43 protein-coding genes (2 of these 43 cut by a window edge) are annotated in these 57,671 nt (G+C 53.3%); 15 read left to right on the forward strand and 28 right to left on the reverse strand.

What is annotated here, in order from left to right; genetic code table 11:
• Both FH871_RS02075 and FH871_RS02080 read right to left on the reverse strand, forming a co-directional pair.
• Window positions 1-61, reverse strand: partial view of a monovalent cation:proton antiporter-2 (CPA2) family protein gene (locus FH871_RS02075; protein ID WP_138989671.1) — the 5' end (the start) only. It extends 1,826 nt beyond the left edge of the window; only the first 61 of its 1,887 coding nucleotides appear in the window; the start codon lies at window positions 59-61; its stop codon lies off the left edge, out of view.
• Between the two features lie 6 nt (window positions 62-67).
• Window positions 68-658, reverse strand: a complete 591-nt coding sequence (locus FH871_RS02080) for an NAD(P)H-dependent oxidoreductase (RefSeq protein ID WP_138989672.1) — start codon at window positions 656-658, stop codon at window positions 68-70.
• Window positions 659-917: 259 nt separating this feature from the next.
• Here FH871_RS02080 and FH871_RS02085 point away from each other — a divergent pair, with 259 nt between their 5' ends.
• Window positions 918-1,946: a YpdA family putative bacillithiol disulfide reductase gene (locus tag FH871_RS02085; protein WP_138989673.1), complete on the forward strand. Its 1,029-nt coding sequence runs from the start codon at window positions 918-920 to the stop codon at window positions 1,944-1,946.
• A 21-nt stretch (window positions 1,947-1,967) separates the two neighbouring features.
• Here the strand turns inward: FH871_RS02085 and FH871_RS02090 are convergent, their stop codons facing one another.
• Together FH871_RS02090 and FH871_RS02095 are read right to left on the reverse strand one after the other, a co-directional pair.
• Window positions 1,968-4,013: a tetratricopeptide repeat-containing sensor histidine kinase gene (locus tag FH871_RS02090; protein ID WP_138989674.1), complete on the reverse strand. Its 2,046-nt coding sequence runs from the start codon at window positions 4,011-4,013 to the stop codon at window positions 1,968-1,970.
• 175 nt (window positions 4,014-4,188) lie between these two features.
• Entirely contained in the window at window positions 4,189-6,153 is a 1,965-nt protein-coding gene (locus FH871_RS02095; RefSeq protein WP_138989675.1) for a metallophosphoesterase, read from the reverse strand.
• Window positions 6,154-6,307: 154 nt separating this feature from the next.
• Here FH871_RS02095 and FH871_RS02100 point away from each other — a divergent pair, with 154 nt between their 5' ends.
• Window positions 6,308-8,704: an alpha-L-rhamnosidase C-terminal domain-containing protein gene (locus FH871_RS02100; RefSeq protein ID WP_138989676.1), complete on the forward strand. Its 2,397-nt coding sequence runs from the start codon at window positions 6,308-6,310 to the stop codon at window positions 8,702-8,704.
• Window positions 8,705-8,824: 120 nt separating this feature from the next.
• Here FH871_RS02100 and FH871_RS02105 read toward each other — a convergent pair whose 3' ends face one another.
• The 10 genes from FH871_RS02105 to FH871_RS02150 all read right to left on the reverse strand — a co-directional run bounded on the left by FH871_RS02105 (window position 8,825) and on the right by FH871_RS02150 (window position 22,785).
• Window positions 8,825-10,453 (reverse strand): hypothetical protein, encoded by a 1,629-nt coding sequence (locus FH871_RS02105; RefSeq protein WP_138989677.1) that lies wholly within the window; start codon window positions 10,451-10,453, stop codon window positions 8,825-8,827.
• Window positions 10,453-11,166 carry a class I SAM-dependent methyltransferase gene (locus FH871_RS02110; RefSeq protein ID WP_171062731.1) on the reverse strand — a complete coding sequence of 238 codons (714 nt, stop codon included), beginning with the start codon at window positions 11,164-11,166 and terminating at the stop codon, window positions 10,453-10,455. Before FH871_RS02110 ends, FH871_RS02105 begins: the two co-directional genes overlap by 1 nt.
• A complete protein-coding gene (locus FH871_RS02115; protein ID WP_138989679.1) occupies window positions 11,156-12,121 on the reverse strand; it encodes a glycosyltransferase family 2 protein in 966 nt (321 codons plus the stop codon). The genes FH871_RS02110 and FH871_RS02115 overlap by 11 nt, the downstream gene beginning before the upstream one ends.
• The gene (locus tag FH871_RS02120; protein WP_138989680.1) at window positions 12,121-13,212 is read right to left on the reverse strand and encodes a DegT/DnrJ/EryC1/StrS aminotransferase family protein; all 1,092 of its coding nucleotides are present in this window, start codon (window positions 13,210-13,212) and stop codon (window positions 12,121-12,123) included. Before FH871_RS02120 ends, FH871_RS02115 begins: the two co-directional genes overlap by 1 nt.
• A complete protein-coding gene (locus FH871_RS02125; protein WP_138989681.1) occupies window positions 13,209-13,577 on the reverse strand; it encodes an FdtA/QdtA family cupin domain-containing protein in 369 nt (122 codons plus the stop codon). The genes FH871_RS02120 and FH871_RS02125 overlap by 4 nt, the downstream gene beginning before the upstream one ends.
• 983 nt (window positions 13,578-14,560) lie before the next feature.
• Window positions 14,561-15,391, reverse strand: coding sequence for a ferritin-like domain-containing protein (locus FH871_RS02130; RefSeq protein ID WP_138989682.1), 831 nt, complete (start codon window positions 15,389-15,391; stop codon window positions 14,561-14,563).
• Window positions 15,392-15,406: 15 nt separating this feature from the next.
• Window positions 15,407-16,027 (reverse strand): ferritin-like domain-containing protein, encoded by a 621-nt coding sequence (locus FH871_RS02135; RefSeq protein WP_229316944.1) that lies wholly within the window; start codon window positions 16,025-16,027, stop codon window positions 15,407-15,409.
• A 417-nt stretch (window positions 16,028-16,444) separates the two neighbouring features.
• A complete protein-coding gene (locus FH871_RS02140) occupies window positions 16,445-16,780 on the reverse strand; it encodes a winged helix-turn-helix domain-containing protein (protein ID WP_138989684.1) in 336 nt (111 codons plus the stop codon).
• Between the two features lie 18 nt (window positions 16,781-16,798).
• Window positions 16,799-19,960 (reverse strand): two-component regulator propeller domain-containing protein, encoded by a 3,162-nt coding sequence (locus FH871_RS02145; protein ID WP_138989685.1) that lies wholly within the window; start codon window positions 19,958-19,960, stop codon window positions 16,799-16,801.
• Window positions 19,961-20,142: 182 nt separating this feature from the next.
• The gene (locus tag FH871_RS02150; protein ID WP_138989686.1) at window positions 20,143-22,785 is read right to left on the reverse strand and encodes a putative Ig domain-containing protein; all 2,643 of its coding nucleotides are present in this window, start codon (window positions 22,783-22,785) and stop codon (window positions 20,143-20,145) included.
• Window positions 22,786-23,137: 352 nt separating this feature from the next.
• Between FH871_RS02150 and FH871_RS02155 the strand changes: the two genes are divergently transcribed.
• From FH871_RS02155 to FH871_RS02165, 3 genes are all read left to right on the forward strand, one after another.
• Window positions 23,138-26,401: a SusC/RagA family TonB-linked outer membrane protein gene (locus tag FH871_RS02155; protein ID WP_138989687.1), complete on the forward strand. Its 3,264-nt coding sequence runs from the start codon at window positions 23,138-23,140 to the stop codon at window positions 26,399-26,401.
• 42 nt (window positions 26,402-26,443) lie between these two features.
• Entirely contained in the window at window positions 26,444-27,889 is a 1,446-nt protein-coding gene (locus tag FH871_RS02160) for a SusD/RagB family nutrient-binding outer membrane lipoprotein (RefSeq protein ID WP_138989688.1), read from the forward strand.
• Window positions 27,890-28,069: 180 nt separating this feature from the next.
• On the forward strand, window positions 28,070-30,142 hold the full coding sequence (locus tag FH871_RS02165) for a prolyl oligopeptidase family protein (protein WP_229316946.1): 2,073 nt from the start codon (window positions 28,070-28,072) through the stop codon (window positions 30,140-30,142).
• 134 nt (window positions 30,143-30,276) lie between these two features.
• Here the strand turns inward: FH871_RS02165 and FH871_RS02170 are convergent, their stop codons facing one another.
• On the reverse strand, window positions 30,277-30,795 hold the full coding sequence (locus FH871_RS02170; RefSeq protein WP_138989690.1) for a hypothetical protein: 519 nt from the start codon (window positions 30,793-30,795) through the stop codon (window positions 30,277-30,279).
• A gap of 301 nt (window positions 30,796-31,096) precedes the next feature.
• On the opposite strand from FH871_RS02170, the gene FH871_RS02175 reads away from it, so the two are divergent.
• Genes FH871_RS02175 through FH871_RS02190 form a run of 4 tightly spaced genes read left to right on the forward strand, consistent with a single transcriptional unit; the run spans window position 31,097 to window position 33,935 of the window.
• A complete protein-coding gene (locus FH871_RS02175) occupies window positions 31,097-31,645 on the forward strand; it encodes an RNA polymerase sigma factor (protein ID WP_229316948.1) in 549 nt (182 codons plus the stop codon).
• Entirely contained in the window at window positions 31,629-32,399 is a 771-nt protein-coding gene (locus tag FH871_RS02180) for a HEAT repeat domain-containing protein (protein ID WP_138989691.1), read from the forward strand. Before FH871_RS02175 ends, FH871_RS02180 begins: the two co-directional genes overlap by 17 nt.
• Window positions 32,400-32,433: 34 nt before the next feature.
• Complete coding sequence (locus tag FH871_RS02185; RefSeq protein ID WP_138989692.1) at window positions 32,434-33,213, forward strand: DUF4097 family beta strand repeat-containing protein; 780 nt, start codon at window positions 32,434-32,436, stop codon at window positions 33,211-33,213.
• Between the two features lie 23 nt (window positions 33,214-33,236).
• Window positions 33,237-33,935, forward strand: a complete 699-nt coding sequence (locus tag FH871_RS02190) for a hypothetical protein (RefSeq protein ID WP_138989693.1) — start codon at window positions 33,237-33,239, stop codon at window positions 33,933-33,935.
• Between the two features lie 142 nt (window positions 33,936-34,077).
• Here FH871_RS02190 and FH871_RS02195 read toward each other — a convergent pair whose 3' ends face one another.
• The 3 genes from FH871_RS02195 to FH871_RS02205 all read right to left on the reverse strand — a co-directional run bounded on the left by FH871_RS02195 (window position 34,078) and on the right by FH871_RS02205 (window position 36,661).
• Window positions 34,078-34,467 (reverse strand): hypothetical protein, encoded by a 390-nt coding sequence (locus tag FH871_RS02195; protein WP_138989694.1) that lies wholly within the window; start codon window positions 34,465-34,467, stop codon window positions 34,078-34,080.
• Window positions 34,468-34,607: 140 nt separating this feature from the next.
• On the reverse strand, window positions 34,608-35,969 hold the full coding sequence (locus FH871_RS02200; RefSeq protein WP_138989695.1) for an ATP-binding protein: 1,362 nt from the start codon (window positions 35,967-35,969) through the stop codon (window positions 34,608-34,610).
• The gene (locus FH871_RS02205; RefSeq protein ID WP_138989696.1) at window positions 35,966-36,661 is read right to left on the reverse strand and encodes a response regulator transcription factor; all 696 of its coding nucleotides are present in this window, start codon (window positions 36,659-36,661) and stop codon (window positions 35,966-35,968) included. The genes FH871_RS02200 and FH871_RS02205 overlap by 4 nt, the downstream gene beginning before the upstream one ends.
• Before the next feature lie 237 nt (window positions 36,662-36,898).
• Here FH871_RS02205 and FH871_RS02210 point away from each other — a divergent pair, with 237 nt between their 5' ends.
• On the forward strand, window positions 36,899-37,324 hold the full coding sequence (locus tag FH871_RS02210; protein ID WP_138989697.1) for a response regulator: 426 nt from the start codon (window positions 36,899-36,901) through the stop codon (window positions 37,322-37,324).
• A gap of 39 nt (window positions 37,325-37,363) precedes the next feature.
• Here the strand turns inward: FH871_RS02210 and msrA are convergent, their stop codons facing one another.
• On the reverse strand, window positions 37,364-37,957 hold the full coding sequence (msrA, locus tag FH871_RS02215) for a peptide-methionine (S)-S-oxide reductase MsrA (protein WP_138990229.1): 594 nt from the start codon (window positions 37,955-37,957) through the stop codon (window positions 37,364-37,366).
• Window positions 37,958-38,261: 304 nt separating this feature from the next.
• Here msrA and FH871_RS02220 point away from each other — a divergent pair, with 304 nt between their 5' ends.
• Window positions 38,262-39,158, forward strand: a complete 897-nt coding sequence (locus FH871_RS02220) for a PPK2 family polyphosphate kinase (protein WP_138989698.1) — start codon at window positions 38,262-38,264, stop codon at window positions 39,156-39,158.
• Window positions 39,159-39,295: 137 nt separating this feature from the next.
• Window positions 39,296-41,368 carry a helix-hairpin-helix domain-containing protein gene (locus FH871_RS02225; protein WP_229316952.1) on the forward strand — a complete coding sequence of 691 codons (2,073 nt, stop codon included), beginning with the start codon at window positions 39,296-39,298 and terminating at the stop codon, window positions 41,366-41,368.
• A 3-nt stretch (window positions 41,369-41,371) separates the two neighbouring features.
• On the opposite strand, the gene FH871_RS02230 is transcribed toward FH871_RS02225, so the two are convergent.
• Entirely contained in the window at window positions 41,372-42,292 is a 921-nt protein-coding gene (locus FH871_RS02230) for a DUF4249 domain-containing protein (protein ID WP_138989699.1), read from the reverse strand.
• Window positions 42,293-42,307: 15 nt separating this feature from the next.
• A complete protein-coding gene (locus tag FH871_RS02235; protein WP_138989700.1) occupies window positions 42,308-44,764 on the reverse strand; it encodes a TonB-dependent receptor in 2,457 nt (818 codons plus the stop codon).
• Between the two features lie 248 nt (window positions 44,765-45,012).
• Here FH871_RS02235 and FH871_RS02240 point away from each other — a divergent pair, with 248 nt between their 5' ends.
• From FH871_RS02240 to FH871_RS02250, 3 genes are all read left to right on the forward strand, one after another.
• A complete protein-coding gene (locus tag FH871_RS02240; RefSeq protein ID WP_138989701.1) occupies window positions 45,013-46,494 on the forward strand; it encodes a S41 family peptidase in 1,482 nt (493 codons plus the stop codon).
• 138 nt (window positions 46,495-46,632) lie between these two features.
• Window positions 46,633-47,745, forward strand: a complete 1,113-nt coding sequence (locus FH871_RS02245; protein ID WP_138989702.1) for a Gfo/Idh/MocA family protein — start codon at window positions 46,633-46,635, stop codon at window positions 47,743-47,745.
• 351 nt (window positions 47,746-48,096) lie between these two features.
• A complete protein-coding gene (locus tag FH871_RS02250) occupies window positions 48,097-48,930 on the forward strand; it encodes a nuclear transport factor 2 family protein (RefSeq protein ID WP_229316954.1) in 834 nt (277 codons plus the stop codon).
• 238 nt (window positions 48,931-49,168) lie between these two features.
• Here FH871_RS02250 and FH871_RS02255 read toward each other — a convergent pair whose 3' ends face one another.
• The 7 genes from FH871_RS02255 to FH871_RS02285 form a co-directional block, all read right to left on the reverse strand.
• The gene (locus FH871_RS02255) at window positions 49,169-51,358 is read right to left on the reverse strand and encodes a cation-translocating P-type ATPase (RefSeq protein WP_138990232.1); all 2,190 of its coding nucleotides are present in this window, start codon (window positions 51,356-51,358) and stop codon (window positions 49,169-49,171) included.
• A gap of 83 nt (window positions 51,359-51,441) precedes the next feature.
• Window positions 51,442-51,645, reverse strand: a complete 204-nt coding sequence (locus FH871_RS02260; RefSeq protein ID WP_138989703.1) for a heavy-metal-associated domain-containing protein — start codon at window positions 51,643-51,645, stop codon at window positions 51,442-51,444.
• Window positions 51,646-51,765: 120 nt separating this feature from the next.
• Window positions 51,766-52,197: a response regulator gene (locus FH871_RS02265; RefSeq protein WP_114404055.1), complete on the reverse strand. Its 432-nt coding sequence runs from the start codon at window positions 52,195-52,197 to the stop codon at window positions 51,766-51,768.
• 13 nt (window positions 52,198-52,210) lie between these two features.
• Entirely contained in the window at window positions 52,211-53,323 is a 1,113-nt protein-coding gene (locus FH871_RS02270) for an ATP-binding protein (protein ID WP_138989704.1), read from the reverse strand.
• A gap of 11 nt (window positions 53,324-53,334) precedes the next feature.
• On the reverse strand, window positions 53,335-53,904 hold the full coding sequence (locus tag FH871_RS02275) for a chemotaxis protein CheB (RefSeq protein WP_138989705.1): 570 nt from the start codon (window positions 53,902-53,904) through the stop codon (window positions 53,335-53,337).
• A gap of 57 nt (window positions 53,905-53,961) precedes the next feature.
• On the reverse strand, window positions 53,962-54,789 hold the full coding sequence (locus tag FH871_RS02280; protein ID WP_138989706.1) for a protein-glutamate O-methyltransferase CheR: 828 nt from the start codon (window positions 54,787-54,789) through the stop codon (window positions 53,962-53,964).
• Window positions 54,786-57,671 carry the 3' portion of a response regulator gene (locus tag FH871_RS02285; protein ID WP_138989707.1) on the reverse strand. It continues 594 nt past the right edge of the window, so only the last 2,886 of its 3,480 coding nucleotides appear in the window; its start codon lies off the right edge, out of view; its stop codon occupies window positions 54,786-54,788. The genes FH871_RS02280 and FH871_RS02285 overlap by 4 nt, the downstream gene beginning before the upstream one ends.

Genomic DNA, 57,671 nt, shown 5'->3' on the forward strand with positions numbered 1-57,671 from the left:
GAACAAACAAAACACCCGAAGCCAGGTAAACGATGGCCTGAATAAGTACGGATTGATTCATAAGGTTTTAATCGACGAGTAATTCATTCAAATACCGACGCGTTTTGGCGTCCTCAAGGTCAATCTGGTCGGTGGTCAGCAGCATCAGCAGGCTTTTGTACTGACTCGCATACCGGTGCATTTCGGGTTCGGAAAGCCGGTGGGTGCCGTGGACGACGAAGGGCGGCAGGTAAATCATCTTGCACAAATACGCCGTTTGATCGAAGGGGGCCAGAAATTGCCGCATGGTGAAGCGGTTATAGCCGCCTTCTTCATAGGCTTCGTGGCGCCCGCCGGTGGTCAGCACGTTCAGTATTTTTTTACCCACCAGCGCCCTGCCTTCCCGCCCATACGCCCAGCCGTGTTCGAGCACCAGATCTTCCCATTGTTTCACGATGGCCGGGGAACTGTACCAGTAAAACGGATGATGCAGGAGGATGTAATCGTGATCCAGTAACAACTGCTGCTCCCGATCCACATCGATGTCAAAATCCGGGTATTCTTCGTAGAGGTCATTGACGGTGACGCCCTCCACCGACCGGCAGGCTTCCAGCAAAAGCCGGTTGGTGCGGGATTTTTCTAAAGCGGGATGCGCAAAAAGGATCAATACGGACGACATGCGATTCGGGAAAAGATGGACTCAGACCACCTGCGCGACCGGTTTGCCAGTCCGGCACAGGAGGGCTGTCTAGTCAAATTTAAGCCAAATCTGAAGAAATAAAAACCGATGGGGAGCGCGGGCGACTGCCTGAAGACCGCTTCGGACAATGCAATCCCGGCGATTTCGGGGAAATATCCCGCGAATCAGAACTTCTTTGGCTAATTTTGGTATTCTTAATTTGTCCATCTGATCCAACTTGCTCAACGGGCAACGCTATATGTACGACGTGATTATCATCGGCGGAGGGCCTTGCGGTCTGGCGGCCGCTATCGAAGCTTCCAAAGCCGGACTGAGCCATCTGATTCTGGAAAAAGGCAGTCTGACCGAATCCATCCGCCGGTATCCGAAAATGATGCGGTTTTTCTCGACGGCCGAAAACATCGAGATCGGCGGCATTCCGTTTCCGATTGCGGGCGTGAAAGCCAACCGCACCGAAGCCTTGCAGTATTACCGCAAGGTGGCCGGTTATTTCAAGCTGAATTTCAAGCTGTTCACGGAAGTCAAGCACATCACCCGGTATCAACCGCCCCAGGAAGAAGGAAAAGATTCGGTAGACTTGTTTACGGTGTTTACGACCAACGACCGCACCTACCAGGCCCACAAGATCATTCTGGCGACGGGTTATTTCGACAAACCCCGCACGCTGGCGATTCCGGGTGAGGATTTGCCACACGTCAGCCACTATTACGACGAACCCTTTCAGTATTCCTACACCAACGTCGTCATCATCGGCGCGTCGAACTCGGCGGTGGAAGCGGCTCTGGAGTTGTACCGGGCCGATGCCCACGTAACGATTGTTCACCGGGCCGACGATTTCCGGAAAACCGTCAAATACTGGCTGGTGCCGGATGTCAAAAACCGGGTCAAGGAGGGGAAAATTCACACCCGGTTTAGCACCTGTGTCACCCGCATCGAACCCGGCAAAGTTTGCCTGACCCAGGTGGAAACCGGTGAAGAAAGCGAATTGCCCGCCGATTTTGTGCTCATGCTGACGGGGTACATTCCTGATGCCGATCTGCTGAAGGAGTGTGGCGTTTCGCTGAATCCCGAAACCCAGGTGCCGACCTACGACAAGGAAACGTTCGAAACCAATGTGCCGGGTCTGTACGTCTGCGGCACGGTCATGGCCGGTATTTACACCGAAAAAGTGTTCATCGAAAACGGCCGCGACCACGCCAAGGCGATTATTGACCATATCACAGGCAAACCGGTGCGGAAAGTAGCGGAGCTGATTGAGCGGATTTGAGGAGGTTTTTTGTCGTAAAACTTACGCCATACCAGAAGTCGGCAGCACAATCTGAAACGTCGTGCCCTGATTCGGGACGCTTTCAAACGAGATTTCTCCCGCGTGGGCTTCAACAATCTGCTTGGTGATGGAAAGGCCCAGCCCGAACGACTCTTCGCCGGAGGTGCCTTTTCGTTTCGATTCAGTAAAAACATCGAAAATTTTACTACCCACCTCCGGCGGTATCCCAATTCCCTCGTCCCTGACAATGAGGGAAACGGATTTCTGGTCTTTTTCAATCGATACCTCGATAACTGTTCCTTCGGGGCTAAATTTGATCGCGTTGGAAATCAGGTTGCTAACCACCCGCCACATCTTTTCATAGTTAAGCCAGAGCACGGCGGGCTGAAGATTCAGCCGGATGCGCTGCTGCTTCTCGGCGGCCCGAAGCGCCAGCATATCGGCACAATGCTGGACCAGATCGGCCAGGTTTACCTCTTCTTTTTTGAAATGTCCCTCCGAAGAGCCGCCCATGTGAAGCAAATTGTTGACCAGTTCAAGCGAACTGGTGCCGGAGTCTTTGATCAGCTTCAAAAAGCCCCGGTCCTCTTCGGCCCGGTTGTCATCGTCCAGCATCAGCTCGGCCATCGACGACATGGCTCCGATCGGGTTGCGCAGGTCATGGGCCACAATTTTCATCAGCCGGGCATTTTCCCGCTGGCTGTTCTCCAGGGCCGAAAGTGCCTGCTGCATCTGGCTGTTGAGTTCCGTCAGGTTCTTCACGTTGGTCCGGGAACGGTGGTAGGAAAGCCAGATGACAAACGCCAGACACAGGGCCATTCCCAGAAAAACCGATAAGCCGATCACATACGTGTTCTGCAATTCACTGCTTTTCTCCAGCAACGAGAGCCGGTATTTCTGGTCGTGTTCCCGAAGCACCTGGTCGATGTCAACATTCTTCAATCCGTTGTTGAGGTGATCCAGCGAGTCGCGGTAGGCATGGTATTTCTTTGAAAACCGGTAGGCTCCGGCCAAATCGCCCACTTTGTCGTAATACTGCCATTTTAACTGATACCAGCTTTCCCAAATTTCCCCGTGCGAACTGCTTTTTCCGCGACCCGATACCAGATCGGATTCCAGCTCGTCGAGCAACGACTTCGCTTGGGGCAAACGATTATGGCCGATGTATAATTTGACCAGCTTGGTTTTGCCCGTCTGGGCATCTTCAATCGAAAAGCCGGGCCGGTCATTGAGCCGGATGTTCGTCTGCAAATGTTTTTCGGCTTCCTCAAACCGGTTCAACCGTCCATAGACGCCCCCCAAATTCCCCTCAACCACGGCGCGGGCGGTGGTGATGAAATCCTGTTTGTGCGGATGCTGCTGGAAACTCGCATTGATAAACCCCAGGGCGCGGTTGTAATAGAAGATGGCCGAATCGGGCTGTCCCGCTTTTTCAAAACAAAGCGCCGTTGAATTGAGCACGCTTTGGCGCTGAATAAAACTGTATTGAAAAGCCGGATTGGAACACGAGTTTATTTCACGCCAGGCCTGTTTTAAATACGGAATAGCCTGTCGGTATTGTTCCTGTCTGTATCGGATGATTCCCAGGGCATTGCTGAAATCACTCAGGCTACAATTGTCCAGACTTCCCTTCGAAAAGTTGCGCCCATCGTAATATGCTTTAAAAGCGTGATTATACTTTTTCTCTTCCTGCAACAGATTAGCCTGGGTATACAGTGTGTGGGCATATTCATACGGGTAGGTCGTTTCCTTGCTTTTCAGAATGGTAAACATGCTGTCGATATACAGCCTTCTGTTTACAAAATCTTGTTTGTAATAGGTATAGTAGATCGCTTTTACCTCGTATTTTTTCCATAAATCACCAATTCCGGGCTTGCGCAGGGCATGGTAAGCCGAGTCCAGATACCGCATGGCCAAAGCGGGATTCTTCCCGTCCATGAGGTTGGTGGCCCGTTCGGCCGTGCTGTCGGCCCAGGCAGTGTGGTCAGAATGGTGGTTGGGAGATTTTTCGCAGGCTATCGCTAATCCTATAACAACTATAATAAGAAGGGTATACGTTTTTATCATACTTTCTATACACGTTGAGCACGCTAATCGCTATCAAACTACTCATATTTTTTTGGCAATTAAAATAGATTTTTTTACGATTAATAGAAAGCAGGATGCCCTATTCCCCGATTAAAAGACAAATTCAACGTCTGTTAACCGGCAGCATCCTGCTCAAACTAATACAGAAAACTACTTATGGTTTTTCCCGCTCGGCTTTTTCCAGATCGAGGTAATCTTTCAAACGTCCTTCCGTATCGTAGACTTTAAAATTCAGGTGACCGTCGGCCAGCGTTAGGGTGCTGTAGTGGTAGCCCCGGAACGCTTTGGCCGTAAACCAGGGCCGGGTGGGCGCAAAGTCTTCCAGATTGCCGCCCGCTCCACCCACCTGAATGTAGGTAATGCCCTTTTTGCGGTTTACTTTCCCTTCCCGAATGGGCAGCGTCCGGTGGTAGGTGTGCAAATGGCCGTAGAATACCAGATCCACGCCGTACTTTTCGTACAACGGAATGATTTTCCGGATCTGAACATCGCCCATGTCGGTGGATCGGGTCCAGGCATTGCCATAATCGTCTTCATCCGGCGAATAGGGCGCGTGGTGGTGGGCCACAAATTTCCAGCGGGCAGTCGATTTTTTCAGTTGTGCTTCCAGCCATACATACTGTTTACCTCCGGGTGCAAACTCCTGCTCCTCGTTGCTGTTGAGCATGAAAAATTCTGCGTCGCCATACCGGAAACTGTAGTACGCTTTCGGTTCGGGCAGCGCGTGGTATTGCTTATACCAGTACAAATCGCCTTCGCCATTGCCGGGAACCGGAAAAAACGGCACCCGGCCCGAAAGCTGCCGGTTGCCGGTAAAAAACTCGTAGTTCCACTCGAATTTATACGGCTGTTCGCCCCCGTCGGTGAGATCGCCCACGTGCAGCACAAAATTGGGCCGTTCATCCCACAGCAACCCCGCAACGCGGTTATTGACATGCGGCCGTGCTTCGGTGTCGCCGATCACCCCAAACGTAAAAGCCTCGCCTGCCTTCACGGCAGTGCTGAAGGTCAGGATGCCCGACGAAATGGTTTCGCCGGTTTTCGACTTCGCTTCAATTTCATAAAAATAGGGCGTTCCCGGTTTCAGGTCTTTCAGCATGGCTTCCTGAATGTAACTGTGTACTTTCCCTTCGTTGTGGGCTCTGCCTTCCGTTAGCGGAACCGTTACCGTATGGCTCAACGGTTGCCGGTCGCCGTAGCGAATCACCGCCGACGCCGGTCGGTCCGTTTCCCAAACCAGTCGAATGCTTTCCTGCTGAACGCTATTCAGATACGGCCCGGCGTTGAAATGGAACAGATCCGGATACAACCGTCCGTCCTCAACCAATTGCTGTAGCTCCGCAAACCGGCCGGCGATGGCCTGCTCCGTCAGGGCCGCGTTGTGAATCCGTACATTTTTGACGAGATCACCCCACTGCATATACGGTTCGCGACGCAGGTAAGCCGCCATTTCGAGTTGCAGCGAGTCGGTTCCGGAAACCGTCTGGGAAGTCTGGGGAATTTCGCCGATTTTTTTGCCGTTCAGGTACAATTCCAGACGGGTTCCGTCGTAATTGCCGACCAGGTGGCTCCAGCGTTTTTTCCAGCCTCTTTCCTGCACGGTTCGCAGGATGGATGTCTTGGTTGTCGTTTCCGTTCCGCCCCTGGGTTGGTTTTTTCCGACTGTAAACTGCGACAGTTCATCGGGTTTCAGCGAAAACAGCATCGTCTGTCCGTAACAACCGAGCAGCCAGTTTCCCTGCTCGGGCCGTTGCCGATTCCGAAGCGTTACCAGCGCGCCAACGGGTTCATTGACGTGATTGAGCAGCCAGAGTTCAACGGCAAAGGCCTTTCCGGACGGAGCAAAGGCGGGCAGCAGGTTGGTGATGCGCTCCGTCGGTTTTTCTCCGAAAAACGTGAGGGCGGGCGTTTCGACCGCAGCCGCCACCACCGGTGTGGTCGGGGATTCTTTCCGGGGGCCGGGATAATTCCGGGCGTTTCGTTCCAGCGTGTAATCGGGCCAGAACCACCAGTCGCCCAGAACGGTTTTCGGCGCAGGCTGCGCCAGAGCGGCAAAAATAGGAAGGAGCGTAAAGGCCAGCAGGGCCAATCCGAACGGTTTACGAAGCGGTTGTTTCATTCGTTAAAAATAGGGATTTATCGGGTTACGGCGGTGTTAAGAAATTGGGTAGTATACATTTCATGCAACCTATCGTTAAATAAAACCGGGTCGACGGGCTGCCGAAAATGTTTTAAATAGTGCAATTTTGCAGAGAAAACGTTATTACCCAACTATGACCCGCTTACTCCTTTTCATATTCCTGCTGGTAGTCCATCTTTCCTTCGCCCAAACCCCCGCTCCCCAACTGGCCAAACCGAATCCGCGCTGGCAAACGGACTTCTGGAAAGCCCAGTGGATTGGTCACCCAACGGCTCCGATCCGCGCCTATGGCGTCTATCATTTCCGCAAGAGTTTTGATCTGGCCCAGAAGCCGGGTCGCTTCGTCATCAACGTATCGGGCGATAACCGTTACCGGCTGCTTGTCAATGGCAAAGCCGTCGTTTCCGGCCCTGCCCGCAGCGATCTGCAAAACTGGAATTACGAAACTGTCGACATCGCCCCGTACCTGAATGCGGGCAAAAACACCCTGGCCGCCGTGGTGACCTACATGGCCGAATACGCCCCTTTTGCCCAGATGCACTACCAGTTTGGGTTTATCGTGCAGGGCGATGGCGACGCCGAACAGCTGGTCAATACCAACAACACCTGGAAAATCTACCAGAATCCGGCCTATTCGCCGGTGATCAACGACATCCCGAAACTGCGGACGTACATTGTCATGGGTGCGGGCGACCGGGTCGAAGCCGCCAAATATCCCTGGGGCTGGGAAGAACCGGCGTTTGACGATGCCGCCTGGACACCCGCCAAACCGATCGGCTGGCCCGCCAAACCGCGGGGTCTGGGGACGGACGGCAACTGGAATCTGGTGGCACGCACCATACCGTTCATGGAAGAAACTCCGCAACGGCTGGCAACGGTTCGGCGGTCGGAAGGCGTCGATGTGGACGATGATTTTTTACTGGGGAAAAACTCGTTTACCGTTCACCGCAACCACAAAGCCATTATTCTTCTCGATCAGGGACATCTGACCAACGCTTTTCCTGAACTGACCGTCAGCCGGGGAAAAGACGCCGTCATTACGCTGGGCTACGCCGAAGCGATGGTGGACGACAAACGGCAAAAAGGCAACCGCAACCAGGTGGAAGGCAAGCAGTTGATCGGGTTTGAAGATCAGTTTGTAGGCGATGGCAGCAAGCAGAAACGCACCTTTCGTCCGCTGCTGTTCCGAACCTACCGGTATTTGCAGATCACCATCGAAACCAAAGGCGAACCGCTGGAAGTTCACGATCTGATGGGTCATTTTACGGGCTACCCGTTTCAGGAAAAAGCCCGGTTTGCGAGCAGTGACGAAAGCCTGAAACCCATCTGGACCGTCGGCTGGCGAACGGCGCGGCTCTGTGCGGGCGAAACATATTACGATTGTCCGTACTACGAACAATTGCAGTACACCGGCGATACGCGCATTCAGTCGTTCATTTCGCTGTATGTAACCGGCGACGACCGGCTGATGCGGAAAGCCATTGCAGATTACGACCACAGCCGTTTCAACGACGGGCTCACGCAAAGCCGCTATCCAAGTGCCGATTTTCAGGTCATTCCGCCGTTTTCGCTGTATTGGGTCACGATGGTGTATGATTACTGGATGCACCGGAAAGACGATCCGTTTGTCGAATCCATGCTGCCAGGCATCACGAGCGTGCTGGACTGGCACGAAAAACGACTGGCGACCAACGGTCTGAACGGCCCGCTGGAATGGTGGAATTTTGTCGACTGGGCGAAGTGGGACGCCCCGGAAGAAGGCATGGGCGGGGTGCCGAAGGGCGCACGCAAAGGCGGTTCGGCCATTCTAACCTTGCAACAGGCCTACACGATGCAGCGGATTTCGCAGGTATTTTATCATTACGGCAAAAACCAGCAGGCCGAACATTATCGCCTGGTGGGGCTCCGGTTGGCCAAAAATGTCTACGACCGCTGCTGGGATGCGGGCCGGGGCCTGATGGCCGACACGCCCGACAAAACCGGCTTCAGCCAGCACGCCAACATCTGGGCGATTTTGACCGACGCCGTGCCGGTGGCGCAGCAAAAAGCACTGATGCAGAAGATCATGGCCGACCCGACCCTGATTCAGGCGACGTTTTACTTCAAGTTCTATCTGTTTCAGGCATTGAAAAAAACCGGGATGGCCGATCAGTTTCTGCCGATGCTGAAACCGTGGCACGACATGCTGGCGATGGGCCTGACGACGTTTGCTGAAAACCCCGAACCCACCCGCTCCGACTGCCACGCCTGGAGTGCCGCCCCAAATTACGAGTTTCTATCAACGGTTTGCGGCATCAATCCGGCCTCGCCCGGTTTTGGTTCGGTTCTCATCACCCCGTATCTGGGGAATCTGCAATTTGCGGAAGGTGCCATGCCGCACCCGGCGGGGGAAATTGCCGTACGGTTTGACAAAACACCCACCGGCGGTTTGAAAGGCACCGTCACCCTGCCCGACGGCCTGACGGGAACGTTGAAATGGAAAGGGAAAACGGTGGTTTTGAAGGAAGGGCAGCAAACGGTTAGTTTATAATCCTTTAAACGACAAGACTAAGAGTGGCAGAATGAATGATAAATGTAAAATGAGGAATGTCAAATGTAAAAGTGCTGGATTGCGAGACTTTTACATTTAGCATTCCTCATTTTACATTTATCATTTATTCCTCTCCTCCTCCTTCCGCTCAAAAATCCGGACGTCTTCGACGGTTTTCACCAACTGATAATGCCGGTCGATGTAGGTTTTAATGGCGGGAAAATTTTCAAATTCAAAGGCGTCATCCGCAAACATCGAGATTCTCGGCGTCATTGCATCGACTAACAGATGCGGCTGGTTGTGTTCCAGATCACTCAGGAACTCGTTCATGCGAAAAGGCTGGGTCGAGGTCGGGTAATACACCCAGAAGGTGTCGGACGCCCGGTAGCCCATCGGTCGGCGGGCATACACAAAGAGCCGGTCGACATACCCCCAAACAACCAAACCGTCGTCAGGCTGGCTCCGTCGCTGAATTTCAGCAGAAACGGCCTGGAATAAAGGTTCACCGGGATGAACGGGAAGCGGTTTTCGGAAATAACCGTTCACCGAAGCCTGCACCACAACCAAGCCCAAACTGATCCCTACCCCTTTCCAGTTCCCGGAAAAACCGTGGATTTCGTACAAAACCGCGAGCAGAAACAGGCCCGGAAAAATCAGAAAAAGAAGGTAATGCGTGTAGTTGTTCCCCGCCTGCAGAGCCGCATAAAAACTGGCCACCAGCCAGATCGCCCCCAACCAAAGCCGTTCCGTTTGATCGGTGGATCGGAAAACCGGGCGACGAATCAGCCGCCAGACTCCCAGCAGAATTCCCCCGAAAACGCCGACCCAAAAGAGGTTAATCTGGTAGGAATGGAACAAATAACGGACAATGCGAACGGGCGAAAACCGGTCGCTGGTCGATAACGCAGAATACTGGGTGGTGTAGGAATAGACGAAATAATTGCTGAAATAATCCCCCCAGAACGATTCCAGGTCGTCCCGACTGCTGTAGTAGAGAAACAGCAACAGAACCGGTAGCAAGGCTGCACCCACCAAAACCGGCAAACTGATAAATCGACGGGTCCGATACAGTTTCCAGGCCGTAAACAGCCCCAGAACCAGCCCCATCGGCACGGTTTGAAATTTTACAAAGGGCAAACACCCCAACCAGAAACCGATGGCGAGCGCGGAAGGTATTGACCAGGTATTGAACCGCAGAATCCAGAAAAGTCCGGTGATCAACCAGAGATTCCCCATGATTTCGGTATTGTAACTCCCAAAGTCGTGGTTCCAAACCGTGCTGAGGATCAGAATGGGCAACCAGACCAGCACCACCGCCGTTTCTTCAGCCAGGTATGTCTTCAGAATTCGCCAGAAAAGCCAGAGCGTCAGGCACCACAGCAATACCCCCATGAAGTCGGTAATGCGGTAATCAAGCGGAATGCCCACCAGCTCGGCGATAGCCAGCGGCAGAACGGCCAGCGGTCGGCCATCCGAATAGTTGAGCAGCGTCGACAGTGGATCTTCGGCCTTGCCGACAGTCAGGGCCGTGGCAATCCAAGTGCTGGTATCCACATTTTGCTCCCGATCCGGGGCGTAGAGCAGCCGAAATCCGATGAATAGCAGGAACGATATTCCCAGGGTGCTCCGACCCGAAAGCCGGGGCCAGGAGTCAGGGTACAGCACTTTCCGCCCGACCAGCAGGCTCCATCCCAATAGCAGAAAAATACCAAAAAGCCGGAATGGAAGCGAATAAATAAAGCTTTCCATCAATGCATCACCGTGAAAAGGGAACTACCAAAAGGGGGAGTCCTGAAAAAACGGTCTTCGACCGTTAGCCAGCTGAAAATCAGTTCATTCATCCACAACGGCGGCAATTTCACATCGGATTGAACGGACGGGGAAGGGCTCAGGCGCTGCCCCAGAAGCTGAGCTTTGCGGAGCAGCCAGATCGGGACGGTCAGGCTGAAATTCCAGTATTCCAACTGCTCAACCGAAAAACCCGCCTGAGGAGCGAAATGGACAAATTCTGCTTTGACAAACCGCCGGATGATGTTCAGCGCAATATCATGCGTCCCACGCAAAGCCGGAAAAGCATTGTTGTTACTGATGAAAATTCCGCCGGGGCGAAGTCGCTTTCGAAAATTGTTTAATACCGCCAGGAGTTCTTCGTCCCTGAAGTAACAAAGCACATCGTTGCAGATGATGACATCGAACGTTTCTTCGGGATGGAAGGACGCAAACGCCCGCAAATCGTGCAGTTCGACGGCCACCTGCCGTTCCCGGGCGAACGAAACCGCATCGACCGACGCATCGAATCCCACGATCTGTTTATAACCCGCCTGGCGCAACGCGTCCAGCAAACCGCCCGTTCCACAACCGGCATCCAGAATATGAATCGACTGGTTATCAGGAAAATGGGCTTGAATCTGGCGGATAACTTTTTGGTGTAAAATGCGATACCACCAGAGTTTACGCTCCACTTGGAACATACTTTCGTACTCGTCCCGGTTTCCGATCATAATTGAAATGTTCCGATTTAACCACGTATTGCGGCAGTCCGCTTTGCATCATAAAAAGTCGGCCAACATACTCGCCGAGTAAACCCATACCGAAGAGCTGAATCCCGCCGATCAGGCAAATCGTCACCCAGAGCAGATGATCTGTTGCGGGCCAATGCTGTGTTAGCAACGAACCGACGGTTTCGGCCAAACCCGCGACCATACTCAGCAGGATCATAAAAATACCCAGCGTGGTCAGCAGGCGCAACGGCTGAACCGAATAGCCGAAAAAGATGGTCAGAAAGAGTGAAACCAGTCGCTGGAACGTGTAGTTTGAATCGCCCTCCTGGCGTTTATGGTGTTGCACAATCACGCGGCCAATGTTGCGGGTGGTCCGGAAAATCAGGCCGTCCAGATACGGATATGGGCCGTTGTACTGGATGATTTCCTGCACCACTTCCTGCCGGATCAGTTTGAAACTGGACAGGTATAAATCAGACGGTTTTCGCAACAGCCAGGTGGTCAGTCGGTTCACGAGCCAACTGCCCATGTTGCGGAACAGAACGTGATTCTTTTTCTCGTACTGCGAATACACCACATCGTAGTGGCCCTGCTGGGCTTCGCGGAGCAGCTTGATGATTTCCTGCGGGGGATTCTGGAAGTCGTCGTCGATAATCACGCAGTATTCGCCCCGGGCGTGGTTCAACCCGCACATGACGGCCTGAAATTCGCCAAAGTTTTTGCGGAGGGAGATGAACTGAACCTGGGGAAACGTTTGGGACAGCGTTTCACAGATTTCTTCGGAAGCATCGCGACTGCCATCGTTCACCAGTACGATCTCGAAGGGATAAGCCGCGAGTTCGTAGGTAAGGCACTCCACCAGCGGAAAGATGGTGCGTTCACTGTTATAGACCGGGATAATGACAGAGAGTAACATCAGTAAGGGGATTCATTGATGGTTTCGATAATATAATCCGCTTCGGCATCGGTCAGGACGGTATTGAGGGGCAAGCTCAACACCTCCCGGTGTAGTTGTTCGGTCAGGGGTAAATCCAGATAACGGTATTCCGTATAGGCGTCCTGCTGGTGGGGTGCCACGGGATAATGAATCACCGTGCCGATGTTTTTCTGGCGCAGATACGTCATGAAAGCCTCCCGCTGCGGGTGCCGCACCACAAACAGATGCCAGACATCCTGATCGATGGCGTCGGCGGGGGGCAGTTGGAGCGAAGGATGATGAATTTCAGCCAGATACCGGGCTGCCAGTGCTTGCCGACGCCGGTTATCCGCGTCGAGGTGCGCTAATTTGACCTCCAGAAATGCCGCCTGCAGTTCATCGAGCCGGCTGTTCATGCCCGGAATCCGGTGAATGTATTTCTGCTCGGAACCATAATTGCGGAGCAGCCGAACCTGATGAGCCAGTTCGTCGTTATTGGTGACCACCCCCCCGGCATCGCCCAGAGCGCCCAGGTTTTTGGTCGGATAAAAACTAAATGCTGCCGCATCGGAGAGATTCCCGGCTTTGCGGTTTTGGTAGGTAGCGCCGTGGGCCTGGGCCGCGTCTTCAATCAGTTTCAGGTTGTGTTTTCGGGCCAGTTCCTCAATGGGAGCCATGTCGCAGCAGCGTCCGTAGAGGTGAACGACGACGATGGCACGGGTTTTTTCCGTAATCAGGGGTTCAATTTGCGGTGCCGCCAGGGTATAGGTTCGCGGATCGGGCTCGGCCCAGACCGGTGTCAGCCCCAAAGCCGTAATGGGCAGAATGGTGGCAATGTAGGTATTCGCCGGCACAATGATTTCGCTCCCTTCCGGGAAATTCATAGCCCTGAAAATCAAATGAATAGCTTCCAGCCCGTTGCCAACGCCAATGCAATGTTTGACGCCACAGTAGGCCGCAAAACTGGTTTCAAAAGCCTCCACTTCGTGCCCCAACACATACCAGCCCGACGACAGCACCCGGCAGGCCGCAGCCTGCAGAGCCTCTGAGTAGGGTTGATTCACCTGCCTGAGGTCTAAATGCGGAATCATGGGCGGTCGAAGAAGTAATCGGATGGGTCATAGCACTCGTTCGAGAGCACCAGCAGAACCGTATCTTTCGTAAACTCGTCAATAATATGCCAGTCGCCGGGTTCGATCACCAGGCATTCATTCGGAACGGTGAGATGAAAATACTTTTCTTCTTCTCCATTGGTAACGAATATCCGGCATTTGCCAGCCAGCGCAATCAGGGCATTCGACTCTTTCCGATGACCATGCAATGCCCGTTCCTGGGTTGGCGAATCGACATTATAGATATAGAAAGCCCTTTTTATTTCACCGGGTAATATTTTTTCAAAAACAGTAAGATCTCCCCGCGCTGAGGAATGCGTTGCGAGTTGTATAAGTTTGGACATATTGGACAGGGTTACTCGTGCTAAATTTAATTATATTTTTCAGAATTTTGTGGTGGAAAAATGTCCGGAATATGTGAAGATTACATCATAAGTATTTTCTGCAATAGGTCCAAATTCTTCATAAGGTATCATTTTTCGGTGCTTAAACCGAATACCGGTTCCAGGGGCTTGTCTTACTACTATCGCAAAACCAGGTAGAGACCCGCCCCTTATTCTCACGAAATCGGCAGACAACCCCGGCAGTTGTCCGAAATTCCGCCGTTTGTCCCAGCCGTCCAATGGCTTCAGCCCCCGGTTTTGAAGACTACTACGAGGACCGAATCTACACAGCCCCAGCCCGGGCCAGCTTCCTGGCGCAAGGCTAAGCCTGTTCACAAAACACTGATAAACAACCGGTTTCTGTTGTCGAATCGCTTTGCATCCGTTTCGGTCTGGCCGCGTTCATCGCGTTGGTACCAACCGAAGGCATTGGTTTGGTCAACGCTCTATCCCTGGCGTTGTGGTGCATTTACGCCGTTCACCGGCAAATTTTGACAGACCGGTTGGAGGATTGCCAGCTTCCCACCCGAAAAACCGTCTTGTCTGATAAGACGGCTATTTCCATACCGTTACAGGTAGAAAAAAAATCGCGGGTATGTACCATTTTTCCGACCGTTGTTAACGGAAAAATAATGAATAAAACGAGTGGGCGGTCACGAAAAAAGAAGCTACCGGGAAAGATAATCAGGAATTCCGCCCCCCAATTTGCTCAGCAGACAGTTTCGTTTTGTACCCGTGATTAAACGACATTTCTAGTTTGACTACCCACTGTTTAGTAAGCATAAATCCGGAACGACAAGCATCAAACTACTCACTTAAAGGTAGGTTTTATAGGAATGATCGCTTCCTGACCATCACACGATGATCCGTTAAAAAACCAATTCAACCAGCAAAAAAAAGACCGACATATGTCGGTCTTTTCAAAAAATCACAATCTTTACCAATTACATCGGCGCGGCAAAGAACGGACCGGCAATCGCCAGTACTTGTTCTGCAGTCAACGCTTCGTCGAATGATTCGTACACACTCCGGGTAGACATATCGGGGCTATACAACTTCATTTTATTTTCCTGCATGTTGAAGAAATCGACCAGGTTGGCACCACCTTGTGTTCCCTGATCTTCATTCATATAAACTTTCGGATCCGGTTCTGTGCCGTTCTGGCCGCCTGATGGCCATACGCGCAGATCCCGCATGTAACGAACGGCAGCCGCGTGACGGGCTTCGACCGAGTGAATCCGCAGGGCAACCGCCAGAACAGTCCGGGATGTTGCCGTATCTTCTTCCAGCAAACAGGCGGCCTGTCCTTTATAAGCCCGAACACCGGTGTCTTCCAGCGCCTGTGCATAGGTCAGGAAAGTTGGGTAGTCGGCCAGGGCTGCGTTCAGCGTAGCCATGTTGTATTTTGGCTGCATGGCGTTCGGCTTGATCCCCAGAACACCTTCCAGCAAATCAACGTGCTGCGCTTCGTGCTTGGCAATCTGCACCACGTAAGGACGGGTTCCCGAAGGCAGTAAACCCGCTTTGAATTGAGCAGCGCGGTAGAAATCACGCTCCAGGTATTCCAGCGTCAAAGCGTACTTCACAATCGCGATGGCATCACCGGCACAACCTTCAGCGGCAAATGCCTTGTTCACCATTGCGGCAAAAAACATCGGCGTTGCCGCAGCCGCCACCGAAGTGGTTTTTAACATTTTCCGGCGCGAATAATCCATTTTTTCGCCAATTTCCGGATCAGCTTTTTCAATTTGTGAGAATATTCCGAGAAGATTCATGATCGTTCTTAAGGTTTATGATTTGGATGATTCCAGAGCAAGCAGTGAAGCGGGGTTGATGGCGGTTTTGATGTATCGACCCGCTCTGCCCAATACTTCCGAAACCGTTAGGGCTTTCTCCAACCCGTTGTTGTCCACAACGTAGTCACCGGCAAACAACCCGCCACCCGGTTGCAGGATGGAACTGATCAGGGAAGCGTGACGCGCTTCGACCGATACAATTTTTCCGGCAAGGGTCAGGTAAATAGAGTTTGCTTTCGAGATCAGCGGACCCGCACCGTTGTAGGCGGCCACCCCGGTATCTTCCAGCACCCGCGCCGTGTTCAACACTTCCCGGCGGTTGGTGAAATCAATGCTGCTTACGTCGAACTCCAGATCACCAATGCGCTTGTCGGCCGGAATCGCCAGCTTGAAAAACTCACGGTGAATCAGCTCATGATCGTGGATATCCTTGAAAATCATTTCTTCCTTGCTCCCGGCAGCGAACGTTTTCTTTTCGATAACGGCCATGTAAAATGCCGTTTCGAGTTGCTCAAGGGCATAGGCGTAGTTCAGAATGGCAAAATCACCTTCTCCGAAACTCACACCATCGGCCGAAAGCCGGGCTCCTGAATACTTGGGAGCAACATCGTTCATTGAATTTTGACAAGCCGTTAGAAAGGCAGCCGCCGAAACAGTCGTTAAGCCTAATGCGCGTAGAAACATCCGACGTTCAACTGATGGAATGGCGGGTACGCTCGGGCCTTTCTTGGGGGTAGAGGTACTTGTTAATTCTTCCATAAGAAAAGTGAATTTGTTAATAGGGTGTATAAAAAGGATCTTCTTAAAAGACACCCATACGAACGAGCCAACTCGATTTTTGGATTTCAGAACGATTAAAAAAGATTTTATTAGGCCCCTATTCGAGGGAACGGGACAAAAAAGGACGGTTTTCGGAGGAAATAAGCGGTTTTGGGCAGTAAATTATTTTTTGCCTGAAATCCGGATGCGGGCGCAGAAGCCGACCACGGGAGCAAAAAAAAGAGCCGGTTCAGGGAGATTTCGTAACTGAAATCAGAGGGGCAAATGGTTCACTTCTTCGGCCAGAAACTGTTGAAACCGTTCCTGAAGTCCACGGTAATAGGTGAGGTATTTGAGACCTTCTTCGGTCACGCTGGCTCCCCCACCCCGCTCACCGCCGGTTTGGGTGCTCACCAGGGGCACGTCAGCCTGGCTGTTCATCGACTGAACCAGTTCCCAGGCCCGTTTGTAAGACATTTTCATCTCCTTGGCCGCCTGGTTGATCGATCCCGTCTGCTGAATGTGTTCCAGCAGTTCCATCCGGCCAATGCCGAAAAACCGTTCCTGGGCTTCCAGCCAGACTCTTCCGTTGATGTGCAAATTGGTCATACCACCCTTAAGACGGAATTAAAACAAAGCCGTCACTTTTTTGATCGACCGCTCCAGCCGGTTCAGCGAAAACCGGCTCGTCGGCCGGTAGGTTAATGTTACAATGGCCCGCGTGCCATCGCCGGGCATCGATTGCCAGTCGATTTCGCCGTTGATCAACGCCACCCGCGACTCGATGTTGCCGATGCCCAACCCCCGCCGGGCTTCTTTGTAGTCGAACCCCTGGCCGTCGTCGTTGTAATACAGTTTCAAAAGCGGTTCTTCATACACCAGCCGAATGCTCACCTGCCGCGCGTTGGCGTGTTTCAGTGTGTTGTTCAGCAATTCCTGCGTAATCCGGTACAGCATCAGTTCGGTTTCGGGATTCAGCCGCGACGGAAGTTCGTCGGCCCAGAAATGCGTTTCAATCGTCGATTTGTCGATGCGGGAAAGCAGTTCCTCCACGGCAGCTGCGTAGCCATACTGCTCGAGCGTTCGGGGACTCAGTTCCCGCAGCAGGTTGCGGATGTTGCCAATGATGTCGCTGATGAGTTGCCGCGCCAGCTCGCTCAGAGAGGTCGACCGCAGGGGATGACTGGGCGGATCGACCAGCCGCCCGACGTACAGTTTCAGCGTTGCCAGTTGGGTTCCGATCTCGTCGTGCAGATCGCGGGCCAGGTTTTTCTTGATCTGCTCCTGCAGTTCCACGGCCAGCCGGGTGTTCCGCTGGTGCTGCCGGTGAATCCGGTTTTCGCGCCGGCGAAGCCAGTAAAAACCAATCGCGCCGACCAGCAATCCCAGCAACACCAGAAACCACGCCCGCTGCCAGAACGGCGGCTGAATCACCACCGTCAACCGCTTGATTTTCGGACTCCACTGCCCATCCTTGTTGGCCGCTTTCACCCGGAAAGTGTAGGTTCCCGGCGGCAGATTGGCATACCGGACGTAGGTGTCCAGCCCCGACTGCACCCACTGGTCATCGTAGCCAACAAGCTGATACTGGTACTGGTTTCGACCGTTGCTGTAATAGTCCAGGGCCGTAAATTCAAGTGCTACAGTATTCTGATTATAAGGCAGTTCGACCCGGGCCACCTCCCCAATATAACCCTCTGACTGATAAGGCTTTTCGTTGACACTCATTGTGTGAATGTGAACCGCCGGCATATAGGAACTGGTTCGGAACTGTTCCGGATAAAACCGGTTAAATCCATTCACCCCCCCAAAAAACAGCTCGCCGTCCTGGGTTCGGAAATACGCATTTCCGTTGAACTCGTAGCCCTGCAAACCGTCGGACATGTCGAAGTTTTTGAACTTCTTTGTTGTGGGATTGAAAAAGGCCAGGCCCCGGTTTGTACTCATCCACAGCCGGTTCTGGTGATCCGGCAGAATGCCGTAAATGAACGGATTGGCCAGTCCGTGCTGCTGGTCATAGAGGCTGATGCGGCCGGTTCTGGTGTTCAAAGCCGCCAGCCCTTTGTCCGTCGCCATCCAGACGATGGGATGAACAGGATCTTCGTAAAAATAAAGCACCGTGTAGCCGTCCAGACCTTTCACAATTCGCTGTGGTTCAAGACGCTTACCGGTGGGTGGCCGCTCATAGCAGTAGAATCCGGCCGAGTAGGTTCCCACCCAGTAGCGACCGGCGCGGTCGCGGGCCAGGCTGAAAATATTCTGATGAACCATCGTCGGCAGCAGGGTAAACTTCTTCTGGCGAACATCGAGCAGAAAAAGGCCATCTTCGGTGGCGGCCAGCATGGTATTGTCATCGATGGCCAACAGTCGGCGGACAAAATTTTCGACCACCTTGCTGTTGGGAGAACCCGGCAGCGGAATTTTCCGGAAGGTGGATTTTTCTTTATCGAAGGTAAAAACGCCCCCGTTCGTGCCGACCCAGATTCGGCCCTGCGGGTCTTTGTAGAGGCATTTGATGAGGGTTCGGGAGGGCAAATCGCTGTATTTGGCCTGCGTCAGATACCGCCGGATGATGCGGTTTTGGGGGCGGTCCAACACGTCGAGACTTCGTTCGGTGGCAATCCACAATTCCGTTGGGGAGGTCTCCAGAAAACCGCGCACCACAAAATGGCTGAGTGTCGATGGGTCTTTGGCCACGTGCGGTTCGTTTTTGGAAACGGCCATGCCGCCAAAAAAAGTACTGCCCGGCACGATACGGGCCAGGCCATCCGGGTCGGTATTCGCCCAGATAATGCCCTGTCGGTCGATGTAGATTTTGCAGATTTCGTAATCGGACAATTGCCGGGAGCTGTTGGTAAAACCGCTGACGGGGCTAAACCGGTTGGTCTTTTTGTCAAACAGCCAGATTCCACTGCGCTGGGTGCCAAGCCACAACCGACCGTCGTGGTCTTCCGCAATCGTGTAAACCGAAGTCAGTGAACGTCCGCCATCCGGCATAAACGTTTGATAACGCCCCGTTTGTGGCTCAAACCGGATCATACCGGCTGCGGTTCCGAGCCAGACCACCCCCGCCGTATCGCAATGAAACGAGAAAACACCCACCGCCGGGCCCGCTTCGTTGGTGGGGTGGTTGCTGAAATAATAGTGAGCCCGCCGTTCGTAGAGATTATACCGAATCAAACCGGTTGGCGCGTGGAGCCACACATCGCCCAGCGGGGTCCGAACGGTCGAATTCAACTGGTCGTATTCATGCGTGGGCCGGACACCCGGGTCCAGCACCAGCTTCTGGCGGGTTTTGATCGTCAACGAAACCAGCCCTTCGGTTTCACTGTAATACAGCACCTCCTGGCCGTTGGCGTAAAACGGGATGGTTTTGCTTTTTAACGGTTTTTTGGCTTTCGAATAGGAATAAATGCAGGTGAAATGGTCGGTCGCCCGGTCGTAGTAGTTGAGTCCGTATTCCGTACCAATCCAGAGGTTGCCGTTGCGATCTTCCACGATCCCGGAGATATTGATGCCGACAATGGCGGTAGAATCGGTCAGATTGGGGCGATAATGCCGGAAATGCGCTCCGTCATACCGGTTCAGGCCGTCCTGCGTACCCAACCACAGAAACCCCCGGCTGTCGGTCAGCATATGATACACCGAACCTTGCGTCAGACCATCGTCAACGCCAATGTGATCAATCCGGAGGGACTGACTGAGCGGGTCTTTCGGGGCTCCCGAAACCACCGGCGATCCGAGGACGATCAGCCAGCAGAGCAGGAACAAGATACGGGTTAGTTTCATTTGTCACCGAAACGGAAACATCAGGGTAAATTAACAGATTGATCGGTAACCTGCAAATGTTGTTAAGACAAGAGAGGAAAGACAAGAGAGAAAAGACCAAAAACCGCTACTGGCTGTCTTTATTCTCCGGTCTTTCCTCTCTTGTCTTTCTTCTCTTATCTATACGCCTTTCTCGTTCTGCCCTACGGTTTCAGCACCTTGACCGTAACCGCCTGCTGACCGCTCACGACCCGCAACAGAAGCAGTCCCGTCGGCTGTCGTCCTATCGGCAAGTGCTGAATTTCAACCGTTCCGGCTTCTGCCACGTCCTGTTCCGCCAGCATTCGGCCATTCAGGTCGGAAAGCTGCATATGCAGGAATTGACCTTCGGCTCCGCGGACTTCCACCCCAACGGTTTCGCCCACCGGATTGCCCAAAACCGTCACCGTCAAGGTCCGCTCCGGAACACCCGCCGACACGCGGGCGGCCGATGGCGCACACGTCAGCGGTTTGGGCGCACCTTTCAGGATGTAACTGCTGTTCAGGATCTTCGCACTGATTTGATGCGTAGCATTGTTCTTCAGACTGGCGGGTGTCGTAAAGCTATACGCATGAGCGCCGTTGCCTTTGCCCGCATCTTTCAGATCCTGCCGGTAAATGTTGGCTTCGGTCGTGCCGATGGCAACGCCGTTGGCATAAAACTCAACCGTCATCGGTGTATTGGGCTTGTTCCGATCCCAAACCCAGCCCCGCATGGTGCCGCACTCCACTTTGTCCAGATAGCCTTCAAAGCTGCCCGTCACAGTGGTCGACGATGGCGGTTGAGCCGGAGGCTGTATCGTCAAGGTTACCGGCGTTGAGCCGGTGCCGCCCCGCGGATCGGTTGCTGTATACGTCAGGGTAAAGGTACCATTGACCGTGGGCGTCCCGCTCAGCACCCGGCTGGCCGGATTGAAGCCCAGGCCAGTCGGCACGGGTGACAAACCGTAGGTGAGCGTTTCGCCATCCGAATCCGTAAAAGCCGGTAAAGTCGTCGAATAGGCTACGCCCTGCTGGGCCGACAACGCGGCTACCGTGGGCGATTGGGGTGGGTTGTTGGTCGGTGGCGGTGTGCCGGTTCCCTGACACTCAATCACTTTGGGGCCACTTTTCAGCACAAAACTGCTGCCCGTTACGCGGGCCGAAAGGCTGTGTTTCACCCCGTTTTTCAGGCTGTTGTCGATGAAGTAGCGAAACGCATGGCGTCCGTCGCCTTTGCCGGCGTTGGCCAGATCCTGCCGGAATTCGTCAGCGGTCAGCGTGGCAATAACCGTTGCTCCGTCCAGAATCTGTACCGAAATCGGGGTATTTCGCTGGTTGGCGTCCCAGGCCCAGCCCCGGAATGTTTCGCAGTCCGCGCCGTAGAGATAGCCGTCAAAGTTGCCGCTGACCACGGGTGGTGTCGTCGGATTACAGGCCACGTTGGTCGGCACACCGGTCGTTTCGCCCTTGTTGAGCATCGGTACCGAAGCGTTGAAAAAGGTCTGCCCGTTATACGGGGTCGTCAGGGCCTTGTTCCACTCCGTCGCAACGGCGCTCTGTCCCAGGTTGTTAAAGTGCGTTTTATCGGGATCCGGTTGCCGGTACGAATTGCCAAACTGGTCGGTATTCGGGCCGTTGAAGATGTTGGCCCGGCCATAGGGCGACACAAACGGATCGCCAAACGCTTTGGGCGCAGCCGACGGATTGCTGTTGTCGTGCGTGGCATACCCGATCACCTTAACCTGCCGCTGAATGACCAGCGGGTCGGTGATGCCGCGCAGATGACTGGCCTGTGCAACGACCCAGGGAACGTCGGCACCGAGATCGGCCCGGCTTTGCCCAATCAGTTCATTCAGAATGTTGTCATCGGTTTCTGACATGTTGATTGCATTGGTCCGTACATCGTAATACCGCGTCGCTCTCGGAAAACCGCCCGTCGTGTTGGCGGGTGAGTTATTGGGCGTGGAGGGATCCCCCCGGATGTCATTCTCTCCCTGGTGCCAGAGAATGGCCCGCAACCCCGTCTGTTTGGCCCGGCCCGTCAGAAAATTCTTCAAATTCCGGTACGGAAACCCGTTGATAAACCGGGGCTGTCCATCGTTGAAGGGCGTATTGCGGTTCTGGCTGCTGTTCCGCCATTCCACCACGCTCGTCGACGACATGGAGTTCTGGTAGAATGCCACCGGCACATTCAATGCCTGCGTCAGCTTGTTGCCCAATCCGCCCCAATACCATTGAAAATACAACGTTTCGGGCGAACACCCGGCACATTTTCCCGGATCGTTTTCTTCAAAACCCTGGAGGTTGTTGCTCTGGTCTTTCTCATTGAAAAACCGGACGAAGGTCGCATTACCCGTTTCATAAGCCGGGTTGTTTGCATTCACAATGCCCGACGCGTTGGATTGGCCGGCAATGGCAAACACCTCCCCGACGCCGAGGTCGAACTCGGCCGTTTCCCGACCGCTGTTGTCCTTTGCCTTAACTTTATACATGCCACCGGCCACGTCGATCAGCGCGGTGACCTGACACGTCCCGGCCCCCGAAATCGGCACCGTGGTCCAGCTTTGCGAATTGCCCGTCACCGGATTGAGTGGTCCCTGCGTGCCACCAGCCAGGGTATACTTGTAAAACAGCAGTTGCAGGGACGAAATGGCCTGCCCGTTGGTCGAGGTGAAGATGCATTTTACGCTCGCTCTGTTGTCGGAGCCACGCTGAAAGACCATCCCGTTTTGTGGCCACGAAACCGCCACCTGGGCACGGAGCGTTGCAGCTCCCAACAACAATACCAGTACGATTCCAACTATTGAAAGTAGATTTTTAGGCATATAATGCGGTTTAAGGTAACTAAAAATATAGGAATTAACAGGAACTGCTCCTGGTAGTGTGATTCTCTCCTTATCAATCCCACTGCAATACTATTTCATTTCCCGCTTTTTTTGTATAATTTATTTAACTATTTCAATTTGTAAATTCGTACTGTATTTATATCAAATCCGGTGCAATTGATTTTTAAACAGCACATTAGCCTCCTTCACGATTTCATATAAATAGTAACATTATAATCATAAACTGGATATTGTCAAAATTTTATAGCCAAGCAAACGTAATAAGGGGATTTATATTATCATTTTAATATGTAACATTACGGAAGTAATCTTACCCCTTTACCCTAAACCCATGAGGAAAACTTTATGCAATTGCTTGCTGACGCTGGTCAGCATAGCGATGTGGACACAGTATGCCCACGCTCAAAACCGGCAAGTCACCGGAAAAGTCATCGATGAGACCAGTGCGGCAGTTCCCGCGGCCAATGTGGTCGTCAAAGGAACCACCACCGGAACCACCACCGCCGGAGACGGAACCTTCACCGTTTCCATGCCATCCGGCAACCAAACGTTAACCATCTCGTCCATCGGCTTCCGAACGGAAGAGGTCCAGGTTACGCCCGCCATGTCGAAAGTAACCGTCAAGCTGATACCGGACGTCAAAAGTCTGAACGAAGTAGTGGTCACCGCGCTGGGGGTTCAGCGCAACACCCGCAACGTCGGGTATGCCGTGCAGCAGATCGACGGAAGCGGTATTCAGGAAGCCCGGGAAGTCAACTTTATCAATTCGTTGCAGGGCAAACTGGCGGGCGTGCAGATCGGCGGCAACAGCGGTTCGATGGGCGGTTCGTCGCGGGTGACCATTCGCGGATTGAAATCTATTTCCGGCAACAACAACGCCCTTTTTATTGTGGACGGCGTGCCGATGGCCAACATGAACCTCAATTCCTACGGGGTGACGGGCGGACAGGGCACCGGGGGGGGCGGCTACGATTACGGCAATCCGGCCCAGTTGATCAATCCCAATGATGTCGAAAACATTTCGGTGCTGAAAGGAGCCGCAGCGACGGCGCTGTACGGAAGCCGCGGGCAGAACGGCGTCATCTACATCACCACCAAAACCGGCAAAGGGTCCGGCAGCCTTTCGGTGAATTATGACCTCAACATGCAGATTGACCAGGTGTCTCTGTTGCCCAACTTTCAGAATTCGTACGGGGGCGGGGGCAGTTCCGCCTTCACCAAATTGTACGTCAACCAGAATCCGACCGGTTTTCTGCCCGGCGGAGGAACGTATGACGACAACGATGGCAAAGGCAAGTATGACCTGATTCCGGATTATGGCACCGACGAATCCTGGGGGCCGAAGCTGGACGGCACGCTGGTGCGGCACTACTGGTCGTGGGATCAGGACCGGAACAATCCGAATTTCGGAAAAACCGCTCCCTGGAGCGCCCACCCCAACAATGCGAAGGATTTCTTCAAAACCGGCTTCACGTTTTCCAACAACCTGTCGGTCGCCAGCAGCACCGACAAAGGTTCCATCCGGTTTTCGCTGGGGCAAACGAAGCAGAACTTTATTTATCCCGGCAGCCACCTGAACCGGTTTTTCATCAGCCTCAACACGACGTATAAATTCACCGACAAATTCACCTTCAGTGGGGGTATCAATTACGTTCACGACGACTCCAAAGGTCGGCCCGGAACCGGCTTCTTCGGCAACAACCCCATGTTGTTTTACGTCATGTTCGGCCAGCGTCAGATCGACGATGCGTATCTGAAAGACTATAAATATGCCGACGGAACGGAGCAGTCGTGGAACCGAACGGCCTGGAACATTCAGAAACCGGCCTTTACCCAGAATCCGTACTGGAACCAGTATGAAAGCTACAACACCGACCAGAATAACCGCTATTTCGGGAATGCCGGTCTGACCTACAAAATCACCGACTGGCTTTCGGCCGACGTGCGCGTCTTCTCGGATTACCTGAACCACCTCGACGAAGTCCGCAGTGCCAAAGGGTTTTTCGTCGGGTCGTATGCCAAACGGGTAGCGATCAACAACGAAACCAACTACCAGGGTACGCTGAATCTGAACAAGACGTTTCTGGATTCCAAATTGAGTCTGGAAGCCGTGGCGGGTGGTAATATCCTGAGTATCAAATCGAGCGTGGATGCGGGCAGCACGAGTGGCGGACTCCAGAACCCGCTGGTGTATGTCCTGCAAAACTCCGTTCTTCCCGCAACGGTTTCGAATGCGTTCGGAAACCGGCAAACCAACTCCCTCTTTGCATCGGCCACGCTGGGGTACAAGAAGGTGCTGTATCTGACGGCCACCGGCCGGAATGACTGGGCTTCCACCCTGCGCCAGACCGGCAACTTCTCGTATTTCTACCCTTCCATCGCCGGTTCGTTTATCTTCTCGGATGTGCTGGCGAAAACCAACTGGCTCACCCTCGGCAAAGCGCGGCTGTCGTATGCCCAGGTCGGAAATGACGCCGATCCCTACAACGTTTCCCGGTATTATGACTACGTTGCCCCGTTCAATACGTTCCCGCTGCAAAGCACATCCGACAAGCTGTTTAACAGCAAGTTAAAACCGGAGCTTTCGTCGGAAGCAGAAGGCGGTTTTGACTTTAAATTCTTCGGCGAACTCCTCGGAGCCAGCGTAACCTACTACGACCGCCGGACCAAAAACCAGATCTGGAATGTGCAGATTCCCGCCGAAAGCGGTTTTTCGACCAAGATTGTCAACGGTGGTACCGTCCAGAACCGGGGGGTTGAACTGACCCTTTCGGCCGCCCCCGTGACCACCCGGAGTTTTAGCTGGCGAACGGCCCTGAACTTCTCGAAAAACAAGAACACTGTGCTTGACCTCAACAGTACCGGCGACAACATTCAGGGCATCGAACGGTTTATCATCGGCACGGAACGACGCACCAATAAAGTATCGATGGTGGCCCAGAAAGGCATGTCGCTGGGCACCATGCTCGGCACCGACTTTGTCTATGATGCCAATGGGAACAAAACCGTCGGCGCCAACGGCACCTACAACGTGACGCCAACTCCGGTGATCATTGGCGACGCCAACCCCGATTTCATCGGCGGTTTTTCCAATACGTTCAGTTTCAAGAGCCTGTACCTTTCCGCGCTGATCGACTTTCAGAAAGGCGGGGATTTCTTTTCGTACACCAATCTGTACGGTTATAAATCCGGCATGTTGAAAGAAACGGCGGAAAATGGCATTCGCGAAAACGGGGTGATCAACCCGGGTGTAAAAGCTGACGGCACCCCGAATGATGTGGTGATTACGGCCCGCACCCACTTCAACGCCGACGGTGGAAACCGGATCAGCAGCGCCAATTTATACGACGGCAGCTTCATCTATTTACGTGAAGTCCGGCTGGGCTGGAATTTCCCGGATGCGGTGGCCAAAAAAATCCGGATGCAGGCTTTGCGGCTCACCCTGACGGGCCGGAACCTCTGGCTGATCAAAAGTAGTGCCCCCAACGTCGACCCCGCCAACATCACCAATTCCATCAGCAACCAGATTGGTTTTGAGGGCGGAGCGTTGCCGCCCGTCCGGAGTTACGGGGTGAATATCAACATGACTTTTTAAGGAACGCCCGGTTTGGGCACCTAAAACCTAACAGTTACCGCTATGAAATTGAATACCGTATTCCTGCTGGCCGCGCTGCTCGTCGCCATTTCAGGATGCCAGAACTTTGAAGAGCTGAACACCGATCCGGCCCGTTCCAGCGAAACGCAACCGGAATTCCTGCTGGCCAGCGCCGAAAAACGGGCGTCGGACCTGATGTACGATACGTATTTTAACGGACGCATCGGCATGGAACTTTCGCAATACTGGATGGGCACCGACAAAACCTCCGATGGCCGCTTTCTGTTCACCAACGACGGTTTGTGGAATGGCCTGTATGCCGGCCCGCTGATGGATTTGCAGGAAATTCAGAACTACTACACCCGGCACCCGGAAGAAAGCAATCCGCACACGCTGGCCGTGGCGGAAATTCTGAAAGCCTGGCTGTTTCAGGTCCTGACCGACGTCTACGTCGACATCCCCTATTCGCAGGCTCTCAAAGGCGACGACATTCCCCAGCCCGTGTATGACAAAGGCAAAGACGTCTACACCGGCTTGCTGGCTTCGTTGAAAAAGCAGGTTGATATTCTGCAAAATACCGCTTCCGGGGCCATTCGGGGCGATATTATAGCCAACGGCGACGCCAAACAGTGGGCCCGGATCGGCAATGCCCTGCGCATTCGGATGGCCTTGCGAATCGCCGATGCGCAACCCGCCGAAGCCAAAACCGTCATTGAAGAAGCGGTTAAAAACACGCTGACCAGCGTCAGCCAGGATGCTTTTTTTCCGTACAATGTGGCTACAACGACCAACCGGTTTCCGTATAACGACGTCGAAAGACCGCTGGTGGAATTCGCCGTCACCGCAACGCTGGTCGATTATCTGAAATCCGTCAACGATCCGCGATTACCAATTTTTGCCCGTCCAGACGACACCAATGGCAAATACATCGGCAAAGTCTATGGCACAGAAGCCAATTCGCCAACCATGATTGGTTTGTCTAAACCGGGTGTGGTGGCCTACAGCGGATCGGCCAAAGGATATATGATCACCTACGCCGAAATCGCCTTTGCCAAAGCCGAAGCCGCTGCGCGCGGGATGAACGTCGGCACCGAAACGGCGGAAGACCTCTATAAAACCGCCGTAACCGCTTCCATGACGCAGTGGGGAATCACGGATTCGAAAGTGGTCGCGGCCTACCTTGAAGGGGTTCCGTATAAAGCCGGCAACTTCAAAAACGTGATCGGTACGCAAAAATGGCTGGCGCTCTACATGCAGGGGTTGCAGGCCTGGATGGAACGGTTGCGGCTGGACCCGAAAAAACCGAACGGCGAAATCCTGTTCATCGACCCGGCGTCGGGCAGCCTCGACCCGGACGTAAAAGACGTTCCGAAACGGCTGAAATACCCCAGTGGAAGCCGGGCCAGCAATGCGGCCAACAGTGCCGCAGCCGCCAAAAACATCGGGGGCGATACGCAGGCGGTGAAAAATTGGTGGGATATTTTGTAAAGGATTGGAACACGGATTGGGCGGATTAACGCAGATAAAAATCTGTTTTGATCCTTTTAATCCGTCCAATCTGCGTTTCAATCAGATCAAAAGTCGTAATTTGGATTTTATCGACTCATTTTCTTCTTAACCTATTTGATAGGCATGTTCTTAAAATCCATCCTGACTGGTCTGTTTCTTATGCTTGAAATCTCCGGGGCTATAGCTCAATCCACTCCCCTAAACTATCCAAAGACCCGCAAAACGGATCAGATCGACGATTATCACGGCACGAAAGTGGCCGACCCCTACCGCTGGCTCGAAGACGACCGGTCGGCGGAAACCGGTGCGTGGGTGAAAGCCCAGAATGCTGTCACCTTCGGGTATCTGGAACAGATTCCTTACCGGAAACAACTGGAAAAGCGGCTCGAACAGATTATCAATTACCCCCGTTTTTCGGCTCCGGGTCGTAAAAAGGAGTGGTTTTACTTTTACAAAAACGACGGGCTGCAAAACCAGTCGGTTTTATACCGGCAGAAAGGACTGGACGGCAAGCCCGAAGTGGTGATCGACCCCAACCAGCTTTCGGCCGACGGCACGACGAGGCTCACGAGTTTCGATCTGTCGAAAAACGGCCGCTATGCTGCCTATGCGCTGTCAAAAGCGGGGTCCGACTGGCAGGAAATCTACGTGATGGACATGCAAACCTTAAAACCGCTGCCCGACAAGCTCGAATGGGTGAAGTTCACGGGGGCGGCCTGGAAAGGCGACGGTTTTTATTACAGCCGGTATGACCAACCCGCTGCCGGGCAGGAGCTATCGTCCAAAAATGAGTTCATGAAGGTGTATTTCCACCGGCAGGGAACCGCTCAGGCTCAGGACGAACTGGTGTATGAAGACAAAACGCATCCGTTGCGGTATTTGTTTTCACAAACCACTGAGGATGAACGGTTTTTGATCCTGAACATTTCTGAGGGCACGGATGGGTCCGAGGTCTGGTACAAAGACCTGAAAGCCGGTGACAAGCAATTCCAGCGACTTTTCGAAGGCTTCAAACACAACTACTCGGTGGTCGACAACGTGGGCGATCAGTTACTGGTGTATCACAACAACGGCGCACCGAATTACAAGCTTTCCAAAGTGATGCCCAAAACCGGTGCGCTCAGTGATCTGATTCCGGAAAAACCCGAAAAACTGGATGGCGCGACGATTGCCGGAGACAAACTCTTTGCGAATTACCTGAAAGATGCCACCTCGCGTATTTACGTGTACGACCTGAACGGCAAGCTCGAAAATGAAGTGTCGCTGCCGGGCCTGGGAACGGTGAGCGGTTTTGATGGGGAGCGCGACGACCAATTCGTTTTCTATACGTTTACCTCCTTCACGTTTCCGGCCACCATTTACCGCTACGACCTGGCGACGAAGAAAACCACCCTGTTCCGGGCACCGGAAGTCGATTTTAAACCGGCGGATTACGAAACCAAACAGGTGTTTTTTACCAGCAAGGACGGCACCCGCGTACCGATGTTCCTGACCTACCGGAAGGGCCTGCAACTGGACGGCAGCAACCCGACCATGTTGTACGGATACGGCGGTTTTAACATCACCCTCACCCCCGGATTCAGCGCTTTGCTGATTCCGTTTCTGGAACAGGGCGGCATTTACGCGTCCGTGAACCTGCGCGGGGGCAGCGAATACGGCGAAACCTGGCACGAACAGGGCATGAAACTCAAGAAACAGAATGTATTCGACGATTGCATTGCGGCAGCCGAGTACCTGATCGCTCAAAAATATACGTCACCGCAGAAGCTGGCGCTGCGGGGCGGTTCCAACGGCGGTTTGCTGGTCGGCGCGGTCATCAACCAGCGACCGGATCTGTTCCGGGTTGCCATTCCGCAGGTGGGCGTGATGGACATGCTGCGGTTTCATAAATTCACCGTCGGCTGGGGTTGGGTGTCGGATTATGGCAGCAGTGATAATGCCGACGAATTCAAGGCAATTTATGCCTATTCACCCCTTCATAATATTAAAGAGGGAATCCCGTATCCGGCCACGATGATCACCACCGCCGACCACGACGACCGGGTGGTTCCGGCCCATTCGTTCAAGTACGCGGCTACGTTGCAGGAACACTACAAAGGCCCGAATCCGGCCCTGATCCGGATCGAAACCAACTCCGGCCACGGTGCCAGCAACACGAAGAAAAACATCGAGTCGACGGCGGATATCTACGCGTTTCTGCTCTGGAATATGGGCGTAACGAGCTTGAAATAGACGTGAGAGCAGAGATGTTAGAGTAGAGACAACAAAGCTCTTGGCCTTTATTCTCCCGTCTCTGCTCTCACGTCTCACAACAAAAAACCGCCGGAAGCTCGCTTCCGGCGGTTTTTTGTTGCGGTGCTGCCTGATTAAAATTTGAAGGCAACCCCTAATTTCAGTGGTGCAACACCATAACCCACTTCAGCAAAAGCGCCGATATTGGGTTTGAAGTAGTAACGACCGCCCAGATGCAGGTTAAAGAAGGCACCACTACCGTACGAATCGCTGTAAATGGAACCACCCGGTCCATCGTATTTGTAACTCGAAATCCGGTAGCCAATACCCACACCAGCGTATAAGTCAAGCTTGTCGTTACCCAGATTTAACAGTTCATTGACGTGGTATGACCCACGAACACCGATCGGGACGAATGTATAACGCCAGTATGATGAGTAACTCCAGGTATAAAAGTCAACCTGAGCCCCTACGCTGATTTCATCGGTTACACCCACTTCGAAGGACGCGCCTAGGGGAATTCCACCACCATAGTATGCACCCAAACCAATACCGGCATTCAATAATTTATCGCCTTTCTGATATTGTGCGAATGATTGCGTACCTACCAGCAGTAGGGACATTACGAGGAGTGAGGAGAGTAATTTTTTCATTAGTATGAATGAGTTAGATGTGAAACTTAGGCCAAAATAAGGGAGTTTCTCAGGTTCTTACAAGTGGTAAAGGCTTAGTTGGCCGCAATTCGGTGAAAAACGGGTAGAATTCCCTTAAATTCTCGTAGTAGTTACCCTTATTTCTTTTTTAGTAGCAAGTAGTTCTACGTATGCTCCCGTTGTAATTCATGTAGTTACAATAATTACGGCGGGCTTCCGAACGCTGCCGGGCTGGCTGTTTCGAACGACAAAGGGTGGGGTATCGAAAAAAAGTCGAATTTTCGCACAACCGCTGTAATGAATGCCCTCTTCCGTCGTCTTTGTCTCTGAAATGGATTTACAAGCCTTCAAACAAATCGTACTCCCCGTTCAGGGCCGGCTGTTTCGGTTGGCCAAGCTGTTTCTGCGCAACCGCGAAGAAGCCGAGGATACGTTGCAGGAGGTGTTGCTGCGGCTTTGGACCAAACGGCAGCAGTTGGATTCGTACCACAGCGTCGAAGCGCTGGCGGTGCAGATGACCCGAAATCTGTGTCTGGACAAACTAAAATCCCAGGCCAACCGGACGACGGACGGCAATACCGACCTGACTACCGTTCAGGCAGACGACGTTTCGCCGTATCGCCAGGCTGAATTAGCAGACAGCAGTGCGCTGCTGCGTCGCATCATCGGCGATTTACCGGACCCGCAGAAGCTGATACTGCATCTGCGCGATGTGGAGGAGTATTCGTTTGAAGAAATTGAACAGGTAACGGGCCTGACCGTCAACAACATCCGCGTGATTTTGTCGAGAGCCCGGCAGCGGGTGCGGGACCGTTACGTAAAGACCAACGATTATGAAGCAGGATATTGAAAAGCTGCTCGAAAAATACTACGCCGGGGAGAGCACCCTGAAAGAAGAAAAAGCCTTGCGGGATTTTTTTCGCGGCCCCTCGGTTCCCGCCCATCTGGAAAACCAGGCCGGGCCGTTTCGCTACTTTGCCGAAGCCCGGAACGAGCAACCGTCTCCCGCTTTCAACAACCGGTTGGCCAATCGGCTGGGTTCGGCGGGTCGCATCCGAAGTCTGACGACCTGGGGGCTTCGAATGGCCGCCAGTGTGGCCCTGCTGGCGGGCGGTTTTGTGGGCGGTTATTATTACAGCAACCGGGTCGCTGAGCAAACCAATTCGCTCGAAACTTCGTCGACGGTGGCCATCAAAAAGGTGCTGAACTTCGATCCGGCAGCCCAGACATCGGCCAGCGAACGCATTCAGGCGGTTAACCAGAGCTACGAGTTGGCGGAAGCCGACCAGGCGATTACCCAGTTGCTGATCAACACGCTGAATTTTGATGAAAACATCAACGTAAGGCTGGCGGCTTGTGAGGCATTGATGCGGTTGCCCAACGAACCGGGCGTTCGGGAAGCGCTGATTCAATCGCTGAAGATTCAGACCGATCCCTACGTCCAGATCATGCTCATCGAAACCCTGGTTTCGATTCAGGAAAAACGGGCCGTCGACGCGATGCAGCGACTCGCCCAAAACCGCCAGCTTCTGGAAGCGGTTCGGCTGAAAGCGGAGGAGGGGCTGAATCGCCTGGCCCAGACCAAAAACCGCTCTGCTTCCTGATTTTATTCGATTTCCACTTTTACAGACCAAACCAATGAGAAAAATCAGTTTATTGATTGTCACGGCTTTATGCTGCCTTCTGGATGCCAACGCCCAGGAATACAAGGCTAAACTCGCCAATGCCAAAGACCGGAAAATCGTCATCGAAATGGACGCCGGTGAATACAAAATTGAAGGTTACGACGGTGACGAGGTCGTCATCCGGGCCTCTTCGGGACTGGAAGCACCGCCGGAACGGGCCAAAGGACTGAAACCACTGTATTATTCGGCCGTAGACAATTCCGGTATCGGGTTGGCCGTAACCCCGGAAAACGGCGGGTTGAAAATCGAAAAAGCTACCCGTAAGGACATCGACTACACGATTCGGGTGCCTAAAAAAGTCGCCATTCTATTCCGTCAAATCAACTGGCGGAATGGTTCGGTCACCATCAGCAACATGGACGGCGACCTGGAAGTGCGGACCACCAACTCGCCTATTACGCTCAAAAGTGTGACCGGCCCCGTGGTCGCCAACACCACCAACGGCGAAGTCAACGTCTTTTTTACGAACCTGAGCCAGGAAAAACCGACATCGATTACCACCATTTCGGGGGCGGTAGACGTGACGCTGCCCGCCAATGCGAAAGCCAACATGAAGCTGCGGTCCATCAACGGCGAGATGTATACCGACTTTGACCTGGGTCTGAAAAGTTCGAAGGAAGGTTTGTCGCGCGTGGGCGGTGGCAACCACATCGAAGGTACAGCCAACGGCGGAGGGGTTGAAATTCAGCTCAATACCATCAGCAGCAACATCTACATCCGCAAACAGAAGTAAGCCACCAAAAACGCCCTATTCCCGTGAAAAAGCTCCTGTTCTTGCTCCTGACCGGCCTGACTGTTGGTTCGGCCTTCGCCCAGAAAATTATTGACAAAACGTTCCCGTTCACGCCCAATCAGCTCGTCAACCTCCATCTGAAGTTTGCCGACAGCATCCAGGTCCGGTATTGGGACAAACCGGAGGTGTATGTGCGCATTGCGGTAACCATCAACAGCGGTCAGCTCAACAATGCCCTGCTGGTTGAATCAGCATCTACGGCGACTGAAATCAGCGTCAAAACCGATTACGACCGGGAACTCCTGCGACTGGGCAAAGCCGAGGACTGTCCGGGCAAAAAAGCGTCGACCTGGCGCACCGAAATGAATGGCCAGGATTACTACGTCTGCAGCACGATCCATTACCAGGTCTTTCTGCCCCGCAAAGCCAAACTGCGCGTCGAAACCATCAATGGCAACATCGACATCGAAGGCGCCAGCGAAGAGGTGTTTGCCAAAACCATCAGCGGTTTTGTCGACCTGAACTGGTCCGGAACCAAGGGCGCTAATCTGTCCATGAAAACCATCACCGGCGAGGTATATTCCGATTTAAACATCGACTTCAAAACCAAAAAGCAGAAGAATCCGATGGTTGGTTATCTGCTGGAAGGAACCGTCAACGGCGGTGGGCCGACAGTACGGCTGGAGTCGATCAGCAACAATGTCTATGTTCGGAAGAAGTAATACGATAGACCTCATCCATGACGCGGATCCGGTTTACTGAATTATGGGAATATTGAGAATCACGAAAGTTTGACCAAAACAAAAACGGCTTAACCGCACTGATGCGGTTAAGCCGTTTTTGGCAATCAGGTTTAGGATTAGATTACTCGTTCTCCTGTGGCAGCGTTCCTTTCGACGTATTACCGGCCACTTCTGCCGCCGGTGCTTCCTGACCCGCTACGTTGAAATGCTGAATTTTGTAGTTCCGGTTGGCCAGATTTTCCTCAGCCGTGTGCGGCACCAGGATACCGTTGACCGGTTCTGTATTGAGCCTTGGTTGCTTGTAGTTGGCTACCGCCCGGTTGTTCACCGCCGGGGTGCTAATGCCTTCTCCTTTCTGGTTCGCCCACTTTTGGGCAACAGCGGCTTTGTTGGGGTGTTTGTAATTATGGGTCGAATAGGTGACATCCTTCCGACGTTTGGTATCGTCCTGGGCTGCGGCATTCAAAATCGTTAATCCACTAAGAGCTAGAGCAAAAATGTATGTTTTCATGGCTTTTTCTATCTTTATAATAAATCAACCACTCGGTTTCAGGTTCGTCTAGTACCCTACTGCCTGGTTGACCTTACAAAGGTCGTAAGCCGGTGTTAAGCTCGTGTTAGAACGACATTAGAACGGGGTTAGAAATGCTGCTAGCGGGGAAAAATGACAATAAAAGTGGTTCCGACGTCCTCCTTCGACTCAACCCGGATGTCGCCTTTGTGCAAGCGGACAATGCGCTCCGTCAGCGAAAGTCCAATGCCGAACCCCGGCAGTCCGCTGGCATTACGCCCCCGCTGAAACGGGATGAACACCTCCGCTAGCTGGTCGGGCGGAATCACCGAACCGGCGTTATGCACCCGCAATTCGATCGACTTCGGCTGGAGGGATGCGTGAAGAGTTACCGTTTGGTCGGTCGAAAATTTGCCGCCGTTCTCGAGCAGGTTAAAAAAAGCCGTCCGCAGCAGCGGTTCGCTGCCCGTCAGTTGCCAGTCGGCGGGGGACGCATTCGGCGAATCGATGCGAAGGTGAACGGTATAGGTCGGTTGAAGCCGCTGAACGTCGAGTTGAACCTGTTCCAGCAAACGATCCAGTTGCACGGGGCCCATCGGCACGGCGGACGAATCCATGCTGGCATTGGCCAACGCCAGCAATCCATTGGCCATGCGGTTAAGCCCCCGGACGTCGTCCAGCACCGAGCGCAGCGTCGCCCGCAGTTCGTCGGGCTCATCATCGGCCAGCAGCGACACTTCCAACTGCCCCGTAATGGCGGTCAGCGGGGTTCGCAACTCGTGCGACGCGTGCGACACAAACGACCGTTGCAGCCGAAACGCGTCCTCCAGCCGGTTGAGCATCCGGTTGAACCGCTGCGCCAGTTGAGTCAGTTCGTCGGCGCTTTCGCCTTCGGGTAAACGGAGCGACAGATTCGAGGCAGTAATTTCGTCGATCCGCTGGTTGATGCGGCTGATGGGTTCCAGAATACGGCCCATGAAGTAGCGGGCCGCAATCAGCATGACGCCGATCATCACGAACCAGCCACCGCCCAGCAACCGCGCCAAATCCTGCATGGACCGCACGCCATAGATGTCAACCGCCGAGGCAAAAATGACGAACGGGGCGGCCTTTTCGGTAAACAAAATCCCCACGATTTCGCGATTTCCCTCCCGCCACTGCGTTGTCTGTAGCTCCCGCACCCGGTTTAAAATCGTGGGTGTCACCGTGAGAAAGTCCGTTCCGCTTTCGTAAATCAGGCGGTTTTGCGCATTGTAGATAATGATTTCCTCATCGGGCAAAACCGTCAGTTGATTCTTGTCGATCAGGTTGTAGAGCGTCGGCCCCAGGCTCTCCTGCCCCACCAGCAGATGCCCCGCCGTCAGGGCTTCCGACCGCAACCGGTTCAGGAATTCTTTTTTCCGGTACTGTTCCGCCACCAGATACAGGATCAGGCAGAAAAAGGCCAGCAAAATGGAAACGATGGCGGTCGATAAAAGGGTCAGTCGGTTTTGAAGGCTCATTTTTCTTTCAGCACGTAGCCCATTCCGATCAGCGTGTGGATGAGCTTGGTGGGATAATCCTTGTCGATCTTGGCGCGCAGGTAACTCACATACACATCGATGACGTTCGTGCCAGTATCGAACCCGATGTCCCACACCTGCTCGGCAATGTCTACCCGCGAAACCACCCGGCCCGCATTGCGCATCAGATACTCCAGCAGGGCAAATTCACGGGCCGTCAGCTCAATGGTCTGCCCCTGCCGACGGGCCACGCGCTCGTGCAGGTCGAGTTCCAGATCGGCCACGCGCAAAACCCGATCCACTTCTTCCGTCGTACCGGCCCGGCGCAGGAGGGCTTTCACGCGGGCCACCAGTTCCAGAAAGTCGAAGGGTTTGGCCAGGTAGTCGTCGGCTCCGGCTTCAAACCCCAGCAATTTATCGGCAGTTGTATCCAGCGCCGTCAGCATCAGAATCGGCACCCGGCGGTTTTGCTGCCGGATGTACTCCGCCACTTCAAGACCGCTGATATCGGGCAGATTGACGTCCAGAATGATGAGATCGAAGGTTGTGGTATTGAAAAGTGCTTTCCCTGCCTCGCCCGTCAAGGCCACCTCCACCGTATATGATTGCGTCTGAAGCCCTTTTTTAATAAACGTAGCCACCTTGGGTTCGTCTTCAACCAATAGCAGATGTGCGTTGGAACCAGTCGTCATAAGTCAGTGCGCGCGTTCCCGAAAGGGATAAAGTAAAACCGGATGTAAAGTACGAATCGAATGATTAGCAATCTACACCCGGTTTGATCGGATACGAAGTATTCATGAGAGATTCTACATTATATAACCCTATCTTTGAGCATCTGAGAACCGGGCAGGCCGTTTGTTACTGGTGTTCTGCTGCGTTTTTCATCAGTTCAATCAGCGGTTTGCGGATCAACTCATTTTTGTAGCACGATGAATAAGACAGGGGCAATCGTAGTCATAGAAGACGATGAAGATGATCAGGAGATGCTGACTCAAGTATTTAAGCAACTTGACTACAAGAATGAGATTATCTTTTTCGAAGATGCGGAGGAAGCGCTTCGCTATTTAATCTCCACCTCCATCGAGCCCTTTATCGTTATCTCGGATATCAATATGCCGAAACTGAATGGGCTGGAATTGAGAGAGCAGATTCACGAGAATGAAGACCTGAGATTGAAGTGCATTCCGTACCTGTTTTTCACGACAAGTGCCGAGCAGAAACACGTTATTGACGCGTATTCCAAGTCGGTTCAGGGATTTTTTATCAAACCTTCCAAGTTTGATAAACTGAAGGAAACCATTCGAAAGATCGTAGAATACTGGCAGGAGTGTGTCTCTCCAAATTATGTCAAGTAATCAAAAAAGCCCCGATCGGGGCTTTTTTGATGGCAGGTATCACTCGTGATTGGACGTCACTTTGTCGTTGCTCTTCAGCTTATCTTTAAACACCTTGCGGAACTTGTCGAGCTTCGGTGCAATCACAAACGAGCAGTAGCCCTGCTCCGGATTGTTGGCGAAATAGCTCTGGTGATACGCTTCAGCTTCATAAAAGGTTGTGGCTTTGCTGATTTCCGTCACAATCGGCTTGTCATACGCACCCGACGCATTCAGTTCTTTCTTCACGGTTTCGGCCAGTTGCTTCTGCTCGTCGTTGTGGTAAAAAATGACCGAGCGGTATTGCGTTCCGACATCGGCTCCCTGCCGGTTAAGCGAAGTTGGGTCGTGGCTCCGGAAAAAGGCCTGCAACAGTTCGGCGTAGGTTACTTTTTTCGGGTCATACGTCACCTCGACACACTCGGCATGGCCGGTGTTGCCGGTGCAGACTTCCTTGTACGTAGGGTTCGCTTTGGAACCGCCTTCGTAGCCGGAAACGGCATCCGAAACACCATCCAGCGATTCAAACATGGCTTCCGTACACCAGAAGCAGCCCGTGCCGAAGGTGGCTTTTTCCATACCGGCGGCAGTTGATACAGGGTTGTTGGTATTCATAATTTTAGATTTTTTCTCGGATGATTGTTGTTTCGTTGACTGACCACAGGCCGACAGCGATGCCAAAGGCAACAGGGCCAGCAGCCAGGTACTAACGCGTTTTAGATGCATGGGTTTAAACATTGTACGAAGTTGAGGGTTTTATTCCGACCTTACACCGGTATAACAAAATCGAGTTCCAGCCTGTATCTACGCGGGAATCAATCCAACGGTTTTTAAAGAACAGAATCTATTTTAAGACGGTTCGCCGGAAAAGAAATTGCCTGGCTTAACTCGTATACCGTAAACCATGACGATAAAACCCATGACGGAATCATTTGCCCTGAAAACAGAGCCGTTTCGTTTCGACGGCCACGGATCTGAAAAATTCGCCATTGCCGATTTCCCCACCAAACTAGACGATTTGTACGAAGATTCGACCCACTACGAGGTCTTGCTGCGCAACCTGACCACCGAGTTGAACGAATTGCAGGAGAAAATGTACGCCCACAACCGCTACGGTTTGCTGACGGTTTTTCAGGCGATGGATGCCGCCGGCAAAGACAGCACCATTCAGCACGTTTTTTCCGGCGTAAATCCGCTGGGGATGCGCGTTCACTCGTTCAAACGACCGACGGATCAGGAACTGGATCACGATTTTCTCTGGCGTAATCTTATCAACCTGCCCGAACGCGGCACCATTGGCATTTTCAACCGCTCCTATTACGAAGAAGTGCTGGTGGTGAAAGTCCACCCCGAAATTCTGACCCAAACCCAGCGGTTGCCCGAGGAACGCACCGTCGATCTGGACAAACTTTGGAAACAGCGTTACAAAGACATCAGCAACTTCGAAACGTACCTGAACCGCAACGGTTTTCCGGTGCTGAAATTTTTCCTGAACGTGTCGAAAAAAGAACAGGGCGAGCGGCTCATCAGCCGCATCGAAGATCCGTCGAAGAACTGGAAGTTCGACGATCAGGACGTGGTGGAGCGCGGTTTCTGGAACCAGTACATGCAGGCTTACGAGGATGCGATCAACGCAACGGCCAGCAAAAAAGCGCCCTGGTACATCATTCCGGCCGATGACAAGAAAAACATGCGGCTGATCGTGGCTAAAATTCTGGTCGAAGAAGTGAAAAATCTCAAAACCGATTACCCGAAAGTGAACAAGCGTCAAAAGAAAAGTTTGCAGGATCTGGTCGCCGTTATCAAGGGCGAGTAATCCGGCCTTCTTTTTTACCAAACCGTCTGAACCGGAGTGTCTTCCGGTTCTTTTTTTCGTCTAAGCAACTGAGAGAAGTTCTTTCAGCCGGAACGGGCCGTCCGGCGGAGGTGCGGCCTTCCCCGTTGCACGACGATTTGAAATACTGTTCTACCCTTTGGCTGATCAGCGGTTTTCTGCTCAGCCAATCGTTTGCCGTTGCGCAGGAATACCGTCGGCGCGAGACCAACCTCACGGCGTTCATTCAGAACCTGTTTCCGGTTCAGACCGAAGGCATTGATTACCAAACGGTTTACGAAAATCTATACCAGCTTTACGCCAACCCGCTCGATCTCAACACCGCCACCCGCGACGAGCTGGCAGCCACCTCCCTGCTGACCGAACGCCAGCTCAATAGCCTGGCGGAATACCGCACCCGCTTTGGCAACCTGCTTTCAATTTATGAACTCCAGGCCGTTCCGGATTTCGACCTGCCCACCATCCGCCGACTGCTGCCTTTTGTCACCGTCGATGCCCAAAACCGCTCGCTTTCGGTTCGCAATCCCACCGACCATTACCTGATCATGCGGGTGGAACGCGTCCTGGAAAAGCAAAAGGGATTTACGTCGGCAGAACCGGACAAAAACGGCAACCTGCCCCGGCGCTACGACGGCAGTCGGCAGCAGTGGTACTGGCGGTACCGCTACAGCCGCCCGCGCGCGTTCAGTTTTGGGCTGACGCTGGAGCAGGACCCCGGTGAACCATTTCGCTGGAAACCGGCGAGCCATCAGTACGGCATCGACTACGTTTCGTTTCACGCCCAATTTCAGAACCGGGGCCGTTGGCGGAACCTGCTGATTGGTGATTACCAACTCCAAATCGGGCAGGGGCTCATCCTGGCGTCGGGCTTTTCGCTGGGCAAAGGCACCGAAACCGTCGCAGGTGTTCGGCGGCCCTCGCTGGGTGGACGGCCTTACAGTTCCCTCAGCGAATCCGGTTTTCTGCGCGGGCTAACGGCCACCTATTCCCTGCACAAAAACTGGGACATAACCCTACTGGCCGCCCACAACCGGCGGGATGGCAACGTGGTGGAAGACCCTGAAAATCAGGAAGACAAGATTAGCTCCCTCCAGACCAGCGGCCTCCACCGCACCACGTCCGAACTGACCGACCGGGCCAGTCTGCTGGAGCAGAATCTGGGCATTCATGTATTGCACCACCGGGATCAACGGTGGCAACTGGGTGCGACTATTTTGCATACGGTTTTCGACAAAACCCTGCAAAAACGCGATCTGCCGTACAATCGCTACGAGTTTTCGGGGAAACAAAACACGGTTTTCGGGTTGCACGGCAATTATGTGTGGCAAAACGTCAATTTTTTCGGGGAAGCCGCCCGGTCGTCGAGCGGGGGTGTTGGGGCCGTTGGTGGTGCTGTCGCCAGCCTGACCAAGCGGTTTGATGTCGCAATGCTGGGGCGGTATTATGCCCGAAATTTTCACAGTTTCTACGCCAATGCCTTTGGCGAGAACACGCGCAACAGCAACGAACGCAGCCTTTACACCGGCTTGCGGTATGTCATCTATCGCAAACTGACGCTGGGAGCCTTCATGGACTACTACCGGTTTCCGTGGTGGAAATACCTGGTCGATAAACCGTCGCAGGGGTACGATTACCTGCTGCAAGCCACCTACACGCCCACCAAAAAGCTTACGGTTTACGGGATTTACCACGAAGAACACAAGGAGAAAAACCTGCCAACCCGGCTTAGCAAAGGCCAGGAAACCGTTGAAACCGTCCGAAAAAATTACGCCCTCAACGCCGACTATTCTCCTTCCCGAACCTGGTCGTTTCGCACCCGGATTCAATGGGGAAGCTTCCGGTATGCAGGTTATCCGGCTTCAAACGGGCTGGCCATCGTGCAGGATGCTACGGCGGACTTCGGACGGTTATCCTTCAGCGGGCGGCTGGCGTGGTTCAGCACGAACGACTACGACAGCCGCCAGTATGTCTACGAACGGGATGTGCTCTCTGCGTTTTCGATTCCGGCCTACGCCAACAAAGGCATCCGGAATTACCTGCTGCTGCAGTATACCCTCAACAAACACCTGGATGTCTGGCTCCGCTGGAGCCGAAGCGATTTCCGAAAACAGGAAACCGTCGGCTCGGATCTGGACGAAATTGACAAACCGCACAAAAGCGAGGTGAAGGTGCAGGTGCGGTGGCGGTTTTAAACCCTAATCCTCGCTCGGCCGAATGTTCACCTCCTCCACTTTCACCGTCTTGCTGCTCACCGCCGAAACGCCGAAGAAACCGACGGCTTTGGGGCCGCTGGCGTTGCGGTTCACCACGTTGGTCGGTACGTTGGCGGGCGGGGAAGCAAACAGCCCGCCGTTGTTGATCTGGGTGCTGAGCTGCTGAAAGAAATAAAACGCATCCGGCGTGATCGACAACACTTCCACTTTTACCGAATCGTTCCGGTTGTACAAACTGTCGGGGTTGATCGACGTCCGGATGGGCTGGATAAACAACAAACCGTCGGTGTCGGCCGAACCGTTGAACGAACCATTGTACGACACGACGATGTCGCTGGTTTCGTCGAGCCGCTTGCCGTTGCGATACGCCCGAATCCAGTAATAATCCGTCTGGTTCGGGAGGTCCGTTGCGTAAAACTCGCCCGCGAAACCCTTCCGGTCTTCCAGCGGATTGGGTTTTTCTTCCCGGAAAACCAGCGAATCGATGGTCGGAACGGAATTCATCTGGGAAATGGCATAATATTCCTGCCCTTCAAACCGGATGCCCAACAAATACCTTTTGCCGATTTTTCCGAATACTTCACCGGGTTTTGGGGTCCAGACGTAGGTTCCGTTCCCTTTTACATCGATAAATTCGTGAATCACGCTGTCCTCGTCGGCCACAATCACCGTGGCACCCAGAGCGGCCGGGGGCTGCGCTGCATCAAAATACCCGGTGGTTTTCGTGAGTTTAATGGTTTGTGGCCCCGGCTGATCGGTCAGCCAGCCATCGATGGCCAATTGCGACGGGCCGGTTTGCAGGTCAATATCGATCGGATCTTCGCAGGACGACAGCCCCAGCAGCAGCAATCCCAGCAGGATCACGTGGATAACCGAAAAACCGAATATGGGGGTATTTTTCATGGCGGTTTCTATCTTCTAAAACTTGAAATTGTAGGTTGCCGACGGAATCAGCGTGGCAAAAACCGAATACCGCACGGCTTCAGCAACCGGAATCTGCACCTGCTCACCGTTCAGCGTCACCGTCCGTTTGTCTTCGGCCTGCCGGAAAAAGACCGAAAACGGGTTCTTCCGACCGTAGGCGTTATAGACCGAAAACACCCAGTTACTCTCCCATTTCTGCGTCGGTTTTTTCTTGCGGTTTTGCAACGTAGCCGCCAGGTCTAAGCGGTGGTAGGGCGGAATCCGGTAATTGTTCCGGGAATTCTCGGCGTTGTGCGGTACCAGATACCCCTGAAACAGGTAGCCGTTGGTGGGAAACGTGGCGGGTGTGCCCGTCGCAAAAGCGAAGGTTGCCGAGAAACTCCAGCGTTTGTTCAGGTCATACAAAGCCACGGCATTGAGCGTGTGCCGCTTGTCAAAACGCGTCGGAAACCAGCGGTTGTTGTTGATGCCGTCTACAAACCGTTCGGTTTTGGCCAGCGTATAGCTCACCCAGCCTGTCAGGTCGCCTTTGTTCTTTTTCAAGAAAAACTCCGCGCCGTAGGCACGGCCTTTGCCGTTCAGCAAGTCGCCTTCGAGGTACTTGTTGAGCAGCAGGTCGGCACCGTCGATGTAGTCGACCTGGTTTTGCAGCCATTTGTAGTAAAGTTCCACCGACACTTCATACTCCGTACCGGTTTTGCCCAGATTCCGGAAATAGCCCCCCGCAATCTGGTCAGCAATCTGCGGTTTGATGTTGTTGGTCGATGGCGTCCAGACATCCAGGGGTGTAGAAGCCGAGGTGTTCGAAACCAGGTGGATGTATTGCGCCAACCGGTTGTAACTCATTTTCAACGAACTCACCTCATTCAACTCATACTTGGCCGAAAACCGGGGTTCCCAGTTGCCGTAGGTTTTAATGGTTTCGTTGCGATCGTAGGTCGTGGTGGAAACCGGAAACCGGCGCTGGTTGGGCGGCACATCGGTCTGAAATTCGTAGGCTTCGCCGGGGCCGAGGTAATTATAGAGCGAATACCGCAACCCGTATTGCAACTGCAACCGTTTGGAAACCAGTTGCTCGTTGCCGATGTAGAGCGCACTTTCGAGGGCATATTTATTCTCCAGCCCAAACGTCCGCACCTCGCCCCCGCTGGCGGCATTGGCCAGCCCCGGCTGGAAATCGTAGACAATGGCCTGACCACCAAACGTTAAGGTGTTGTTTTTCAGAAACAAGGTAAAATCCGGTTTGATGCTGTAATTGACGATGGACGATTTCCAGTTGAAATAATCTTTGGGATCTTTCCGCTTCAAGTCACTGTCGAGCAGGTAATCGTAATTGCTGTAAAAAGCCGTGGTGTTCAGGAACAGCTTGTCGCTGAACACGTGATTCCAGCGCAAACTGGTCGTGGTATTGCCCCAGTTGAACCCAAAATCGGCCCCAAACACATCGCGCCCCAGATAACCGGACAGGTAAATCGTGTTTTTGTCGTTGATGCGGTAATTGGCCTTGGCGGTGAGGTCATAGAAGAAAAACCGGGAGCCTTTCAGGTCGCCCGTCAAAAACGGTTTGGCCAGAATGTCGGCATACGACCGGCGGCCGGCAATGATGAACGAACCGCGCGCCTGCCCTTCTTTATTTTTAAACAGCGGCTGCTCCAGTGTCAACCGGCTAAAAATCAAGCCAATACCGCCAGAAACCGTCGTTTTCTTGGAATTTCCTTCCTTCATCCGAACGTCGAGGATCGACGAAATCCGCCCGCCATACACGGCCGGAATACCGCCTTTGACCAGTTTCACGTCCTTGACCGCATCGGGGTTAAAAACCGAGAAAAACCCGAACAGGTGGGAGGAGTTGTAAACCGGCGCTTCGTCGAGCAACACCAGATTCTGATCGACGTTTCCGCCCCGGACGTTGAAACCCGTTGCGCCCTCGCCAACCGTTGAGACACCGGGCAGGAGTTGGATGCTCCGGATGACGTCGACCTCGCCCAGCAACGCCGGAATTTTCTGAATCGTCTTCATTTCCACCGTATTGACGCTCATCGCAATGTCTTTCACATTGTCGTCTTCGCGTTTGGTCGAAACAATCACTTCCTGAAGGTCACGCCCTTCTTCTTTCAGTTCAATATCCAGTCGAACGTTCTGGCTGGTCAGGTCGATGGTGCGGTTCTGTTTGGTAAAACCGACGTAGGTATACACCAGATTGTAGGTTCCCAGTGGTAAGGTCAGCGAGTAAAAGCCGTAGGAGTTGGTGGTGATGCCGGAACCGGTTTCTTTCACGAATACCGAAACGCCAATCAGGCCTTCGCCGTTGGCCGCGTCTTTAATGTAGCCGCTCACGGTGGCCTGCGCGCTTGTTCGCCGGGTTGCGGGGGCCGGATCGGAGGTTCCCTGCGCCCGAACGGCCGGGCCGACCAGCAGCAGCAGCAGGCCAATTTGTAAGATTTTTTTCATAAGGCGTGTTTCATAGGATGGTGGTATAACTACATCGTGCGTTACAACGGCATTGGTCGAATGACAGCAAAGGTCGGCTTTCCCCCCATCATGTAGGACAAAAAAATGATGAACCGCCAAAATTCAGGCCTGAAAGGCATGGAGTGTAGCATAAAATTAACCGTTCCTTTTTTGCCACAACTGCGGATGAAGCAAGGGTATCGAAATACCTGTATCTTAGTCAAACGAATGAATTGAACGTGTAATCCATGAAAAGGGTACTGGGACTAGTTACATTTTTTCTGTCGATCGGGTTCTGCCTGCACGCCCAGACGTTGCGCCCCGAGCAGGCCCGCGCCGATGTTGACTACCTGAAGAAAAAAATGGACCGGCTACACCCCGGAATTGGTCAGTATATCCCGGAAAAAACGTACAACCAGCTTTTCGATTCCCTGCACCTGCAACTGCTGCGGCCCATTGCTTACCAGGCGTTCTTCCAAACAGCTACGCCCTTAATTACCAGCCTGAAAGATGGTCACACGGCCCTGTTGCACCGCAAAAAGTACTACAACAAAAACCGCCGTTTGATTCCATTTTACATCCGCAACGTCGGGCCGACCTATTACATTTCACACAACCTATCGTCCGACTCGACGCTTGTTCGGGGAACCGAACTCCTCTCGATCAACCAGCAGCCGGTGGCTGCGCTCCACCAGTTGCTTCAGGATGTCGACCGAAGCGGGTCTGATGGCGACAACCAGTCGGGCCGCCGGTCGCGGAGCCTCATCGCTTTTTCCAGCTATTATTACAACTGGTTTGGCCCCAGCGACTCGGTGCAGGTCGCCTTCCGTTTGCCCAACGACACCCTGATTCAGACCCGGTTTGTTCGCTGCGAAAACCGGAAAGTGATTGACGCAAATTTGACCAAACGCTATAAAAAAGAACTCAACCAAACGCCTAACCTTTCAGTCAGGGTGGTCGATAGCCTGGCACATACGGCGGTATTGCGGGTATCGACTTTCGGCGGAAATCTGTCCGATTTTCTGACGGGGAAGTTCCCGCGAAAACTCAAGCGGGCTTTTCGGGAAATTGAGCGTAAAGAAATAACGAATCTGGTGGTGGATGTGCGCAGCAACGGTGGAGGGGCCGTCAAAAATTCGGCGCGGCTGCTGCAATACTGGATTCCGCAGCCGTTTCGGTTGCTGGAGCGGGAAACGATGAAGCGCGGGTTTCGGAGTGCGTTCGTCACCTGGTACAATCCTGTCACCTGGGTGCTGTTCCCGGTATTTTACAAAAAAGACCCTTCCGGAGGGTATACAGAACGGTTTGCGGGCCGCCCCCACCAGCCAAAAACACGGTATGCCTACCGGGGTCAACTCTATTTTCTGGTCAACGGGGCGTCGTATTCTGCTACGGCTACGGTTCTGGCCCAAACGCTCACGAATCAGCTCGGCACGTTCGTTGGCGAAGCCACGGGAGGAGCCTACTGGGGTGATTTTGCCGGTCAATTCAAGATGATTACCCTGCCCCATTCGGGTCTGCGCGTCCGGATTCCCCTGAAACGCATGGCGCATGCCGTTGATCCCCGGCGTGCCAACGGTTTTACGGTTGAGCCGGATTTTCCGGTCGAAAGAACCTACGATGACCTGTTGCACGGCCGGGATTTTGGAATGCAGTATACCCTTCAACTGATCAAAGATGGCAAAGTGGCTGACCGGGGCCATGCGTCAAAGTCTCTGTCTGAAAATTAATTACCTGCTGGCCAGCCACATACGGACCAATCTCAACAGTTACGCCGGTTTCTGGTTATGCTATAGCGTGTGTATGGTTTTAGGGCCCGGAAGCGAAAACCGTTTCTCACGTTTAATCTCCACAATCTGAACGGTATTATGAGTGAACTAAAAGAATTGGGTTTAGGCATTATCGGTTTCGGCGGCTTTGGCCTTTTTGCCGCCCAGCATTTTCTCCAGACTCCCAATGTCAGGCTGATCGGCATCGCCGGTTCCCAGCGCGAGGAAGCCACCAAAGCCGCCAACCGCTTCGGAGCCACGCATTTCGACACCATCGATGAATTACTGGACCAGCCGGATCTGGATATCGTTTACATTGCCACGCCCCCTTTTCTGCACTACGAGCAGTCGATGCAGGCCCTGCGGGCCGGAAAACACGTCATCTGCGAAAAACCGCTGGCGATGAATGCCGAACAGGGCCACGAAATGGTCAGCTACGCCGAGAGCAAAGGCTTACTGATGGTCACCAACCTGATGCAACGCTACAATCCGATGTTCGAGCGGGTTAAAAAACTGATTGACAAGAAGATACTCGGTGAATTTCTACACGGTTATTTCGAAAACTACGCGGGTGACGAAGGGCTTTCACCCCAGCACTGGTTCTGGGACCGGGAACTGAGTGGCGGTATTTTTATCGAACACGGCGTTCACTTCTTCGATATGTTTGCGGGGTGGCTGGGGGAAGGCCAGGTGGAAGCCGCTCAGGTGTGCAAACGCGAGGGCAGCGACCTGGAAGATCAGGTCAATGCAACGGTTCGCTACGGCGATGCGCTGGTCAATTTCTACCACGGTTTTACGCAGGTGGGCCGGATGGATCGCCAGGAAATGCGGCTGTTGTTCGAGCGGGGCGACGTTACCTTGCAGGAATGGGTGCCCACACGGGCCGTTATCAGGGGACTGGTCGACGAAGCCGGAACGCGGGCGCTGATGGATTTGTTTCCGGGTTCGGTTCTGGACATTACGGCCAATTATGGCGGCAAAGACCGGGCCGCCCGCGGGCGCAACAAGGACTTTGAAATCGCCCAGCAGGTGCAGATCAGCTATGGTTTCGACCATCAGAAAATGCACCTCTACGGTGAGCTACTCCGGCAGATGTTCATCGACCAGACGTCGGCTATTCGCTATCCCGAAACCCACCGGAAGATTACTGAACAGAACGGGTTGGTCTCGCTGCTGACGGCGGTGGACGCCGATCGGTTGGCGCGTTCCTGATCTTCTTCCACACCCTATCTAACCATTACCAACCCTATTCAACCATATTCAACACCAACCATACCAACCCTATTCAACCATCACCGCCCCCCGGCCTATAGCCGGGGCTAGTGATGTGAGCCTTTCAGGCTCGTTGGGATGAATCTAATCGGTAACCCATTGCAATTTATTCGGTTCGCATTTACCTTTGCGACACTGCTGCATCGTATCATCACATACCGCCAACCTTCCCCGAAAATTCCCACCGAAATCCGGTAGGGCGTTTTCGTATGCCCTTTCTTTGGGCTAAATCAGGCTTCTCCTGGTAGCCTGAGGGTTTTTCCGTTTCATTCAAGTCCTTCTTTCATCCCTATGAAATCAAACGGTTTCATGGTAGCTCTGTTGTGCGCAGCGGTTTTCCGGATCGTTTCGTGTTCCAGAGCCATTTCCAGACAGACGCTGATCATGCAAAATACAGAACACAATAAATCCATTATCCGGGATTTCTACCGGCGCACGGTTGCCAACGGCGACCTCGATTATGCCGAACAAATCATTGCCGACAATTACATCCAACACAGCCTGATGGTGAAACCGGGCAAAGCGGGGCTGCTGGAAGCCCTGAAAGCGATGCAGCAAATGCCCAAACCAACCAATCCGGCCAAACCGTTCATGCGACTTATTGCGGAAAATGAGTACGTGGTGACCAACTTAGGTTTTGAACTGGGCGGGAAGCACATGGCCGTGGTTGATCTATTCCGGCTTCGGAACGGTCAGGTCATTGAACATTGGGACGCGGTTCAGCAGCAACCCGAAACGACCCTGAACGGGCATCCGATGATGGACGGAGCCGTCGATGTAGAGGACATGAGACGAACCGAAGCGAATAAAAAAGTAGTCGAAGCCTTCTGTCGACGCGTTCTGATCGGGCAGGAAATTGACGCGCTTTCGGATTATGTCTCGTCGGATCTGATTCAGCACAAGCCCGAAATTGCCAACGGTCGGGATGGTTTATGGCACTATTTGCAACAAACAAAGGAAGATTTCGCCATCCATAAAGTCCTTCGGATTATTGGCGAGGGGAATTTTGTGGTGGTGCAATCCGAAGGTCTTCTTAACCGAAAATCGGGTACGTTCTATGACATTTTCCGATTAAATCAGGGGAAAATCGTGGAACAGTGGGGTGTGCAGCAACTAAGGCCCTAACATCATCCCCGGTTTTAAGCTACAAAATGGGTCATCCCTACGGGATTCTTAGACCTGCCTCGTTCAATCTATACCCCCGGTTAAAACCGAGGGCTACAAAATGAATCATCCCTACGGGATTATGAATACAACAATCCCGTAGGGATAAGTCATTTTGTAGGGTGGGTTTCAACCCGCCCTACAAGGTGAAGATCGAATGCACAAAATCCCGTAGGGATGACTCATTTCGTTGCCCTCTTCACAACCGCATGCCCCGCAGTCGCAGACTATTGCTGACAACCGATACTGAACTAAGCGCCATTGCAGCCCCAGCAATCATCGGATTGAGCAGAAAACCGTTGATCGGGAACAGAATCCCGGCGGCAATCGGAATGCCGATGAGGTTGTAAATAAACGCCCAGAACAAATTCTGACGAATTACCCGCACGGTTTTCCGCGATAGTTCCAGCGCCTTCGGGATGCTGCCTAAATCGGACGTGATGAGCGTCATCCGGGCCACATCCATAGCAATGTCGGAGCCTTTACCCATTGCGATACTGACGTCGGCCTGCGCCAGCGCCTGGGAGTCGTTGATGCCGTCGCCCACCATCGCCACCACCTTTCCCCGGCTTTGCAATTCCTGGATGAAAGCGGCTTTATCGGACGGCATCACTTCGGCGCGGAAATCAGTCAGCCCGACGGCTTGGGCCACGGCACGGGCGGTTTGCGGATTGTCGCCCGTCAGCATATACACGTCAATACCCCGGTTTTTCAAAGTCTCAATCGCGGCTTTGGATGTTTCCTTGATCTGGTCGGCAATAGCGATGATGGCCAGCACGGTTTTTTCATTGGTGAAATACACCACCGTTCGGGCTTCGTCCTGCCACTGCTTCACGCGTTTTTCAACCGCCGAATCGACCGAAATACCATGTTCGTCCAGCAACCGACGGTTGCCCACCCGATAGGTAACGCCCTCATACCGCGCCGAAACCCCGCGCCCGGTCAGGCTCTCGAACGATTCCAGCGGCACACTTTTTACCGATAAACCGGTCAAATACTCAACGACGGCGTCGGCCAGCGGGTGTTCCGATTGGTTTTCCAGTGCGAATAAAATAGAGGATACCTGATCAATGTCGGAACGTTGCCATTCCAGGGTCGAAACGGCGGGTTTTCCGGCAGTAATGGTACCGGTTTTGTCCAGCACGACGGCGTTCACTTTATGGCCCAATTCCAGGCTTTCGGCGTCTTTGATCAGAATCTGGTTGTCGGCGCCTTTGCCCACACCAACCATGATGGCCGTAGGCGTCGCGAGTCCGAGCGCACAGGGACAGGCGATGACCAAAACGGTTACGGACGTCAGCAGCGCCTGCGCAAACGCGTTTTCGCCCGCAACGGCGGACCGCCCAAACAGCATCCAGACCAGAAAGGTCAGCAGGGCAATGCTGATGACAACCGGCACGAAAATACCGGCAATCCGGTCGACCAGTTTCTGCACCGGTGCTTTGCTGCCCTGCGCATCCTGCACCATGCGGATGATCTGCGCCAGAACCGTGTCGGCACCGACCTTTTCGGCCCGAAAGCGGAAGCTGCCTTTCTGGTTGATTGTTCCGGCAAAAACCGCCTGTTCCGCCTTTTTTTCCACCGGAACCGGCTCGCCCGAAATCATGCTTTCATCGACGAACGACGTACCAGAAACCACCACACCGTCCACGGGAATTTTCTCACCGGGCCGCACCACAATCACCTGACCCACCCGAACCGACGCCACCGGAATTTCCGTTTCCACGTCGTTTTCCACGATCCGGACGGTTTTGGGTTGCAATCCCATCAGCTTTTTGATAGCCGAGGAGGTGTTCGATTTGGCCCGTTCTTCAAGCAGTTTTCCCAGTAAAATAAAGACGACGATCACCGCAGCGGTCTCAAAATAGACGTGCGGGTGAATGCCGCGCCGGTGCCAGAAATCCGGGTTGAAGGTGTTGAATGTACTGAACAGAAAAGCAATGCCGGTCGACAGGGCGACCAGCGTATCCATGTTGGTTTTTCCGTGCCGGGCCTGTTTCCAGGCGTTGACGAAAAACGAGCGACCCAGACCAAACACAACCGGTGCGGACAACACCAGCATGATCTCGTTGGCATACGGAATCGTCATGAAAAACATCCCGATCACCACCACCGGAACCGACAGAACAGCCGCCCAGATCGTCCGTTTTTTCAGGGATTCATACTGACGTTCCTGCGCTTCGGCCTGCACCGCCAGCGGATCTTCCGCGTCGATCACCAGGTCGTAGCCAATGGAACGGATGGCGGTTTGTAAGTCCTGCTGCGTAACGGCTTGTGGATCAAATTCCACCCAGGCCTGCTGGTTGGCATAATTGACGCCCGCATCGACCACCCCCGGCGTCGTTTTCAGCATCGACTCCACGCTGACGGCACAGGCCGCACAGCTCATTTCCAGAACGGGGTAGGTTTTCCGAACCGGTTTCGAGGCTGCACCGGTTCGGACGGTTTTTGCTACTGCCGTGGGGTGCCCGTTCATACGGGTTCGGCTTTATAACCGGCTTCTTTCAGGGCTTCCTTCACCTGATCCACCGTGGCCCCTTCCACCGTCAGCAGTTTGTCGGGGTTCAGGGTATCGACCTGCCAGTGTGTTTCGCCGACGGCTTTGTTCAAAAAGGGTGTTACGGTGGCCACGCAGGCGGCACACTTGATATTGGTTTTGAATTGAATCGTTTCCATGCGCTTGTTTTTGTGATTTGACACTGCAAAGATCAGCAATAGAACAAGAGCCAATGGTACAGAATTCCGGTTGGTTCGTATAGAATTGTGTTACATAGCCAGGAATAACGGAATGGTCTCTTAATATTCGGCCAAACGGGGCAGTTCCACCGTCCGCAACCAATACCGCAAGGTGGTTTGTAACTGTTCCTGCCAGTCTTCAAACAAAACCGGCTTGGTGTGAAACGCCCGTGCGCCGAGCCGGTAGGCCTGGCTGATGTCTTCGGGCCGCGAGGACCCCGACCACATCACGACGGGAATCTGCTGGTAGTTTTCGTTGGCTTTCAGTTGCCGGAGGGTTTTCAGTCCGTCCAGAACCGGCATGAAAAAATCCAGCATAATCAGCGACGGATATTCTTCCGGAAGAATGCTCTGAAGATGCGTCAGCAGAGCCGCACCGTGTAAAAACCGGCGGATTTTCAGATCCGGCTGTATTTCATGAATCGCCCGATCGATGTAACTAAAATCGGTTTGATCGTCTTCCACAACGTAAAAAGTGATACTCGTTTCCATAGCGTTTTTCAACTTATTTCATCCAATCAAAATAAAATGTACTCCCTTTGCCCAATTCCGATTCCACCCAAACCTTGCCCCCCTGCTCTTCGACCAGCATTTTCAGGATAAACAACCCGACGCCGGTGCTGCTTTCGGCCTGGGCCACGTTGGAGGTAGTGCGAAATAATTTAAAAATCGCTTCGTGTTCATCCGGTGCAATTCCCGGGCCATTGTCTTTGACGTAAAATTCGATGGAACGGCCCCGGTCGTGGCAACCGATTTCAATGAAACCAACAGGTTTGTCATTGTATTTGATCGCATTGCTGATCAGGTTTTGAAAGATCTGATGCAGCTTTATTTTTTTGGTATTTAATACCGGTAATTGCCCTTTAATCTCGATGGAAATGTGCCGGGGCGGAAAAATCAGCAGCGCAATCTGATCGACCAGTTCGTGAACATCCACGGCTTCAACGGTTTGCTGCGCTACATTTTTCCGCGAATACTCCAGCAGGGAGTTGATCATCTCGGACAAATGAAAAGCCGCCGATTTCGAGTGACCCACGTATTCCTGAATTTCTTCGCGCGGAACCACCTCTTCCTCGTTTTTCATTTCGAGCAACGACAGGGCCGCAATCATGCCCACCAGGGGCGACTTCAGATCGTGCGCGACGATGTAGACAAATTTCTCCAGTTGCTTATTTATTTTCTCAAGCTGGAGCGCCGTCTGCTTCAGTTCCTGCTGGTAATGATACAATTGCTCGAACACATTCACTTTCGCTTTCGTCACGTTGACGTCCAGCGGTTTTTGCAGGTAATCGACGGCACCTTCGTCAAACCCTTTCAGAATATACTGCTCCTCCTTGTTGATGGCGGTAACGAAAATGATCGGGATGTCTTTGGTTTTCGGGTTTGATTTCAGAATCCGGGCCACTTCAAAACCGTCCATTTCGGGCATCTGAACATCCAGCATGACCAGACCTATGCGGTCGTTTTTCAGGGCATACCGCAACGCTTCGTTGCCCGACGTGGCCTTGATGAACGTTCGCTGGTCGTTCGCCAGCATTTCTTCGAGCACAAGCAAGTTCTCCTCGCGGTCGTCGACCAGCATGATCGTCATATCCGGAGAGTGGTTCGCTGTTACCATTCGTTTTTCAGTTAATCGTTGAGTGTGTGTAAAAAAGAGGCAATGTGTTCGGGTGTCAAAATGACAACATTTTTATTTCGGTTAATGGCAGCCTGCGGCATCACGGGATACTCGGCGGTGGCCGGATCCTGAACAATGGCCACCCCGCCCTGCCGGACGATGGCCAGCAATCCGTCGGCACCGTCCTGGTTGGCTCCGCTCAGCAGAATCGCCACCGCGCTTCCGGCGTAGGCCATCGCAATGCTTTCGAACGTGACGTCAATCGACGGACGGCTGTAATGAACCGGCTCGGAATAATCCAGGCTAATCGTCCGGTCGGCTTCAATCAGCAAATGATAGTTCTGCGGAGCCAGATAGACGCGTTGCGCCAGAATAGCCTCTTTATCATCGGGCTCGCCGATCACAAGCCCCCGGCCTTTGCTGGTCAGGATGGTGTCCATGCTGCTGGTAACGTTCTTCAGCCGGTGTAAAACCACGAAAACCGCAAACGGAAAGTTCGCCGGCAGGGCCTGCAACAAAGCCGCCACGACCGGTATACTACCCGCAGAACCGCCAATCGCCACCACTTTACATCCGGTCATGGTTTTTCAGTTTAAGGTTTACAGTTTTCAGTATACCGAAAACCATAAACCGAACATTTATAACTTACTCCGGTATATCCGAACTGCCGGGCTCACGACCTCGAACTGGTCCCGGGCCTCCGAAAACAGCAGCGATTCTTTCATGCCCAGCGCCAGATACCCCAGCGGAGCCAGGCTGTTGCTGAACAGCGTCATGACCCGGTTTTGTAACTCCCGGTTGAAATAGATCAGTACATTCCGGCAACAAACCAGTTGAAACTCGTTGAAAACCTGATCCGTTGCCAGATTATGGGTCGCAAAAACGATGTTCTTCCGGTATTCCTTGTGAATAATCGCGTTCTCGTACCGGGCCGTGTAATACGACGAAAAATCGTTCGTTCCGCCCGACTGAATGTAGTTGGACGTATACTCTTTCATGTTCTGCAACGGTACGATGCCCTGCCGCGCCCGCTCCAGATTGGCCGGATTCAGGTCGGTGGCATACAGGCGCGCCCGGTTGAGCAAACCCGCTTCGTGCAACAGAATCGCCATCGAAAACACCTCCTCGCCGGTTGAGCAGCCCGCGTGCCAGATTTTCAGGATCGGATACGACGCCAGCTTGGGCAACACGTTATTTCTCAACTCTTTATAAAAAGCCGGATCGCGAAACATTTCCGTAACATTCACCGTCAGCGACTCGATAAACCACGCAAAAAACCGGTCATCGTTCGTCAACTGGTACTTCAGTTCGAAGGCCGTCAGACAGCCCGCTTTCTGCATACACCGGATGACGCGACGCTGGAGCGACGCCCGGGCGTAATCGCCGAAATCGTAGCCATACTGCCGCCGAACCAGGTGAACGACCTCTTCCAGATCTTCCGCTGAAATGTGAATCGGCGCGATCATGCTTTGACGGATAACCAGACGCGCATCAACGAAAATAACCGGCCGCTGTCGATCGGTTTGGTAATGTAATCCGACGCCCCGGCTTCGATGGTTTTTTCGCGGTCACCGGGCATGGCCTTGGCCGTCAGCGCAATCACCGGCAAATGCAGCAGTTTCAAATCCGAGCGAATCCGGCGGGTGGCTTCATACCCGTCCATTTCGGGCATCATGATGTCCATCAGCACAATGTCGGTATCCGGGTGCTGCTGCAACACCTCCAGCGCTTCCCGGCCGTCGACGGCGGTCAGAACATTCATCTGCTGCTCTTCCAGCAAGGTACTGAGCGCAAAAACGTTCCGCATGTCGTCGTCCACCAGCAACACTTTTTTCCCCTGCAGGCTCTGGTCGTTGATTAGGGTCAGCGGTTTGGGCAATTCTTTCTTCTCGACTTCCTGCACTTTATACAAAAACAGCTCCAGTTCGTCCATCAGCCGGTCGATGGCCTGCGACGACTCCCGAATCACAACGTCGGACAGTTTTTTGAGCTGCCATTCGTCTGCCGGTTTCAAATCCTTGTCCATGTAAATGATCACGGGCAGCGATTCCATCGGCATGGCTTCGCGCAGGTCTTTCAATTGCCGGACACCTTTCTCCAGATCGCCCCCCATGTCGACAATCAGGCAGTCATACGGTTCTTTCCGCAGTTTTTCCAGTGCTTCCGCATTGGTGGCGACGTATTCGCATTCCAGATCAAACTTCCGCTGTCCGATAAATTGCCGCAGCGAATCGTCGTTCAGGTAATTGCCCGACAACACCAGCACCTTCTTGATCTGCCCCTGCAAGTGGTCGCTGATCCGCTCGAATGCCTTTTCCAGATCGTCTTTTTCGACTGGTTTCCGGATGTACGCCAGCGCACTCCCGATGCCCAGTTTTGGCTCGTCGGCCGCCGACATCACGTGTACCGGAATGGATTTCAGGCTCTCGTCGTTTTTCAGCCAGTTGATCACGCTCCAGCCATCCACCACCGGCAGCTGCATGTCCAGAATGATGGCCGACGGTTTGTATTTTCGGGCGTAATAAATACCTTCATCACCCCGCAAAGCCACAATCGTTTTGTATTTTTTGTTGCGGGCAAAATCCTGCACAACCCCGGCAAAAATGGGATCGTCTTCCACAATCAGCATTACTTTGTCGCCTTTTTCCAGCGTATTCCGGTCGTCTTTCAACGTGTTCTGTTCAACAACGCTGTTTTGCAAACGCGGCAATGTTCCATTCACAGGCGTCGAAGAAACAGGTTCCTTCTTCGGTTCGGGGGCAACGGTGCTGGGTTTATCGCCGGTTTGTGCTTCGGTCAGCGGCAAATAAACCGTAAACGTGCTTCCCTGGCCTTCTTCACTTTGCAGCCGCATTTCGCCACCGAGCCGCTTCACCAGTTCCTTGCTGATGGAAAGTCCGAGACCCGTACCGCCATACTTGCGGCTGGTAGAACCGTCGGCCTGCTGAAACGCTTCAAAAATAACCTGCTGCTTGTCCGGCGAAATGCCGATGCCGGTATCTTTGACGGCAATGACCAGCCACCGGTCGGCTTTCAGGAGGGGTTCGTTGGCAAAACCGTCCATCGGATTCCTGGTGCTGAACGAGAGCGTGACCACCCCGCGCTGGGGTGTAAACTTGAAGGCGTTGGACAACAGATTTTTGATAACCTGCTCCAGTCGCTGTTTGGCAATGAACAAAACCGGCGGCACCGACTCGTCAACTTCGGTGATGAGGGTAACGCCTTTCTGCTCCGCCACCACGCTAAACAGCTGCTCCTGATCGTAAACCATCCCGCTGACCGTCGCGTTTTCGGCCACCATGTCAATTTTCCCGGCTTCAATCTTGGACAAATCCAGAATATCGTTGATCAGATTGAGCAGATCCGAACCCGATTTATGAATGACATTGGCGTACTCGACCTGTTTGCCGGTGAGGTTACTGGCCTTATTCTCAGACAGCATTTTGGCCAGAATCAGGACGCTGTTCAGCGGAGTCCGCAGTTCGTGCGACATATTGGCCAGAAACTCCGACTTGTAGCGACCGGTTTCTTCCAGCTCACGTGCCTTCAGGGCGAGCGTCTGCCGACCCACTTCCACAGCCTCATTTTTCTCTTCCAGTTCGGCGTTGATCTGCCGCAATTCTTCTTCCTGCACCTTCAGTTCTTCTTCCGATGCCTGCAAAATTTCCGCCTGCCGCGTCAGTTCTTCGTTCGATTGCCGGAGTTCCTCCTGCTGGTTTTCCAGAATTTCTTTCTGTTCCTGCACCTGTTCCAGCAAGCGGTTCACCCTTCTGCGGGCGTCGGCTGCGTTCAGCGCAATGGCAATGTTGTTGGCAACGGATTTCAGCAAATCGAGTTGCGTGGGGGTCAGCGGCTGAAACGTCGCCAGTTCAATGACGCCCTTCAGTTCTTTTTTGTACCAGAGCGGCATACAGATCACCTGCCCCGGAACGGCTTTGCCGCTGCCCGACTGAATGGCCCAATAGTCGGCCGGAACGTGGCTGGTCACCATCACATCCGACTCCGTGGCCGACTGCCCCACCAGACCTTCTCCAATCGCATAATACCGGGTTGTGTGGGTTGGCAGCGCAACTGATGCATTCAGTTCCAGGTGTTGTTTTTCGTCGTCGTAGCAGTAAAAACCGCCCGCCTGAACGTCGAGATACCGCGTCAGATTTCGCAGGACTTCCTGCGCCAGCGACTCCGATTCGCCCACGCCCTGAACCGAATCGTTCACCACCGTCATCCCGGTCAGCAGCCAGTTTTTTTCCATGCTAACCTGGTTGAGCTGTTCGACTTCTTCCAGATTCTGAACCAGCCGGGCCTCCGCTTTCTGGCGCTTATTCATCTCATACCAAAATAGATAGGA

The organism is Larkinella sp. C7 (assembly GCF_006149005.1).
Taxonomy (GTDB): Bacteria; Bacteroidota; Bacteroidia; order Cytophagales; family Spirosomataceae; genus Larkinella.

Coding starts and splice junctions, on each gene's coding strand:
- FH871_RS02080 (WP_138989672.1), bottom strand. CDS start 658: ATGTCGTCCGTATTGATCCTTTTTGCGCATCCCGCTTTAGAAAAATCC.
- FH871_RS02085 (WP_138989673.1), top strand. CDS start 918: ATGTACGACGTGATTATCATCGGCGGAGGGCCTTGCGGTCTGGCGGCC.
- FH871_RS02090 (WP_138989674.1), bottom strand. CDS start 4,013: ATGATAAAAACGTATACCCTTCTTATTATAGTTGTTATAGGATTAGCG.
- FH871_RS02095 (WP_138989675.1), bottom strand. CDS start 6,153: ATGAAACAACCGCTTCGTAAACCGTTCGGATTGGCCCTGCTGGCCTTT.
- FH871_RS02100 (WP_138989676.1), top strand. CDS start 6,308: ATGACCCGCTTACTCCTTTTCATATTCCTGCTGGTAGTCCATCTTTCC.
- FH871_RS02105 (WP_138989677.1), bottom strand. CDS start 10,453: ATGGAAAGCTTTATTTATTCGCTTCCATTCCGGCTTTTTGGTATTTTT.
- FH871_RS02115 (WP_138989679.1), bottom strand. CDS start 12,121: ATGTTACTCTCTGTCATTATCCCGGTCTATAACAGTGAACGCACCATC.
- FH871_RS02120 (WP_138989680.1), bottom strand. CDS start 13,212: ATGATTCCGCATTTAGACCTCAGGCAGGTGAATCAACCCTACTCAGAG.
- FH871_RS02125 (WP_138989681.1), bottom strand. CDS start 13,577: ATGTCCAAACTTATACAACTCGCAACGCATTCCTCAGCGCGGGGAGAT.
- FH871_RS02130 (WP_138989682.1), bottom strand. CDS start 15,391: ATGAATCTTCTCGGAATATTCTCACAAATTGAAAAAGCTGATCCGGAA.
- FH871_RS02135 (WP_229316944.1), bottom strand. CDS start 16,027: ATGAACGATGTTGCTCCCAAGTATTCAGGAGCCCGGCTTTCGGCCGAT.
- FH871_RS02140 (WP_138989684.1), bottom strand. CDS start 16,780: ATGACCAATTTGCACATCAACGGAAGAGTCTGGCTGGAAGCCCAGGAA.
- FH871_RS02145 (WP_138989685.1), bottom strand. CDS start 19,960: ATGAAACTAACCCGTATCTTGTTCCTGCTCTGCTGGCTGATCGTCCTC.
- FH871_RS02150 (WP_138989686.1), bottom strand. CDS start 22,785: ATGCCTAAAAATCTACTTTCAATAGTTGGAATCGTACTGGTATTGTTG.
- FH871_RS02155 (WP_138989687.1), top strand. CDS start 23,138: ATGAGGAAAACTTTATGCAATTGCTTGCTGACGCTGGTCAGCATAGCG.
- FH871_RS02160 (WP_138989688.1), top strand. CDS start 26,444: ATGAAATTGAATACCGTATTCCTGCTGGCCGCGCTGCTCGTCGCCATT.
- FH871_RS02165 (WP_229316946.1), top strand. CDS start 28,070: ATGCTTGAAATCTCCGGGGCTATAGCTCAATCCACTCCCCTAAACTAT.
- FH871_RS02170 (WP_138989690.1), bottom strand. CDS start 30,795: ATGAAAAAATTACTCTCCTCACTCCTCGTAATGTCCCTACTGCTGGTA.
- FH871_RS02175 (WP_229316948.1), top strand. CDS start 31,097: ATGCCCTCTTCCGTCGTCTTTGTCTCTGAAATGGATTTACAAGCCTTC.
- FH871_RS02180 (WP_138989691.1), top strand. CDS start 31,629: ATGAAGCAGGATATTGAAAAGCTGCTCGAAAAATACTACGCCGGGGAG.
- FH871_RS02185 (WP_138989692.1), top strand. CDS start 32,434: ATGAGAAAAATCAGTTTATTGATTGTCACGGCTTTATGCTGCCTTCTG.
- FH871_RS02195 (WP_138989694.1), bottom strand. CDS start 34,467: ATGAAAACATACATTTTTGCTCTAGCTCTTAGTGGATTAACGATTTTG.
- FH871_RS02200 (WP_138989695.1), bottom strand. CDS start 35,969: ATGAGCCTTCAAAACCGACTGACCCTTTTATCGACCGCCATCGTTTCC.
- FH871_RS02205 (WP_138989696.1), bottom strand. CDS start 36,661: ATGACGACTGGTTCCAACGCACATCTGCTATTGGTTGAAGACGAACCC.
- FH871_RS02210 (WP_138989697.1), top strand. CDS start 36,899: ATGAATAAGACAGGGGCAATCGTAGTCATAGAAGACGATGAAGATGAT.
- msrA (WP_138990229.1), bottom strand. CDS start 37,957: ATGAATACCAACAACCCTGTATCAACTGCCGCCGGTATGGAAAAAGCC.
- FH871_RS02220 (WP_138989698.1), top strand. CDS start 38,262: ATGACGGAATCATTTGCCCTGAAAACAGAGCCGTTTCGTTTCGACGGC.
- FH871_RS02230 (WP_138989699.1), bottom strand. CDS start 42,292: ATGAAAAATACCCCCATATTCGGTTTTTCGGTTATCCACGTGATCCTG.
- FH871_RS02235 (WP_138989700.1), bottom strand. CDS start 44,764: ATGAAAAAAATCTTACAAATTGGCCTGCTGCTGCTGCTGGTCGGCCCG.
- FH871_RS02240 (WP_138989701.1), top strand. CDS start 45,013: ATGAAAAGGGTACTGGGACTAGTTACATTTTTTCTGTCGATCGGGTTC.
- FH871_RS02245 (WP_138989702.1), top strand. CDS start 46,633: ATGAGTGAACTAAAAGAATTGGGTTTAGGCATTATCGGTTTCGGCGGC.
- FH871_RS02250 (WP_229316954.1), top strand. CDS start 48,097: ATGAAATCAAACGGTTTCATGGTAGCTCTGTTGTGCGCAGCGGTTTTC.
- FH871_RS02255 (WP_138990232.1), bottom strand. CDS start 51,358: ATGAGCTGTGCGGCCTGTGCCGTCAGCGTGGAGTCGATGCTGAAAACG.
- FH871_RS02260 (WP_138989703.1), bottom strand. CDS start 51,645: ATGGAAACGATTCAATTCAAAACCAATATCAAGTGTGCCGCCTGCGTG.
- FH871_RS02265 (WP_114404055.1), bottom strand. CDS start 52,197: ATGGAAACGAGTATCACTTTTTACGTTGTGGAAGACGATCAAACCGAT.
- FH871_RS02270 (WP_138989704.1), bottom strand. CDS start 53,323: ATGGTAACAGCGAACCACTCTCCGGATATGACGATCATGCTGGTCGAC.
- FH871_RS02275 (WP_138989705.1), bottom strand. CDS start 53,904: ATGACCGGATGTAAAGTGGTGGCGATTGGCGGTTCTGCGGGTAGTATA.
- FH871_RS02280 (WP_138989706.1), bottom strand. CDS start 54,789: ATGATCGCGCCGATTCACATTTCAGCGGAAGATCTGGAAGAGGTCGTT.